The sequence below is a fragment of the Nonomuraea sp. NPDC001636 genome, from assembly GCF_040298265.1.
In the GTDB taxonomy this organism is placed as follows: Bacteria; Actinomycetota; Actinomycetes; order Streptosporangiales; family Streptosporangiaceae; genus Nonomuraea.
Genome location: NZ_JBEOZT010000001.1, coordinates 676675 through 733927, shown reverse-complemented (window position 1 = coordinate 733927; position 57253 = coordinate 676675). Strand labels below are relative to the sequence as shown.

The window sequence follows — 57253 nt, the reverse complement described above, 5'->3', positions numbered from 1 at the left end:
ACCTCGACCGACCGGACGGCCGCCGGGCCGCCCAGCTCCTCCAGCAGCGCGACGGCCCGGCGCACGGCCGGGTCGTACTGCTTCATGTAGCCGACCATCAGCCGCCCCTCGGGCAGCGCCGCCACCTCCGCCCTGGTCAGCGCGAGCGGCTTCTCGCACAGCACGGCGTACCCGGCGGCCAGCGCCCGGCGCACGGTCTCGCCGTGGGAGCCGGAGGCCAGCACCACCACGGCCTCGAAACCGCCGTCGGCCAGCATCTTCGCCAGGGAGGTGTAGCGCCGGGGCGCGCCCAGCCGGTCGCCGACGACGTCGGCCAGCGTGCGCGACAGGTCGCAGACGGCGCTCACCTCGAACAGGTCCCGCCGCCTGGACAGCAGCGGCACGTAGACCGCCTGGGTGACGGCCCCGCACCCGACCAGCGCGATCCTCACAGGCCCAGCTCCCTCAGCCGCTCGCGGTTGGCGGCCTGGTCGGCGATGTTCCGCCCGACCGGGCGGCGGCCCGGCATCGTGTCCTGCTCGACCACGATCCAGCCCTCGTAGCCGATGGCGTCGAGCGCCGCCACGACCGCGGGCAGGTCGAGCTCGCCGTCGCCCAGACGGGTGAAGCCGCCCCGGGCCATCAGCTCGCGCAGGTCGGCGCCGTCGTCGAGGGCGGCGGCCAAGATCTTGCGGTCGCCGTCCTTGATGTGCACGTGCCCGACGCGGCCGGCCCACGCGCGCAGCGCCGCGACCGGGTCTCCGCCGGCCAGCAGCAGGTGGCCGGTGTCCAGGCAGAGCTGGACGTCGGTCAGCTCCAGGAGGCGCTCGACGTCGTCGGGGGTCTCGACGTAGGTGCCGAGGTGGTGGTGGAAGGCGGGTTCCAGGCCGCGTTCGCGGCAGCGGTCGGCGGCCTCCTGGACGCGGGCGGCGTACCCGGGCCAGTCGGCGGCGGGCAGCCCGGGGGCGCTCCCGCCGGGCCTGGCGAACCTCTCGGGCGAGCCCGAGCAGGCCAGCGTGGGCCGGGGCGCGAAGAGGGCGGGCGCCGGCGGCGCGGCGGCGAACACGTCGAGCGCGGCCGCCAGCGCGGGCAGCCCCCGCCGGTACGCCTCGGCGTCGCCGTAACGCAGGTCGACCCAGCCGCCGGCGAGCAGCAGGCCGTGCGCCGACAGCCGGGCGGCCAGGCCGGGACCGGTGCCGAGATAGCCGATGGGCCCGGAGTCGATGCCCGCGTAACCGGCCTCGGCCAGCGCGCGGACCATCTCGTCTGGGCCCAGGGGCGGCGGCGCGTCGCTGAGCTCAAACACGCCGAAGCTCACCGGCGCGTTCGCGACTCTCCTCACTCGCATAGGGCGATCACCTCGTTCTCGTAGGTCTCCAGGCGGTGGCGTCCCTCGGCCGCGGGAAGCAGCGCCCGCTCGCCGCGCACGACCTGGCGGGCGCCGCCGGGGCGGACCAGCACCAGGCCGTCGGCGTCGAGCGCGAGCAGCTCGTCGCCCAGCCGGAGCAGCAGCGGCGCGTCCGGCCCCGCCGAGACCGCGGTGCGCCCGGCGCGCACGCCGTCGAGCACCGCGCCCGGCTCCTCGGCCAGCACCCACGTGGTCGGCGCACCCGGCAGGCCGTCGCTGCCGTGCCGGTGGAAGTCGCTGCCGCCGATCGCCACCACGTCGTCGCGCCAGGCGTCGGCCCAGGCCAGCGGCGCGCCCCAGCGGCGGTCCCACCAGCCCGAGCTCCACACCTCGGCCACCCTCGGGCGTTCGCCGACCGGCAGCAGCCACGCGCAGTCGCCGCCCAGCGGGTGGTTGATCGAGATCAGGCCGCCGGCGCGCCCGGCGTGCTCGGCCCAGGAGCCCGCGGGCCGCCGGAAGTCCACCCAGCCGACCTCGCCGAACACGTTGGCGTGGCCGCGGTCGGTGGTGACCTCCTGGCCGGGGATGAGCGTGACGCCGCGGTCGGTCGCGCGCAGCCAGGGGTGGTGGCTGACGGTGTTGTGGTCGGTGACCGCCAGGAAGTCCAGGCCCCGGCCGCGGGCCAGCTCGGCCAGCTCGGCGACGGTGAGCGCGCCGTCGCTGTGGACGGTGTGCGCGTGGAAGTCGCCGGCGAACCAGCGCAGCCCGCCGACGTCGGGCACGTTCCGGCGCGGCGGCCGTTCGCCGGGCGGCGGCTCGGCGGCGACCGGCTCCGGCGGGGCCGTGCGCGCGGCCGAGATCTCCAGGGTGAAGTCGAGGCCCTGCGGCGGCACGCGGTGCAGCCCGAGCCACACGTGCCAGGTGCCGGGCTCGGGAACGCCGGGCAGGTAGCCGGGGGTGGCCCAGTCGCGGGCGATCGTGAACTCCGAGCGCGCCCCTCCCGACCAGCCGCGGAAGCCGCCGGGCGAGCCGCAGCCGAGGTCGAGCACGCCCTGCGACCGGTCGTGGTCGAGACGGACGGTGACGGACTCCGACCCGGCGGGCACCTCGAAGGGGACCTCGCGCAACGACCGCTCCAGCCGGTCGTCGAGGCTCCAGTGGCCTTTCACGCCGGTCCGCCCTTGCCTGAGGCGGGGCGGAAGGAGAGCTTGGTGGTGTGCTGTTCGTGATGGACGCCGTTGGGGACGAACATGAGCGAACCTCCTCACCGCCCGACACTACAGAAGTGAGGTGACGGGGGCCCGTCCTGAAGGATCATCAACAACATAGCGGACATCCTTATGTCATGACAATATGCCATAGTGTCGAGGTAGGGTGCGTCCTCTGGAGGTGCGTTGTACGACCTGATCACGATCGGCCGCTGCGGCGTCGACGTCTATCCGCTGCAGACCGGCGTCGGGCTGGCCGACGTCGAGACCTTCGGCAAGTTCCTCGGCGGCAGCCCGACCAACGTCGCCGTCGCGGCGGCACGTCACGGGCTGCGCGCGGCGGTGATCACCGCGGTGGGCGCCGACCCCTTCGGCGCGTACGTACGGCGGGCCATCCGCGACTTCGGCGTGGACGACGCCTACGTGAGCGTCATCGAGGGCCCGGCCACCCCGGTCACGTTCTGCGAGATCTTCCCGCCCGACCACTTCCCCATCTGGTTCTACCGCGGCGAGCACCCGCCCGACCTGCGCCTCACCCCCGGCCACCTCGACCTCGACGCCATCCGCTCGACCGGCCTGTTCTGGTTCTCCCTCACCGGCCTGAGCAAGGAGCCGAGCCGCGCGGCGCACGCCGCCGCCCTGTCGGCCCGCACCTCCGGCTGGACCGTGTTCGACCTCGACCACCGTCCAGCGCTGTGGGAGTCACGTGAAGCCGCCCGCGCGGCGGCGCGCGAGGCGCTGCCGCACGCGAACGTGGCCGTCGGCAACCTGGACGAGGTGGAGACCGCCGTGGGCGTGCGCGAGCCGGAGGCCGCGGCGCAGGCGCTGCTCGACGCCGGGGTCGAGGTGGCGATCGTCAAGATGGGCCCGGCCGGGGTGCTCGCCCGCACCGCCACCGAAACCGTCGTGGCCGAGCCGGTCGAGGTGAAGGTGGTCAACGGCATCGGGGCCGGCGACGCGTTCGGCGGCGCGGTCTGCCTCGGGCTGCTGCGCGGCTGGCCGCTGGAGCGCACGATCCGCTTCGCGGGCGCCGCCGGCGCGTTCGTGGCCGCCCGGCTGGCCTGCGCCGACGCCATGCCCACCACCGACGAGGTGCACGAGCTGCTGAACGAGGTGCCCACGTGAGCGACCTCACGCTGCCCAGGACCGCCCGCTACGAGTGGCTCACGCGGATCCGCGCGACCCGCCCCGAGGAGATCGCCGCGGCCGCCGCGCGCCGGCAGCGCCGCCGGATGCCGGGGCCGGACGAGCGGCTGCTGATCATCGCCGCCGACCACCCGGCCAGGGGAGCTTTGTCCGTACGCGACCGCCCGCTGGCCATGGGCAGCCGCCACGACCTGCTCGACCGCCTCCAGACGGCCCTGGCCCGGCCCGGCGTGGACGGCATCCTCGCCTCCCCCGACGTCCTGGAGGACCTGCTGCTGCTGGGCGCGCTGGAGGGCAAGCTGGCCTTCGGCTCGATGAACCGGGGCGGCCTGCAGGGCTCGGTGTTCGAGCTGGACGACCGGTTCACCGGCTTCGACCCCGAGGCCATCGACACGATGCGGCTCGACGGCGGCAAGATGTTGTGCCGCATCGACCCCGGCGACCACGCCACGGCCGCCACCCTGGAGTCGTGCGCGCACGCGGTGACCGGGCTGGCCCGCAGGCGGCTGGTGGCCATGGTGGAGCCGTTCTGGGCGGCGCGCTCGGAGTCCGGCGTGCTGCGCAACGACCTGTCCCCCGACGCCGTGATCCGCTCGATCAGCGTCGCCCAGGCGCTCGGGGCCACCTCGGCCCACACCTGGCTGAAGATCCCCGTGGTGGCCGAGATGGACCGGGTGATGGCCGCGACCACGCTGCCCACCCTGCTCCTCGGCGGCGACCCGCCCGACATCGGCACGGCCTACGCCGACTGGCACCGCGCGCTGGCCCTGCCCGGCGTGCTCGGCCTGGTCGTCGGCCGCGCCCTGCTCTACCCATCCGACGACGACGTGGCGACGGCGGTGGACGGCGCCGCCGCCCTGGTACGAGAGGCACAAGCATGACCTACCTGCCCTACGGCAAGGCCGCCGGCGGCCCCTGGTCGGTGGAGATCACCCCCTCGCTGGCCGGCTGGACCTACTCCGGGCTGCGCGTGGCGGACCTGACCGGCACGCCGCTGTCGTTCGGCACCGGAGAGGAGGAGATGATCGTCCTTCCGCTGTCGGGGTCGTGCACGGTGGAGGTCGGCGGTGAGACGTTCGTGCTGGCCGGGCGCGGATCGGTGTTCGACGGGCCGAGCGACTTCGCGTACCTGCCGATCGGCGTCCAGGTCACGTTGAGCGGCGGCGGACGCGTCGCGCTGCCGTCGGCCCGCGCGACCCGGTCGCTGCCGCCGCGGCACGTGCCCGCCTCCCGGGTGCCGGTGGAGATCAGGGGCGCGGGGCAGGCCAGCCGGCAGGTGCACAACTTCTGCGCCCCCGGCGTGTTCGACTGCGACAAGCTCATGGCCGTCGAGGTGCTGACCCCGGGCGGCAACTGGTCGTCCTACCCGCCGCACAAGCACGACACCCCCAACCCGGGCGAGGCCGTGCTGGAGGAGGTCTACTACTTCGAGGTGGCCGGCGACGGGCCCGGCTACCAGCGCGTCTACTCCTCCGAGCGGGGGCAGGTCGACACGCTGGCCGAGGTCTCCTCCGGCGACGTCGTCCTGGTGCCCTACGGCTACCACGGGCCGTCCATGGCCGCCCCCGGCTACGACCTGTACTACCTCAACGTGCTGGCGGGGCCGGCGGAGGAGCGTTCGATGGCGTTCTGCGACGACCCCCGTCACGCCTGGATCCGCTCGTCCTGGTCGGGCCAGGACGTCGACCCGAGACTGCCGTTCGGAGGGCACGCATGATCCGGTTGACCGTCGCGCAGGCCGTCGTGCGCTTCCTGGCCGCCCAGTGGAGCGAGCGCGACGGCGAGGAGCGCCGCTTCTTCGGCGGCTGCTTCGGCATCTTCGGCCACGGCAACGTCGCCGGGCTCGGCCAGGCCCTGGCCACCGCGGGCGACGACCTGCCCTACTACCTGGCCCGCAACGAGCAGGCCATGGTGCACACGGCCGCCGCCTACGCCCGCGCCGCCGACCGGCTGGCCACGCTGGCCTGCACGACGTCGATCGGCCCCGGCGCGACCAACATGATCACCGGCGCGGCCGGCGCGACGATCAACCGGCTGCCGGTGCTGCTGCTGCCCGGCGACGTCTTCTCCACCCGGGCCGCCAACCCGGTGCTCCAGGAGCTGGAGGACCCGCGTTCGTACGACATCTCGGTCAACGACTGTTTCAAGCCGGTCTCGCGGTACTGGGACCGGATCAACCGGCCGGAACAGCTCCCGTCCGCGCTGACGGCGGCCATGCGGGTGCTCACCGACCCGGTCGAGACCGGCGCGGTGACGCTGGCGCTGCCGCAGGACGTGCAGGCCGAGGCGTACGACTGGCCCGAGGAGCTGTTCGCCCGCCGGGTGTGGCACGTGCCGCGCCCGCGCCCCGAACGCGCCGCGCTGGCCAGGGCGGCCGAGGTGATCGGGTCGGCGGCCCGCCCGCTGATCGTCTCGGGCGGCGGGACGATCTACAGCAGGGCCACCGCCGAACTGGCCGCCTTCGCCGAGGCGCACGGCATCCCGGTCGCCGAGACCCAGGCCGGCAAGGGGTCGCTGCCGCACGGCCATCCGCTGGCGGTGGGCGCGGTGGGCGCGACCGGCACCACCGCCGCCAACACGCTGGCCCGCGAGGCCGACGTGATCATCGGGGTCGGCACCCGCTACAGCGACTTCACCACGGCGTCGAGGTCGCTCTTCGCCGCGGACGCCCGGTTCGTCAACGTCAACGTCGCCGCCTTCGACGCCGCCAAGCTGTCGGGGCTGCACCTGGTCGCCGACGCCCGCGAATGCCTGACCGAGCTGGTCGCCGCCGTCGCCGGCCGGCGCCCCGACGACGCCTGGACGGCCAGGGCCGCCGCCCTCTCCCGGGACTGGGACGCGCAGGTGGACCGGGCGTACGCGCTCGACGGCTCCCCGCTGTCGCAGGCGGCGATCATCGGCGCGGTGAACGCGGCCGCGGGCCCGGACGGCGTCGTGGTGTGCGCGGCCGGTTCCATGCCGGGCGACCTGCACAAGCTGTGGCGGCCGAGCGGCCCCGGCTGCTACCACGTCGAGTACGGCAACTCCTGCATGGGCTACGAGATCGCGGGCGGCGTCGGCGTCAAGCTGGCCGCGCCGGAGCGCGAGGTGTTCGTCCTGGTGGGTGACGGGTCGTACCTGATGATGGCGCAGGAGCTGGTCACCGCGGTCGCCGAGGGCGTCAAGCTGGTCGTCGTGCTGGTGGACAACTCGGGCTTCGCCTCCATCGGGCGGCTGTCGGAGAGCGTGGGCGCGCGCCGCCTGGGCACGTCCTACCGCTCCCGTACGGGCGGCCCGCTGCCGGTGGACCTGGCCGCCAACGCCGCCAGCCTGGGCGCGGCCGTGCTGCGTCCGGAGTCGCTCGCCGACCTGCGCAAGGCCCTGGAGGAGGCGCGCTCGTCCGGCGAGACGACCGTCGTGCACGTGCGCACCGATCCCATGGCCGACGACGTCCCCTCCTCGCAGGCGTGGTGGGACGTGCCCGTGGCCGGGGTGGGCGCGCCGGCCGAGCGGGCGGCGTACGAGGAGGACAAGCGGTCGCAGCGCGCGCACCTGAGCCCGCCGCCCTGACCAGGGTTGCCCTCGATCACCGCCGGGAAGGCCACTGACCAGGCACGATCGGGGGTTGGACATGAGGCCGTGGCGGGTGCTGGGGTGGATCGCGATCATCGCGGTCGCCCTCTTCTGCCTCTACAACCTGCGCACGGTCGTCATGTCCGTGATCATCGGCGTCTTCCTCACGGCGCTGCTGCACCCGCCGGCCCGCTGGCTCACCTCCCGCGGGCTCGGCCCGGCGCTGGCCACCACGATCGTCTTCGTCGGCGGCCTGCTGCTGGCCGGCGCGCTGATCGCGCTGCTGGTGCCGCCCACGGTGGACAGCCTGAGCGAGATGCGCACCAGCCTGGGCAAGGCGTTCGGCGACCTGCACGGCCTGGCCGCCCGGTTCGGGCTCGACGACCAGCGGCTGCTCGCCCAGGCCAGGGACTACGTGGCCAAGCAGGGCAAGCAGATCACCAGCGGCGCCATCGCCGGGGTCAGGACGGCCGGCGAGATCGTCGTCGGCGCGGTGCTGGCGGTCATCCTGTCGGTGTACTTCGTGCACGGCGGCGAGCGGCTGTTCGCCTGGATCGTCGATCTGATGCCCGACGCGGCGAAGACGCGCTGCCACGACACCGGCGTGCTGATCTTCGGCGTGATCGGGCGCTACATCCGCGGCGTGGCGATCGTGGGCGTGGTCGACGGCTTCTTCATCGGGCTCGCGCTGTGGATCCTCGGCGTGCCGATCGCGCTGCCGCTGGCCGTGCTGACGTTCGTGGGGGCGTTCCTGCCGGTGGTGGGGGCGTTCATGGCCGGGCTGCTGGCCGCGGTGGTGGCGCTCGTGGCCAAGGGGTGGCTGGTGGCGCTGATCGTGGTCGCGGTGACGGTGGCGGTGCAGCAGCTCGAAGGGCACGTGCTGGCGCCGCAGGTCTACGGCAAGGCGCTCGACCTGCCGGGGGCGGTCATCCTGATCGCGATCACGGTGGGCAGCGTGATCGCGGGCATCACCGGGGCGTTCCTGGCCGCGCCGGTGACCTCGGTGCTCGTCGCGCTGCTGCGGCGGCCGCGCCCGCATTTGATCACTCCCGGGCCGAGCTGACCTGTTCGAGCTGCTCGCGTGACCACTCCAACCGCCCCTCGCGCAGGTCGGCGATGACGGCGCGGAGCCAGCGGGCCTCGGCCGCCGTCACCTCGCGCAGGTATTCGCACTCCAGCATCGTGATGCGCGGCAGGTCCTCCTCGGCCGTCAGGCCCGCCTCCAGCTCGGCCAGAGTGCGCTCCACGGCCGCCGCCCGCCGCTCCAGCGCCTCGGCCAGCCCGCCGGGGCCGAGCAGCATCGCGTTCGCCAGCGCCGCGGGGAACTGCGGGAACTCCTGTTTGGGACGGCTGAGCATGTCGTCCAGCCAGGTCGTCAGCCGCTCGCGGCCGGCCTCGGTGATCTCGTAGACCGTGCGCTCCGGGTACTGCTGGTCGCGCCCGGTCTCCCTGACCCTGATCAGCCCGGCCTCACTCAGCCGGTCGATCGTGCGGTAGAGCCCGGCCCGCTGGCCCACGTTGACCACCAGATCCTTGCCCCACTGCTTGAGCAGCCGCTGGATGCCGTACGGGTGCAGGGGCTGGTGGTTCAGCAGGGTCAGCACGGTCAGAGCGAGCGGCGAGCCGCGGTCGAGCGCCATGACCTCACCCTATCGTTCAAGGAGACTAGTTGACTTGCTACTAGTTGCAATGCAACTATTCCATCCATGACCACAACGGACCGCCCTGAGGGCGTCATGACCGAGATTCCCGTGCTGATCGTCGGCGGCGGCTACGCCGGGCTCACCTCCGCCCTGTTCCTGTCCCACCACGGGGTGCCCTGCGTGCTCGTCGACCGCCACCCCGGCGTGTCGCTCCTGGGCAGGGCGCGCGGCATCACCCCGCGCACGATGGAGATCTACCGGCCGCTCGGCCTGGAGCAGGCCGTCAAGGAGGCCGGGCGGCCCTTCGACGAGGAAGGGGGCGTGGCCCGCTGCGAGACGCTGGCCGGCGAATGGCAGTGGCTCTTCGAGGGCGGCTCCTCCCGGGCGCTGCCCGACCTGACCGCGGGCGAGTACGGAATGGCCGACCAGAGCACGGTCGAGCCGATCCTCGCCGAGGCCGCCCGCGCCCGGGGCGCCGACCTGCGCTTCGACACCATATGCAGGTCGATCGAGCCCGACGCGGACGGCGTCACGGTGGTGACCGAGGACGTCCGCACCGGCGAACGCCGGACCCTGCGCGCCCGCTACCTGATCGCCGCCGACGGCTACCGCGGCACGATCAGGGAGCGGCTGGGCATCGCCCGCGAAGGGCTCGGCGTCCTGCGCAGCTACCTGTCCTTCGTCTTCAGGGCCGACCTGTCGGAGCTGGTCACCAAGCGGGCGCTGTTCTGGATCCTCGGCGCGCCCGGCGGCACGGCCTCGGGCGCGATGGTCTCCCACGCGCTGCCGGGCCATTGGGGCATGGCCCTGACGTACGACCCCGCCTCCGAGTCGCCGGCCGACTTCACCGACGAGCGGCTGGCCGCCACGGCCAAGGAGCTGATCGGCCGCGACCTGCCCGTGGAGATCGTCAGCAGGGCCGCGTGGGAGGAGGCGGTGGGCGTCGCCACGCGCTACCGCGAGGGACGGGTCTTCCTGGTCGGCGACGCGGCGCACGTCTGGCCGCCGGCCGGCGGGCTGGGCGCCAACTCGGCCGTCCAGGACACGCACAACCTGGCCTGGAAGCTCGCCGAGGTGCTGGCCGGCCGGGCCTCCGACGCGCTGCTCGACACCTACGAGGCCGAGCGCCGCCCGGTGGCCCTGGAGCTGGCCGACCTGACCGTACGCAGCCAGGCGGCCAGGTTCGGCCCCAACCCCGAGGACGACCCGCTGGACCACGTCGCGGCGATCCTGGGGCAGCGCTACCGCTCGTCGGCCATGGTCGGCGCCACCCACGAGACGGTGTTCGGCGACTCGATGGCCCAGGGCGCCCGTCCCGGCACCCGTGCCCCGCACCTCTGGCTCGACCGGGACGGCGAGCGCATCGGCGTCCACGACCTGTTCCACGACGCCTTCGTCCTGCTGTGCGGCCCCGGCGGCGCCGACTGGGCGCGGACGGCCGGGCCCGGCGTGCGGGTGCACCACGTGAGCGGTGACGTGCTCGACGTCGAGGACGCCTGGGCCGAACGCTACGGCGACGCCACCGCCGTCCTGGTCCGCCCCGACGGCTACGTGGCCTGGCGGTCCGCGGGTCCGGCGGTCGAGGGCGAGGTCGGCCGGGCGCTCGACCAGGTGCTCGGAAGGGTCATCATGTGACCTATGCGATGGATCACGTTCGACTGTTTCGGCACCCTCGTCGACTGGCGGCACGGCATCGGCACCAGCCTTGAGCTGATCGCGCCCGGCAGGGGGGACGAGCTGCTGACGGCGTACCTGCGGCACGAGAGCGCGGTCGAGGCCGAGACGCCACGGGCCCGCTACCGGCACGTCATGGCCGAGGCGCTGCGCCGCTCCTGCGCCGAGACCGGAGTCCCGCTGAACGACGACGACGCCTCGGTGCTGGCCGCCACGCTGCCCTACTGGCCGGTGTACGCCGAGGTCGGGGCGGAGCTGTCGGCCCTGCGCGCGGCGGGCCGGCGGCTGGCGCTGCTGACGAACTGCGACCGCGACCTGATCGCCCAGACGCTGCGACGGCTGCCCGTGCCGTTCGACGCGGTGGTGACCGCCGAGGACGCCGGGGCCTACAAGCCGGACGAGGCGCACTTCGAGCACTTCAGCAGGGCGTACGAGCCGGCCGAGTGGGTGCACGTGGCGCAGAGCCACTTCCACGACATGGTCCCGGCCGAGCGGCTGGGCGTGCGCCGGGTGTGGATCAACCGGCACGGCGAGCGGCCCGCCGGGCCCGAGGTCGTCCGGGTGGTCCTGCCCGACCTCCGTGGCCTGCTCGCGGCCGTCGAACGGGCCTGACGGCGGCGCTCTAGCGGGGTTTCTCCAGGATCTCGGCGACGTCTTCGAGGAAGGAGTCGACGTCGGCGATCAGGTAGCCGGCGCGCAGGAGCACGGTCGAGAAGCGGGCCTCGCGCACCTCCTGGGCGGTCACCGCGAACTCGGTCGTGCCGCGCAGGGTGGCCACGATGCGGTCGAGGAAGGCGTCGACCTCGTCCTCGTCGTAGCCGGTGCCCATGCGGCCGGGGCGGAAGGCCACCCGTTCGACGCGGGCCGCCTGGGTCTCGAACCACTCCTCGCGCAGCAGTTCCCCGGTGGGCTCGGCCATGGCGAGCCGCACCGGGCGCTTGGCCTGGGTCTCCAGGGCCACGACGAACGCCTCCAGCGCGAAGTCCACCGCGGTCTCGTGGTAGCCGCCGCGTTTGGCGCGGAAGGTCGCGGTGCGGACCTCGTCGGCGGTGACGGGCTCGACGGTGTGCGGGCCCCTGCCGAGGGTCGACTCGATGCGCGCGATCAGGGCGTCGACTTCCACGGGGTCATAGCCTGAACGCATACCCATGACGCGCGGAAAGCGGTTCAAGCCCACTCCTCCTGAGATGTGCCGGGGGTTTCTCCATTGTGAAGCCCTTGATCACGATCAGACCTTTTATCACGGCCCTGCGCCCTGACATATACCGTTACAGCACCATGCGACTGTTACAGGTCTCTTTTCGCTACCGAAGACGTCAGCCCTTCGTTCTCGAAGAGGCCGACGCGCAGCTCGCGCCGGGCGACGCGATCGAGCTGACCGGGGCCAACGGGGCCGGGAAGTCCACGCTGCTGCGGCTCCTCGCGGGGCTCGCGCGGCCGACGCGGGGCCACATCGCCGACCGTCCCGGCGTCGTGGGCTTCGCCCCCGACCGCTTCCCGACGGCCCAGCCGTTCACGGTGACCTCCTACCTGACGCACATGGCGTCCGTACGGGGCGGCGCTCGGTGGCGGCCCTGGGCCGAACGCCTGAACATGGGCCACCTCCTCGGCCTGCCGCTCGGCGAGCTGTCCAAGGGCAGCGCCCACAAGGTCGGCCTGGTCCAGGCCCTGATGGCCGACCCCGGCCTGCTGATCCTGGACGAACCCTTCGCCGGCCTGGACGCCGACACCCGCGAGACGCTGCCCGCCATCGTCACCGAGGTCGCCGGGCGCGGGGGCATCGTCGTCGCCAGCGACCACCAGGGCGGCCTGCGCGGCCTCCCCGGGCTGCGCTCATGGTCGCTCGTGGACGGCCACCTCAAAGAGTCCACCCCCGCCGCTTCTACGCCCCCCGCGGCCTCTGCGCCTCCCGCGACGCGCGCTCCGGAACGCCCGCTGACCACCGTGGCGGTCACCCTGCCCGCCGACGAGCTCCCGCTCTTCCTGACCAGGATGCGCGACCAGGGCTACCGGACCTCCGAGCCCGACCACCCCCATCCACCCGAGGAGCCCGGATGATCGCCCTGGCCGTCTTCCGGCTGGCCGCATATGTGCGGTCGCACCGCGTGCATCAGGCGCTTCTGCTCACCCTCGCCATGCTCGCCATCGTCTACGGCAGCCGCGCGCCCAAGGGCACGGAGGCCGCCGTGCTGGCCGACGGCGCCGTCCTGATCATCCCCATCCTCGCCTGGGCCACGCGGAGCCTCCTGGACACCGAGCCCGACCGGCAGCGCGAGCTGTCGGCGGTCACCGCGGGCGGGCGCGGCAAGGAGGTGGCCGCGGGACTGGTGGCGAGCCTGGCCGCCTGCGCCGCGCTGGCCGCCGTCGGCCTCGCGTGGGCCGTCCTGCTCGGCCTGAGCGAACGCCCCGGCCGGGACGTGCTCGGCGCCGCCCTCGTCCTGCACGCCCTGGCGGTGCTCGCCGGGACGGCGCTCGGCGCGCTCACCAGCCGGGCCGTGCTGCGCTCCCCAGCGGTCTCGATCATGTCGCTGGTGCTCGGTTACCTGATGATGCTGCTGCTCAGCGCGTCCCCGGCGTACTGGCTGACGGTTCCGCTGGTGGTCTGGATGCGTACGGCCGGCGCCGGCGAGCTGCTCGACCAGCTGCCCCGACTGTCCGCGATCTCCCTGGTGTGGTGCCTGGCGGGACTCGCCCTGTATGCCTGGAGGCGCCGTAGGGTAGGTTAGTAAGCGTTCACTCACTCCTGAGGAGGCAACGGTGAAGGTGATCTGCCTGGGTGACAGCATCACCCGCGGACAGGTGAGCGTCGACTATGTGGCCATGCTGCGCGACCGGCTGCCCGGCGAGACGGTGATCAACGCGGGCATCAACTACGAGCCGTCGTCCGAGCTGCTCAAGCGTCTCGACGACGTCGTTCGGCAGGATCCGGACGTGGTCACCGTGCTCATCGGCACCAACGACGCCAACGCCACGTTGAGCGAGAAGCGGGCCAGGGCCCTGCGCAAGCGCTGGAAGCTCGCCGAGACCCCCACGCCCGCCGCGTACGCCGCCAACCTGACGGCCATCGCCGCCCGCCTGCAGAACGAGACCATGGCCCGCGTGGCGCTGCTGTCCCCGCCGGTCATCGGCGAGGACCTGGACTCGGTCCCGGTGCGCCGCACCCAGGAGTTCGCCGAGATCGTCAGGACGGTCGCCGCCGAGCAGGGCGTGACCTACCTGCCGCTCAACGAGCGCATGACCGCCGACCTGGCGGGCACCTCGCCCCGCACCCACTACCGTCCCGAGAGCAACCAGGCACAGACCGCCGCGATACAGCACTTCCTGCTCGGCCGCAGCCTGGACGCCATCTCCAGCAGCCGCGGCCTGCGGCTCACCACCGACACCGTGCACCTCAACAGCCGGGGCGCGGCCATGATCGCCGACCTGATCGAGACCTTCGCCGCCCGCTCGACCGCCACAAGATAGGCCGGCCGCCCTGCCGAGGCGGCCGGGGCCGGTCACTTGCTCGAAGAGGGCCGGCTACCCGCTCGGGCCAGGGCCGGTTACTCGGCCGCGGCGAGCTGGCCGCAGGCGCCGTCGATCTCGCGGCCCCGGGTGTCGCGCACGGTCACCGGCACCCCGTGGAACTCCAGCCGGCGCACGAACGCCCGCTCGTCCTCCGGCCGGGACGCCGTCCACTTGGAGCCCGGCGTGGGGTTGAGCGGGATCAGGTTGACGTGCACGAGCTTGTTCCTGACCAGCTTGCCGAGCAGGTCGGCCCGCCACTCCTGGTCGTTGACGTCCTTGATCAGCGCGTACTCGATGGAGATGCGGCGCTTGGTCTTGGCCGCGTACGACCAGGCCGCGTCGAGGACCTCGGCCACCTTCCAGCGCGTGTTGATCGGGACGAGCGTGTCGCGCAGCTCGTCGTCGGGCGCGTGCAGGGACAGCGCGAGCGTGACCGGCAGCCCCTCGTCGGCGAGCTTGCCGATGGCGGGCACCAGCCCCACGGTCGAGACCGTGACCCCGCGCGCGGAGATGCCGAGACCGTGCGGCGCGGGCTCGACCATGCGGCGCACGGCGCCGATCACCTGCTTGTAGTTGGCCAGCGGCTCGCCCATGCCCATGAAGACGATGTTGCTCACCCGGCCGGGCCCGCCCGGCACCTCGCCCGCCGCCAGCGCACGGGCGCCGGAGACCACCTGCTCGACGATCTCGGCGGTGGACATGTTCCGGGTCAGGCCCGCCTGGCCGGTGGCGCAGAACGGGCAGTTCATGCCACAACCGGCCTGCGACGACACGCACATCGTGACCCGCTCGGGATAGCGCATGAGCACCGACTCGACCAGCGCGCCGTCGAACAGCCGCCACAGGGTCTTGCGGGTCGTGCCGCCGTCGGTGGTCAGCTCCTTGACCGGCGTGAGCAGCGTCGGCAGCAGCGCCGACAGCTTGTCGCGGGCCGCCGCGGACAGATCGGTCATCTCGGCGACGTCGGCGGTGTGGCGCTCGAAGTAGTGGCGCGAGAGCTGGTCGGCGCGGAACGCCTTCTCCCCCAGCTCGGTGACCGCGGCCCGGCGCTCGGCCATGGACAGGTCCGCCAGGTGCCGCGCGGGCTTGGCCCGTCGCGGTGCGACGAAGGTGAGCTGGCCTGGCTGCTGGGACACGTTCCTGCCTTTGCTTGGGGGACTTCCGGGACTCTGCTCGGTACTTCCGGGACTCTGCTTCGGGCTCCGGGATTTCTCACCGGCCAGGTTAGTGAACGCCGGCCGCGAAGGAGGCATTCCTGATCACGGTACGGCTCGCGTCAGGGTCACCGCCCGATCTACAGTCATCTCGTATGGCGATTTTCCGGTCGGCATCTGGCGAGGGTGGCACCGAGGTCGTCCTCGCCGCCGGTAACCCCTACGGCAGCCGCACGCTCGTGGTCGAGCGGGACGAGGACTCCTCGGTAGCTTACCTGTGCTCGCCGGAGGGCGCCGTCCACGGAGCGGTCTGGCTGGCCAACCACCGGCCGGCCCCGTCCGTGGTGGACCTGGCCCGGATCAACTCCGGCCTGCCACCGCTGATGCCGAGGGGCAACACGACGCATCCCGAGGGGCGCAGGCCGCTCGGCCAGTTGTCCGCCCTGTGGTTCGAGGAGGGCGACGGCGTCGCCCTCTACGAGGACGACGACCTGCTCGCGGTCATCCCCGGCTGGGCCGACATGAGCAGGGGCATGCCCGGCTACGCCCGTGACGCCGTGGGCGAGTCGCCGTTCGCGTGGGCGCTGTCGGAGGCGCTGGAGGGGCTGCGGCCGCGCATCTCCAACGCCACGTCCTACTGGCGCTGGCGGCACGACGAGGGCTCGTGGCCGTCGTTCCAGCAGTTCGTCATGGGCCATCTGGACCGGGTGCTCGGCCCGGCCGGCCGCTACTGGGACGCCAGCGGCGAGCGCCTGCCGACCGTCGGCATCACCGAACGGCCACCGCACGCGGGCCGCGAGCCGACCGTGCTGTCCACGGTGGGGATGAGCTGCCAGCGCATGCCGACGGTCGAGCAGTGGATCGACCGCCCCGACGCCTACGCCCGGATCGAGCTGGCCGTGGCCACCCACGACGACCCCAGGGACGCGGCGCTGCTGCTGGTGTGGCTGGCCCAGTATCCGTGGCACTCGGTGACCTGGCTCGGCCACGGGCACACGGCCAAGTGGTACCACGAGCCCTCGACGTTCCCGCTGGGGCCGCAGTACTCGGGGGTGCTCATGCGGGCCGACCCGCCCGACATGCCGGACATGTCGGGGTTCGCGTTCGGTGGGGAGGCCGTACGGTGGTTGTGGCTCACGCCCGTCACGACGGAGGCGCTAGAGGAACAGCGTCAGTAGCAGCCAGACCGGCACCAGCGTGGTCACCAGCGAGTCGAGGCGGTCCATCAGGCCGCCGTGCCCCGGCAGGATCGAGCCGAGGTCCTTGATGCCGAGGTCCCGCTTGATCATCGACTCGATGAGGTCGCCCACGGTCGCCAGCAGCGCCGCCAGCGCCCCGATCAGCGCGCCCAGCCAGAGCGGGCCGTCCAGCAGCCAGGTCACCAGCCAGCCGCCGACCAGCGTGCAGGCGATCACCGACCCGGCGAAACCCTCCCAGGTCTTCTTCGGGCTGATGACCGTCATCTTGTGCCTGCCGAACAGCACACCCGCGACGTACCCGCCGATGTCGCTGGCCACGGTCACCGCGATGAAGATCAATACCCGGTCGCGGCCGTCGTGCGGCGCCAGCAGCAACGCGGCGAACGCCGCCAGCATCGCCGGGTAGAACAACGTGAACACCGAGGCCGTGCCGTCGCGCACGTAGCCGTCCGTGCCGTCGCTGAACATCCGCCAGACCAGCAGCACGAACGCGAACACCGCGAACGCCCCCAGCAGCCAGAACGGCCCGCCCCAGTACGCCCCGGCCTGCATCGCCACCAGCCCCGCGAGCACGGGGACGGCCGGGACCTTGATCCCGCGCGTGGCGAACGCCTTGGTCAGCTCCAGCACGCCCACGCCGACGCACACCACGATCACCAGGAGGAAGAGCTCCTTGATCGTGTAGAGGGTACCGAGGACCAGCGCACCCAGCCCCACACCCACCGCGATCGCGGCCGGCAGGTTCCTTCCGGTACGGCTGCCGCCGTCCGGGCCGGTGCCGGCCGTACGTTCTTCCACAGACACTCTCCATAGCCACGGCCCCCGCCTTCCGGCGAGGGCCGCGAGGCGTGCCGCTCAGACTTCGAGCAGCTCGGCTTCCTTGTGCTTGAGCAGCTCGTCGATCTTGGCGACGTGCTTCTGGGTGAGGTCGTCGAGTTCCTTCTCCGCGCGACGGACCTCGTCCTCGCCCGCCTCGCCGTCCTTGATCATCTTGTCGAGGGCCTCCTTGGCCGTACGACGGATGTTGCGGATCGACACCTTGGCGTGCTCGCCCTTGTTCTTGGCGACCTTGATGTACTCCTTGCGGCGCTCCTCGGACAGCTCCGGGAACGTCACGCGGATCACGTCGCCGGTGTTGGTCGGGTTGACGCCGAGGTCGGAGTCGCGGATGGCCTTCTCGATCGCGCCCATCGCGCTCTTGTCGAAGGGCTGGATGATGACCATGCGCGCCTCGGGCAGGTGGAACGAGGCCAACTGCTGGACCGGTGTCGGAGTGCCGTAGTACTCCGCATTGATCTTGTTGAACATCGCGGGGGTGACCCGGCCGGTCCGGATGGTCGCGAAGTCTTCCTTCGCGACCGAGACGGCCTTGTCCATCTTTTCCTCGGCTTCGAGGAGGGTTTCGTCGATCACAGCGGCTCCCTGTCTACTAGCTGGCGGTGTCGGGCTAGCTCCCTCATTTGCCTGCGGGACTCACCAGCGTGCCGATTTTCTCACCGCGTACCGCTCGCAGGATGTTGCCCTCGCCCATCAGGTCGAAGACCACGATCGGCAGATCGTTGTCCTTGCACAGGCTGATCGCGGTCGCGTCCATGACCGCGAGGTCGCGCAGCAGCACCTCGCCGTAGTCAAGATGGTCGAACCGGACCGCGTCGGGGTTCTTGCGCGGGTCGGAGTCGTAGATCCCGTCGACCTGCGTGCCCTTGAGCAGCGCCTCGGCGCCGATCTCCAGGGCCCGCTGCGACGCCGCGGTGTCGGTGGAGAAGTACGGCGAGCCGAGACCCGCTCCGAAGATGACCACGCGGCCCTTCTCCAGGTGCCTGATCGCGCGGCGCGGCAGGAAGGGCTCGGCGACCTGCTGCATGGTGATGGCGGTCTGGACGCGGGTCTCGACGCCGCGCCGCTCCAGGAAGTCCTGGAGCGCCAGACAGTTGATCACCGTGCCGAGCATGCCCATGTAGTCGGCCCTGGCGCGGTCGATGCCGCCCTGGGACAGGGTGGCGCCGCGGAACATGTTCCCCCCGCCGACGACGACCGCGACCTGCACGCCCTCGCGCACGGCCTCGGTGATCGAGTCGGCCAGATGGTCGACGACGCCCGGGTCGATGCCCAGCGGGTCGTCTCCGGCGAACGCCTCGCCTGACAGCTTCAACATCACCCGCTTCCACCTCAGTGGACCCTGCGGGCTGGGTGATGAGGAAGCCGCCGTCCGTGTGGATTCGTGGGCTGACTCCCGGTGGTCCTGCACGGCGGCGGCCTCCTTCATTGGGTGGAACTCTGGGCTGGCAGTTCGCTCAAGCCTAAGCCTGGCCGACCTTGAATCGGACGAAGGCGAGCACCTCGACGCCGTTCTCCTCGGCGTACTTGCCCACGCTCTTCTTGTTGTCCTTCACGAAAGCCTGCTGGACCAGGGTGAAGTCCTTGTACCAGCCGTTGACGCGACCCTCGACGATCTTGCCGATGGCGGCCTCGGGCTTGCCCTCCTCGCGGGTCATCTCCTCGAAGAGCTTGCGCTCCTTCTCGACGACCTCGGCGGGGACGGACTCGGCCTTGAGGTACTGCGGGGCCATCGCCGCGGCGTGCTGGGCGATGTCCTTGGCGACCTCGGCGTTCGGCTTGTCGAGCTGCACGAGCACGCCGACCGCCGGCGGCAGCGCCGGGTCCGTCTTGTGCATGTACGAGCCGATGTAGCCGCCCTCAAGCACGGCGAAGCGGCGGATCTCGATCTTCTCACCGAGCGCGGCGTTGGCCTCGTCCAGGTGCTCCTTGACGGTCTTGCCGTCGAAGGAGGAGTCGAGCAGCGTCGCCACGTCGGCGGGCTTGCTCTCCAGGATGTGCGCGACCACACCGGCGGCCAGCTCCTGGAAGCGCTCGCCCTTGGCCACGAAGTCGGTCTCGCAGTTGAGCTCGAGAAGAGCGGCGGAGGAGTCGCTGTCCTGCTGGAGCGCGACGAGGCCGTTGGAGGCCGTACGGGCCTCGCGCTTGCCCACGTCCTTGGCGCCCTTGAGGCGCAGGAGCTCGATGGCGCGGTCGAAGTCGCCTTCGGACTCCTCGAGCGCCTTCTTGCAGTCCATCATGCCGGCAGCGGTGATCTCGCGAAGCCGCTTGACGTCGGCCATGTTCACGGAAGCCATTGCTCTTATTCCTTGTGGGATTTCGTCGTCGTCGTGGATCGGAGTGGACGCCCTGGGCGCCCGCCCCGGGTCGGTGCGGCAGGCGCGCGCCGCACCAGGGCCTTGTCGTGCGCGGGTCGTGCGCGGGTCGTGCGTTCTGCCTCGGTCGTGCGTTCTGCCTCGGTCGTGCGCGGTCTTGCCCGGGGCCAGCGCGGTCTTGCACGGTTTCAAGCGGTGGTGCCGGATCGTGCCGGCTGGGCTTTCGCCCGGCCCTTTCGGCTTCCGCCTGACCGGCCCGGCTTCCGCCTGACCCGTCCGGCTTCCGCCGGGACCTTCGCTCGTACCTGGGCTCGGTCTGGGCGCGGGCTTCGTCCGGCCTGGGCGCGGACTCCGTTCGGGCCCGGGCTTTCGCCCAGGTCTCCGCTCAGCAGGACGGGCTCCGTCGGTGGAGCTCCGCTCCGCCTCGCTCGGCATACTGCCCAGCCAGGCTCGGCTTATCGCTCCGGCCCGATGGTCATCCACCTCGGCTCACCGCCTCGGCTTCCGATGCCCGGCCCCGACTTACCGCCCGAACCCGATCGCCACCCTGCCTTGACTTATCGCCTCAGCGGGGTGCCGTCCTGTCCGGCTTGCCGTCCCGGCTCGGCCGTTTGCCCAGTCGAGACGCGTACCTTGCCCTACCAAGCCTCAGCCCGCACAGGACCTCGGTCTTGCCCTTCACAACCTCGGCCCGCACAGGACCTCGGTTCCGCTCACCCTCGCTCGGCCGGCGGCCCGCCCCGCACCGCGGTCGATGACGACCTGCGGCGCGGAGCCGGCGCCTGTACCGTGCCCGGCCTCACGGCCGGGCGCGGCGGCCGTGTCTCAGGCCTGCGGCTCGGACTCGGGGGTCGCGTCGGCAGCCGGAGCGGCCTCGGCGGCGGGCGCCTCCTCGGCCGGAGCCTCGGCAGCGGGGGCCTCCTCGGCGGCGGCCTCGGGAGCAGCCTCAGGGGCAGCCTCGGGAGCGGCCTCGGCGGCCTGACCCTGGCCCTGCTCGATGAGCTCGCGCTCCCACTCGGCCAGCGGCTCGGCGGCGGCCGGCTTCTCGTCACCGCGGGCGGCGCCGGAGCGAGCCATCAGACCGGCGGCGACACCGTCGGCGACGACCCTGGTGAGCAGGCCGACGGCGCGGATGGCGTCGTCGTTGCCCGGGATCGGGTAGTCGACCTCGTCGGGGTCGCAGTTGGTGTCGAGGATCGCGACGACCGGGATGCCAAGCTTCTTGGCCTCGCTGATCGCGATGTGCTCCTTCTTCGTGTCCACGACCCACACCGCGCTGGGCACGCGGCCCATGTCACGGATGCCGCCGAGCGTGCGCTCGAGCTTGTCCTTCTCGCGACGGCGCATGAGGAGCTCCTTCTTGGTGAGCCCCGAGCCGGCGACGTTGTCGAAGTCGAGCTCCTCGAGCTCCTTCAGACGCTGAAGCCTCTTGTGCACGGTGGAGAAGTTGGTGAGCATGCCGCCCAGCCAGCGCTGGTTCACGTAGGGCATGCCGACCCGCGCGGCCTGCTCGGAGATGGCCTCCTGAGCCTGCTTCTTGGTGCCGATGAACAGGATCGTGCCGCCGTGGGCGACGGTCTCCTTGACGAAGTCGTAGGCACGGTCGATGTACGACAGCGACTTCTGCAGGTCGATGATGTAGATGCCGTTGCGCTCGGTGAAGATGAAGCGCTTCATCTTCGGGTTCCACCGGCGAGTCTGGTGGCCGAAGTGAACGCCGCTCTCGAGCAGCTGTCGCATGGTGACGACGGGGGCCATGTGATGGTCCTCCAGGTCTGGGCGCCCTGCGGATGGGCGCAGTTCTCGGTTGTGCCGCGGCAGCGCGTTGTCTACCGCCCTGATGCCCCAAAACCGCTCCAGCCGGGCCGGGGCCCGGACCGAGGGTGCGGTCCGCAACGGGGCATGCGAAGTCGGCCTGTTGCCACAGGCCATCGAAAAGTCTACCTCCCACACCGCCCCAGGCTGACCGTCGGAGGTCAAACCGACATACCGGGTACGGCTCACCCCACATCGTGGTCCTCCGTGGGCAACCCGGGCGACGTCCTGGGGGCGACCGGGAAGAGGTTGATCTGCGCCTCCGCGATCCTGGCGCCGCTCGGGGCGTCCTCCTGGCTGCGCTGGTGGGCGATGTACGGCTGCAGGAGCTTCTCGATCTCCGCGCTCAGCCGTCCCAGCTCGCTCGCGTCGACCCGGATCCGGGTGCGGCTGAAGCGCGTCGCGTCGCGCCATTCGTCCGTGTCGTGCTCGATGCCGGCCAGGGCCCGGTCGGCCTCGTCGCCGGCCTCCTTGCGGAACGCCTTGATCAACAGGGTCTTGGCGTCACGGACCTCCGGCTGGTCTTCTGGAAGCACTCCCACGCTGAACGGCTTGTGCGTCGATCTCCACAACCGTTCGCGTCCGTCCCCTCTGGGCGGGGCGTCCTCGACGAACCCGTACTTGGCCAGCATGCGCAGGTGATAGCTGGCGGCGCTGGGCGTGATCCCCGCGATCTCGGCCACCTCGGTCGCGGTGGCGCTGCCCTCCACGCCGAGCCGGTTGAGGATCAACAGCCTCGCCGGGTGAGCCAGCGCCCGCATCATCTTGGGATCGCTGAGCCCCTCCATGTCCTGCGTCATGTGCCAAAGGTACCCGGCGAGAGATATGAAGCATTCCCTTTACAACTCTGAAGGGATCCCTTCATACTTATGAAGTCTTCCTTTCACACCTCCCCACTCCCGTCCTCCCAACGACCACCCCGCCTCGGACCGAACTCGCCACCGGAGACCCCAGCATGGACACGACGCCCCCGCTCCCCCTTCGCAAACAGCGTGACTACCGCCTGCTGTGGAGCGCCCGCACGATCTCGATCACCGGCTCGGAGGTCTCCAAGCTGGCCGTCCCGCTGACCGCCATCACGCTGCTGGCCGCCTCACCCACCGAGATGGGGCTGCTGACCGCCGCCGCCCCGCTGCCCGCCCTGCTGTTCGGCCTCCAGTCGGGCGCGATCGCCGACCGCCTCACCCGGCACCGCCCGCTGATGATCGCCTGCGAACTCGTCTCCTGCGCCGCCGCCGCCACCGTCCCGCTGGCCTGGCTGCTCGGCGTCCTCACCGTGCCCTGGCTGATCATCGTGGCCCTGGTCATCGGTACGGCCGGCGTCATCTTCAAATCCGCCAACTTCCCCTACACAGCCGCGGTCGTGGACCCGTCGCAGCGCACCGAGGCCATGGCCGGCTTCCAAGCCTCGTACTCGGTGGCCTCCGTGAGCGGCCCCGGCCTGGCCGGCATCCTGGTCCAGACGCTCACCGCGCCGTTCGCCGTACTGGCCGAGGCGCTGTCGTTCCTCGCCTCCGCCCTCCTGCTGCGCTCGATCCGCACCCCGGAGCACAACGAGCCCGCCAGTTCGTCCAGCATGCGGCGCGACATCGTCGAGGGCCTGCGAACCAGCCTCACCCACCCCACGCTCCGAGCCGTCCTGGGCGCCGGCGTGACGATCAACTTCTTCGCGATGGCGTACATCGCCGTCTACATGCTCTACATGGTCAACACGCTCGACATCCCCAAGGGAATGATCGGCTTCCTCACGGCGCTGAGCGGCGCGGGCGGCCTCCTGGGCGCCTGGCTCACCTCCCGCCTGTCCAAGCGCTACGGCGAGAACCGCATCCTGCTCGTCTCGGTCCTGTTCTTCCCGCTGGACATCCTCACCGTCGGCCTCCTGACCGGCCCCCTCTGGGTGAAGCTCACCGTCCTCGGCCTGACGGGCGTCATGACCGGCGTCATCGTGGTCGCCTTCTCCACCTGCATGGGTGTGATCACCCTCCGCGACACCCCCACCGCCCTCCGCGGCCGCGTGAACGCCACCATGACCTTCGCCGTACAGGGCGTCCTGGCCATCGGCGGCCTGACGGGCGGCGTACTGGCCGAGTTCACGGGCCTGCGCACGGTCATCCTGCTGAGCGCGGCGGGCATCGCCCTGAGCAGCCTCTGGATCTGGCTCTCCCCCCTACGCCCCAACCGCCCTCAGACCTCCCACACCCCGCCCTCGCCCCCTCAGAACCCCGCCCCCCAGACTCTGAAGAACCTGATCGAGTCCAAGCGCCACTCCGTCATCTAGCCACCTCCACTCCCCCAGATCTCGCACTTCGCCCGTACGGAGTCTCGGTCCCGGTCGCACTACACCCCACCGCTCTCCGCCCCTGGCCGTCTCGCCCACCGCACGTACCCCACAGCGTCTGCACCGGTCCTTACGGCATGCAGCCAGAGCCCTTCACGGCCTACGACGCCCCTCCCTGAGCCCTCCATTGGTGCCTTCACCTCCCGGCGGTTACCGTCACTGGGGCAACCCGTCCTTCGCCACAGCCTTTCTAGATCGATCGCCATGCCGGACGCGCGGTGGTGACTCAGCAGCGCGGCCCACGCTCACCAGGCAGAGATCGACCTGCCTTGCACCGGCGCGGCTCCGGCGATCACCGCCATCAACGTCCTGCAGCCGCCCTGAGCCGCCCCGCCGGGAGCGGGCCATCTATGGCCGCCCAGGACCGCAGCACTCGGCCCCATCAAGCTCCGCCGAACACCGACCTGTAGCTGGAACGGGCCTAATACGGCAGGTAGTAGCTGAGCAGATCCGCGGTGAGCGGCGGGAAGAGCGCCTGGAACAGCTCTTCCTCCCCGGTGTAGACGTCGGGCCGGATGCGGGTCAGCCCCTCGATCCCGAGCGGGCCGAACAACAGGGCGGCCAGGTGGTCGGGTGCCACTCCGATGCCCTTCACGGATCCAGGTCTCTGCATCGGGCCGCCTGTGACGACCTCGCCGAGGCCATCGGCGCCGACCGGGATCCGGTAATGGGCGCCGAACGTGGAGAGGACGATGTCGTCGCCGGCGAGGTCCGTCCCCGCTGCGGTGAGGCGCTGCCAGAGCAGCGGCCGGAGGCGGTCGAGCAGCACCGCGACGTCCGGAATGCGCACGTAGTACTGCTGCGCCCGCTTGCGCGGTTCGTGGTCGAGGAACTCCTGCCAGGCGGCGGCAGTCACGGTTCCCGTCCGATGGACGACCTTCAGCTCACTCCCGGGGAACTGCGCGACGACAGCGCTGAGCAGGTCGTGGGCCGCGGCCTCGTTGGCGGCGGCAGCCTCGGCCAGCAGCACCTCGTCGTCGTCGGGAGGCGTGGTGCGTCCGGTGGCGATGACGGTGCCGGCGCGCTCCAGGACCCAGGAGGTGCTTGCCTGGTGGTCCAGCAGCCATCGCCGGCATGCCGCCGAATGCGGCATGGCCACGTCGAACCGGTCCTGAGCCATGTCCTGCAGAGCCGCCATGGCGGGAATGTCGGCGGGCCGGGCGACGCGGAGTGCGGGCGTGCCCTCACCGGCCGGCGGCCTGCGCAAGGTCAGCGCCGACGGTATGTCGATGGCGTATTCGTAGCCGAACAGCCGGTAGAAGTACGGGATCCCGATCATCACCTGAACGACGTGACCACGGGCGGCGGAGCGGTCGTGAGCCCATCGCATGAGCGCCCGTACGAGTCCGCGTCCTTCGTATGCGCGGTCGGTGGCGACCAGTTCGACCTGGCCGGCGGGTAGGCGGATGCCGCCGATGCGCACTTCCTCGTCAAGGAGCGTCGCGGTGGACACCACCCGCTCTCCATCCACTACCACGGCGCAGGCGGACCAGCCGACCTCCGGGTCCGAGACGACCAGCCGGTGGTCGAGGGCGTCGGCCGAGTCGCCCCGTTCGGTGAGAAGCGCGCTGATCTGGTCGAGGTCCGCCGGCCGCGCCTGCCGCAGAACGAGGCCGCCGGCCAGCGGGACGGGCTCGGGGAAGGCTGCGGTCGGGCTCACGGTGGGACTCTTGCACCGCCCGAATGACCTCGTCCATTGGATTTCCACCCAGGCGGCCGGCTCGGCACAGGTTGTCCACAGGAGGCCCCTCGCCGCTTCCTGTATCCCCAGAACCCCGCTCGGCTCGACCTCCGCGGACCGCTCCCGGCAAGACTCCCCGCCATGCCCCCTCGCCCACGCCTCCCCGCCCTGTCCCCCCGCTCAGCACCATCACCGCCGAGACCATGCGCGCAGAACGTGGCTCGCCGTGCCGTGATCTCCCTGGTCGTGCTCGCGACAGCCATCATGCTGACGACCATCGCCGCCCCGGCTCCGCTGGCGAAGGCCGCCCCTCCTGCCTGGCGATGGCCACTCGACGGCAGCCCCCGCATCCTGCGCCGCTTCGCCCCACCCTTGGCTCCATGGCTGGCCGGGCACCGCGGCATTGACCTGGCCGCCTCCGCCGACACACCCGTCCTGGCCGCAGGCTCAGGCACCGTCCGCTACGCAGGCCCAGTAGGTGGAAGGGGAGTCGTCACCATCGACCACCCAGGCGGCCTCCGAACGACGTACCTGCCGATCAGCGCATCGGTGAAGCGGGGTGAGCCGATCACGACGGGCAGCCGTCTGGGGGTCGTACAAGCCGAACACGGCCATTGCCAGGAGTCATGCCTGCACTGGGGCCTGATCCAAAGCGCCCGCTACCTGGACCCTCTTCTCCTCCTGGGCCACGCCCCCATCCGCCTCCTCCCCATCTGGCCCAAGACCGCCCCGCCGCAGATCACCCCACCCCTGCTCCCTCCGTCCCCCAAAACACCCTCCGGAGCACCCCTTACTCATCCCTCCGAGCCTTTCGAAGCAGCCCTTGCCGTCCCCATCGAGCCCTCCGAAGCACCCCTGCCCGTCCCCTTTGAGCCCCCCGCAGCTCCGCTGGACGTCTCGTCCGACCCCTCGGAGGCCTTCGCTGGCAGCATCTCAACCCCACCCACCCTCCCCCAGTTCCCCAAGCTGTCCGCCGCTCTCTACCGCCCGAACCCGCCCCTACTTCCGCTCCTGAACCCGCCTGCCCCGCTCGCACGGCACCTGCTCCCCAACGCCCCCGTGCCTCCTCCACCCCCGCTCCTCGTCCCTCTCCCTCCGTCCCTGCTCACAGTTCTCGCGCACCACGCCCCATCCGCGAACCAACACAACGCGCTCCCATCCCCCTACTCCACCGCCTTGCAGGCACTTGCCCTCACCTCAGAGCCGAACCCCGAGACCCCGCCCATCACCCCTGCACTCACCCCCTCACGCCCAGAGACGCGTTCCAGCGACCTACCCCTCCGCAACGAATCAGCCAGAACTCCCGAGCAGCGGCACGCCCCAACCCGCGGCCCCGCCAGGTCCCTTGCAACCGTCCTCCGCCTCCTGACACATGCGGCTTCACTGCCAGCAGCCCCAGCAATCGGACTGGGCACCCTCCTCGGCGCCGCCCTCCTGATCACGGCCCTACGCCGCCGCCGACGCCCCCACAAGAAGCACCACGGCTCAAGAAGCGGCCAACACCGCAAACCTCCATCGGAAGGAGTCCACAGACGCCCCACCCCACCCTCCCGACGCTCCTCCTGACCCCTCGAAACCGCCCTCGGAGACGCACTCTTCAAACCCGCAAACCCGACACCTAACCGAGAACTCCAAGCCCACGACGAGAGCCCCCGCTGGCCACCCGCATCAACCCAGAGTTCCTTCAAGGCAACCAAGATGCCCGTCCACCGCCGCTGGATGTACGCGACCGGCAAGCCTCATCGGAAACGCGTGCGCCCTTGAACCGGACCAAGCCCCGACCCATCCCACCCATTTGTTCGCCTTGCGGCCCCACGACCCCACGACCCCCACGCCCCCACGGCCCAGCAGCCCAGCGACCCCGCGGCCCAGCCGCCGTCCGCCGCCTCCGTAGCCATCCGCCCACCGCCGTCCGCCCACTGCTGTCCGCCCACTGCTGTCCGCCCACTGCTGTCCGCCCACTGCTGTCCGCCCAGTGCTGTCCGCCCAGTGCTGTCCGCCCAGTGCTGTCCGCCCAGTGCTGTCGGCCCGCCACCACTCACTGCCAACGCCCGACACCGACACCGACACCGACACCGACCAACCGTCTCTGAACCCTCCGCCCTTCGCGCTTCTTGCCCTTCGCGCCCTCTGCGCCGTGGCATCCTCATCGCCGAGCCAGGCACCGAATGCGGTACTGCAGAACCGCGCTGCCAAGTTGCGGGCCTACAGGGGTCACCCCCTCCGGGCAGGACTACGTGCAGCCCTCCGACGATGGCTTCGCAGTGCACGTGGACAGCGCGCCAAGTGAATGGCGACCACCCATCTATTGGCCGCCGTAGGTCAAGCCCAGTCGCCGAATGGCCACCGCTCCCCCGTAAGCGAGACGCTTCTGTCCACCGCGAGGGGAAGCTCGTCCAGTTGGGGACCGAACCAAGCAGGCACTCACTCGGGCGAGGGCTGGACAAGCGCTGAAGCGCGCAACCCCAGGGTGGCGGGAGCTCCTCGGGCGAGGGCTGGACCCGCGCCGGCGCCTGCACCCCAGTGGGGCGGGGGCTCAGCCGGGCGGTGGCCGCATACGCGCCGAAGCCCGCACCCCCTGGTGAGGTGGGAGGCTCCCGGGCGACGGTTGGCCCCTGGTGGAAGACCAGCCCGCGAATACGCCTCCAACGCCGGAGTGGCTTCTTCCTCTACCGTCCGCGCCGCTCTCGTGTGTGGTCCTTCGTTCCCCGCTCCTCCTAGGAGGAGGCCAGGTACTGACGCGTCCTGCTGTGGGATGACGGCAGGTGATCTTGAAGGTCCAGCAGGCCGGTGCCAGCCAGGGGTAATCAGGTCCTCGATCAAGGCGCTGCACGTCACCTACACCCCTGGGGGCTCGCCTCCTGCGGGCGCCTATCTGGTGAAGCAGCCGTCGGTTAGGTGGTCGCCGCCGGTCTCTCGCTCCACACCGTGGATCCATCACGGCCGGCGTGGCAGAAACCGCTCTTCGTGTCATTGCCTCTCGCTTATGCACATGCCTCGTGCATCGACGCCCCTGCCGTGTCGTCGCGCCGTCGAGGTCTCAGGCCAACAACGTGGCTTCAGGTCTTGGGCCGTTGGCGTTGGTGTGGGACTTCGCAGCCCACCCCCATGCGTCGTGCTGCTTCGCCTGGGAGCGGGCTCGGCCGGGCTCTATGCCTGTGTGGGCTCGCGCTTCGACGTCGTATGGCCCTTGCGCTCAGCCGGCGAGCGAGGGGTTGGTGAGGGGAGGCAATGGCGTGCTGGTGTCTGTGGTCAGGCTCGGGGGTGGGCTTGGCGGTATGCGGTGCGGAGGCGGTCGATCGAGACGTGGGTGTAGATCTGGGTTGTGTTGAGGGAGGCGTGACCGAGTAGTTCCTGGACGCTACGCAGGTCTGCGCCCCCTTCGAGCAGGTGAGTGGCCGCGGTGTGCCGCAGTCCGTGTGGACCCATGTCCGGGGCGCCCTCGGTCTGAGCCAGCCGCGCGTGCACCACCCGTCGTACGGTGCCGGCGTCGATCCGGCCGCCACGGACTCCGAGGAAGAGGGCCGGCCCGGAGCGTTCCCGAACCCAGATGGGACGCCCGTTGATGCACCATCGGTCCAAAGCTCGAAGCGCTGGCAGCCCGAACGGCACGGAACGCTCCTTTCGTCCCTTGCCCAGGACCCTGATGACATGCCGGTCCCGGTCCACGTCGTCGACGTCGAGCGCGCAGAGCTCGCCCACGCGCACACCTGTGGCGTACAGGAGCTCCAGGAGGGCTTGGTCTCGAAGGTCCTTGGGATCGCCGGTGGACGGGAGCGCGCTCAGGACGGTCTGCGCCTGCTCCTGGTCGAGCACGGCAGGCAAGGAACGGGGCGCCTTTGCACTGCCCAACAACAGGCCGGGGTCGGCGGCCAGCCAGCCCCGGCGGTGGCAGTACGCCGTGAAGGTACGGACGCAGGCCGTTCTGCGGGCCAGCGTGGCTCTTGCCTTGCCCGCACTGTGCTGGTCGGCCAGCCAGCCTCGCAGCTCGCTGATGTCCAGGCCGTCAAGCCGTCCACGGAGGTGGTCGAGGAGGGCGGTGATGTCGGATAGGTAGGCGCGCACTGTATGGGGGGAAAGGTCTCGCTCGAACCGCAAATACCTCTCGAACTCGGCAAGCACTTCGTCGGCATTGAGGTCACGGTTCAGATCGGGGTTCAGGTCACGATTCAGGTCCGCGTTCACATCGGGATCCAGGTCCGAGTTCTTGTCGGGATTCACGACGGCGTTCACATCAGGCTTCAGGTCGGGATTCGGGTCGCGGTTCAGGCTGTTGTTCAGGTCGTTGTTCAAGGCTTCACCTACTGTCCGCGCGAACATTCGCCACTTTTGTCACTGCTGTGCCGCCCGATGCCTCGGGCTCGCCATGGGGGGCGGTGTGCAGCTCAACCACCCGAACGTCTGCCCAAGCGGCCGGGCAAGGCAGGGCGCGACATGGTGCGGACGCCGCCTGCGCCTGGGGTGCGCGTCGTATTGCCCACATGTCAGTCATTTCGATCGCTCCCATGCCCCTTCCCCTCACCATCTCACCCCATGAACTCGTCACCTGGGTCATGGCGGCTGTCATATCGGTGGTGCCGCCTGCCCAAACGTCACAAGGGTTGGTCAGGTAGGGGGTGCGAGTTCTTCGGGGTGGGGTGGGGGTGGGATGTCGTCTTCTGCAGGTGGCGGAGGGTCTGTGGCTGGGGCTTCGTTGGCCGGGGGTGGGGTCAGGGCCATGGTTTCGGGGGCTTTGGGGTAGCTGGATGTGGTTTTGCGGAGGCGCCAGCCGCCGCCCGCTCGCTCTATGTATCCGGCTGCGGCCAAACCGCCCAGGGCGCTCAGTGTGATGTCCATGCTGACGCCTGCTGAGACCGCTATCGACGCCGGACCGGCGCCGCCGCGGGTGGGGATGGCGTCCAGGACTCTCTTGGTGGATTCGCTGAGACCATCGCGGGGGACGATGGGCGTTCGGGTCTGTGGGGCCAGGTCGTCGCCCATGACGCCGACGAGTTCGATCATTTCCTCCGGAGTGGTGACACAGACCGCCTTGCGTTCGCGCAGGAGTTTGTGGCAGCCGGCCGAAAGCGCGGACGTGGTGGGCCCGGGCACGGCGCCCAGGTGCCGGTTGAGAGCGAGCGCGTGACCGGCGGTGTTCAGGGCACCGCTGCGGAGGGCTGCCTCCACGACGGCCGTGCCTCTGGTCAGGGCGGCGATGAGGCGGTTCCTGATCAGGAAGCGGGCACGGGTGGGGTGGACGCCGGGCGGGCATTCGCTCATCACGACGCCCTGCTCACGGGCCTGGGCGAAGAGCTCCTGGTGGCCGCTCGGGTAGCAGATGTCCACTCCGCAGGCGAGAACGACCACCGTGGGCGAGTCGGCCAGCAGGGCACCCTTGTGGGCCGCGCCGTCCACCCCGTAGGCGCCGCCGGAGACGACGGACCAGCCCGCTTCGCTGAGGCCGATGCCGAAGTTGGCCGCGATGTGCAGACCGTACTGGGTGGCGGCTCGGGCTCCCACGACGGCCACGGACTGCAGGCAGGCGAAACGGAGATCGGCCGTGCCGTGCAACCAGAGGCCGAGGGGGCGGCTCGGGCCGAGATGGTCCAGTTGCGTGGGCCATTCGGGGTCGCCCGGGACGATCAGCCTGGCTCCGTGCTTCTCGCCGGCCTCCAGATCGGCGGCGGGTTTCGACGCGGCCAGCCGGAGGAACCAGGCGTTCAGCCGCCCCGACAGGTCACACGGACGTTCCTGCCGGGACTCCTGGGCGGTGAAGGCCGGCGGAAGTGCGCGCTCGCGGATCGCCTCCACCGCACCGGAGGCACCAAGGTGCGCCACCAGGCGGCCCATGGCCGTGTCGCCCACGTCGGCGGCTCGCATGAGGGCCGCACGTGCCTCATGCTCTGGACTAATCACAGGGACCTCCTGGTGATCTTCATGGGCGGGTTCGTGTGCAGGCGGACGGCCGGGGTCACGGTCGTACTCCGAGCCAGAAGCCGAGGGCAGCGGTGGTCTCGTCCTCGTCCGGGCGGTCTTTGCCGGCGAGGTCGGCGAGGGTCCAGGCGACGCGCAGCGTGCGGTCGAGGCCGCGAGCGGTGAGGGAGCCCGAGTCGAGGCAGGAGGTCATGGGCTTCATCGCCGCATCGGACGGACGGAAGTCGGAGTGGAGGATGGATGAGGGGATCTCGGCGTTCGTCCGCCAAGGGGTATGGGCCAGGCGTTTGACGGCGCGCTCGCGGGCCAGCAGGACGCGTTCGGCCACTGTTTCGCTGGATTCGACGAAGTGGCGGTCGGCCAGGAGCTCGCGTCTGGACGAACGGGCGACCGTGACCTTCATGTCGATGCGGTCGAGGAGCGGGCCGGACAGCCGGCCCAGGTATCGGCGTCTTGTCGTGGGCGAGCAGCGGCAGGTCGCGCCGGCCTGGTCGTCGGCCTGGGCGCAGGGGCACGGGTTGGCGGCCAGCACCAGCATGAACCGGGCAGGGAACGTGACCGACGCCGCGGATCTGGACACCGTGACGCGCCCCGACTCCAGCGGTTGCCGCAACGAGTCTAGGACGTGACGCGGGAACTCGGGGGCCTCGTCCATGAACAGCAGGCCCCTGTGCGCGAGGGAGACCGCTCCCGGACGGACGACCGTGCTGCCACCACCGATAATGGCGGCCGCCGTGGCTGTGTGGTGGGGGCTGACGAACGGCGGACGGTTGATCATGGGACTGTCGGGCGGCAGCAACCCCGCGACGGAGTGGATGGCCGTGACCTCCAGGGCGTGGTCGAGCTCCAGGTCCGGCAGGAGGGTGGGAAGGCGTTCGGCCAGCAGGGTCTTGCCGGTGCCGGGCGGGCCCACCATCCACAGGTTGTGACCGCCTGCGGCGCACACTTCCAGCGCTCGGCGGGCCACCGGCTGGCCGACGACGTCCGCCAGGTCGACGGCAGGCTGGGGCACAGGTTTGGGCGGCTCTACTCGGCCATCGACCTCGGGTTCGGGTGGCTTGTCGCCTTTGCGTAGCCATTCGACCAGCTGGCGCAGGTGGGCCACCGGGATCACGTTCACGTCGGGGACCAGGCCGGCTTCCCCCGAATTCTCCGACGGGACGATGATCGTGGCGTCTTCGTGCGCGGCCGCGGCGCCGAGGATGGACGGGAGCACTCCGCGCACGGGCCTGATGCGACCGTCGAGGCCGAGCTCGCCCAGGAAGAAGGGCTCGGCGATGCGTTCCGCCGGGACGACTCCTGCGGCTCCCAGGATGGCCATGGCGATGGCGAGGTCGAACTGGGATCCGCGCTTGGGGAGGCTGGCCGGGAAGAGGCTGACGGTGATGCGGGCGTCCGGCCAGGGGTAGCTGCTGTTGACCACGGCGGATCGCACCCGGTCGCGGGCCTCGCTGAGCGCCGTGTCGGGCAGGCCGATGAGGTGGATGCCGGCCAGGCCGTTGCCCACGTCGGCCTCGACCTCGACGCTGCGGCCGCTCACGCCGACCAGCGCGACGCTGCGGGTCCGGGCCACGGCCATCTAGATCGCCCCCCGTATGTGGCGCAGGGCGAAGTTGCCCGCGAAGCGCTCAAGGGCGATCACGTCTATGCGTACGGCTTCGAAGGACCGGGACTGCGCCGACAGCCACTTGGCGGCCAGCATGCGGAGCCGCGCCAGTTTGGTGTGGTTCACGGATTCCAACGCTGTGCCGTGGGATCTGCTCGATCTGGTCTTTACCTCGACGACCACCAGGACCTGACCGTCCAGGGCGATGATGTCGATCTCGCCGCGACGACAACGCCAGTTGCGTTCGAGGATCGTCATTCCCTTGGCTTCGAGGTAGATCGCGGCCAGGTGCTCGCCTTCTTTGCCGAGCTCGTCTTTCGGGGCCATGGGCGGCGTCCCTTCGTCCGTCGTCGGTGCGGTGTTCGGTCACCGACCCTGGCGGATGGCGGGGAGATCAGACGGAGGCGAACGGGATTCTGGGGATAGCGGGGAGAGCTGGGTGGGGGCTTGTGGACAACTCCACGCCACCGAGGCTCGTTGCCGGGCCATCGAGGGGCCTCATCCGTGCATCCGTGCCGGTATGACGAGGCGGAACAGAATGTTGTGTGATCAGGCGCGATGTGCGGTGCGACTGTCCCGGCGGTGACGGCTCGCCGTGGTACGACAGTTGGCCCCTGCACGGCGCAGGGGGCGGCGTAGGCGCACCCCGTGCCCTACGGCCCTGCGCCCCCTCTAACGTGCCCCCTGCGGCCCTCCGCGGCCCCTGAGGCGATGCGGACGGCTGGCGGTGACGGGTGTTGGTAGGACGCGGAACTCATCCCCCGAGGCGGCACATGACAGGCAGCACGTGGGAGAAGGCGGGTGAGCACATGGCACAGGGCGCGTGGCGCGTGGCAGAAGGCGGGTAGACGCCTGCGCCGTGGGCCAGATGGCGCTCATCTTGAGCTGACTGCCTACGCTCATCGCGGCCAGCATCGCACCCCTGAGCCGGCTAATGCCTCCGCATGCCCCCGGCGACCCTCACCTTGCGCTCGACAAGGGCGATCGCAAGCCGGATGACGCCCCAGCACGCGCTGATGGCGTCCAGCGTGTGCCGGCAGTGCCCAATGAGCCCCGGCAATACCCAACGTGTGCCGACACTGCCCGTCAAGCAGCAGGCGGGTGCCCATCGGGAGCAGTTGCCCAGCGTGCAGGAAGCGGTACTCAGCATGCTTCCAGGTACGCATCGTGCAAGGCATCAGCCGATGAGGTCAGCGTTGGTCAATCAGCCACAAGGACTTCCTGGGATCTGTAGCTGATCAGAGCGATGGTGTCGCAGCCCGCGGCGTCACGCGCAACACCAGAACCCTGGAACTCCAGATGCGAGTACAGGCTCGACCGAGCCCAAAACGCCGCCACCGCGGACGTTCGCCGCCCCCACCTCGACGGCGCCTCTTCGGCCTACCCCGAGAACCCTTCCTTGGGCATCTCCAGGTCGGCCTTGGCCAGCTCTTCCACGTTCACATCCTTGAACGTGACCACCCGCACGTTCTTCACGAACCGCGCCGGCCGGTACATGTCCCAGACCCAGGCGTCCTGCATCTTCACATCGAAGAAGACGTCGCCGTTCTCCGCCGTACGGACGTCGAGGTCGACCGAGTTGGTCAGATAGAACCGACGCTCAGTCTCCACGACGTATGTGAACAAACCGACGACATCACGGTATTCGCGGTAAAGCTGCAGCTCCATCTCGGTCTCGTATTTTTCGAGATCCTCTGCGCTCATCGCGGTCCTCCTGTCGTACCGGTCCCCCGGTTCGCCTGCTCAGGCAACCCCGGCCCCCATCTCATTTTCACCCATCCCCCTGGCCACCGTGACGAAGGAGTAACGGTGTTCGGGGCACGGGCCATGTCTCTCGAGTGCCAAACGGTGTCCTGGCGTGACATACCCCTTGTGCTCGGCAAAACCGTACTGAGGGAACCTTCGATCCAGCTCGACCATGAGGCGGTCCCTCGTCACCTTGGCCACGATCGACGCGGCCGCCACGCAGGCGGCCACCTGATCCCCCTTCCACACCGCCAGGGACGGCGCAGGCATGCCGGGCACCGGGAAGCCGTCCGTGAGGATGTACTCCGGATCACATGGCAACTGCGCCACAGCCCGCCGCATTCCGGAGATGTTGCTCCTGTGCAGCCCCCGGGCGTCGATCTCGGCGGCCGGGATCACCACGACGCCCACGTGGGCGGTGGCGACGACGCGGTCGTACAGGCGCTCGCGCACCAGCGGGGACAGCATCTTGGAGTCACCGAGACCGTCGATCTCCCTGCGCAGGACGACGGCCGCGACGACCAGCGGCCCGGCACAGGCGCCACGGCCTGCCTCGTCGACGCCCGCGATCGGGGTCAGCCCACGGCGGGCCAGCGCCCGCTCGTAGGCGTAGAGTCCGGAATCGCGCCGGACGACGCTCGGTCGAGGGCGGAACGCAACTGTCATGACACTCGAAGCGTACGCCCCATTCGCCGCAAACCGCGACCGAAAGCCCCTTACTTGACCTTGTCGAAAGTCTCGGGCGTGGAGAACAGGTAACCGCGCGACAGCGGCCAGTAGCGGACGACCGCCTTGCCGATCACGTCGTCGACGGAGATGAAGCCGCCGCCGGGCTCGTCCATGTGGGCCCGCGAGTCCGCCGAGGCGGTGCGGTGGTCGCCCATCAGCCACAGTTTGCCGGCCGGGACGGTGACGCTGAACTTGTCGCCGCCGCCGAAGTCGCCGGGGTAGAGGTAGGACTCCTCGTCGAGCGGCGTGCCGTTGACGCTGATGCGGTGCTTGGAGTCGCAGCACACTACCTTGTCGCCGCCGACGCCGATGACCCGCTTGATGGTGTCCTCGCCGGTGCGCCAGCCCTTGAAGACCACGATGTCGCCGCGCTCGGGATCGCCCGCCAGCTTGTTGACGAAGACCCGGTCGTTGATGAGCAGGGTGTTCTCCATCGACTCCGACGGGATGTAGAACGACCCGATCACGAACGCCTGGAGCAACAACGCGATGCCCACGCCGAGCACCAGCAGCAGGACGGTCTCCCGGAAGCCGCCCTTTTTCTTCTCTTTGGCCACGCCCTCCGCCTTCTTGGTGACGGCCATCAGCGCTTCCTCCCCAACCGGCGCCGACGAACCAGGACCAAGGGTACGGCCAGCCCGAACCCGGCCACCAGCGGTACGGCCCCTCCGAGTGCCTGGAGCGCGGGCTGCGCGAAGGTGTCGGGTATGGACAACACGCCCGCCCGGTTGAACGGCCAGACGATCACGAAGGCCCGGCCGATGACCTGACCTTCGGGGATCGAGCCGCCGCCCTGGTCGCCGGTGTGCGAGCGGGAGTCGAGCGAGACGGAACGGTGGTCGCCCATCACCCACAGCCGCCCGGGCGGCACGGTGATGTCGAAGAACCGGTCGGACGGCACGTTGCCCGGATAGAGGTAGCTCTCCTCGTCGATGGCCGTGCCGTTGACCGTGATGCGCCCCTTGGAGTCGCAGCACTTGACGTGGTCGCCGCCCACGCCGATGACCCGCTTGATGTAGTCCTTCTCGCCGGGGACGACGCCGAAGGCCGTGCCGACCCAGCGGAAGAAGCCCGCGATCGGGTTGGACGGCTCCTCGACCTCGAACTCGCCGTCCCAGGAGTCGACGCCGGAGAAGACGACCACGTCGCCGCGCTCGATGTCACGGGTGTGGTAGACGAGCTTGTTGACCAGGACCCTGTCGTTCTTGAGCAGGGTGTTCTCCATGGACTCCGACGGAATGTAGAAGGCCTGGATCACGAACGTCTTGATGATCAGGGCCAGCACGAGGGCCACAACGACAAGTACGGGGAGTTCTTTCCAGAACGCCCCCTTCTTCTCCTTGTCGCCCTTTGCCGGCTTCTGAGTCTCTTCGGCGACCACGTCCACCTCGTCCTCGACAGGGCGGCGCGAAGCGCCGTACTCCTGGTCTTCGCTTGTCATCGCTGACGAGCCTAGATGATGGAACGGCTCGACAAGCCTCGACCGACGTTACACCCACGCACGAGTCGCTCCACATAAAGGAAATGGCCCCGCAAAGCCGAAAGGCCCGTGCGGTGCACGGGCCTTTCGGAAAAGATTGGGGTTACTTCGCGGGCGTGGACTCACGCTTCTCGCGGATGCGGGCGGCCTTGCCGCGCAGGTCGCGCATGTAGTAGAGCTTGGCGCGACGCACGTCACCGCGGGTCACGAGCACGATCTTCTCGATGACCGGGCTGTGCACCGGGAAGGTGCGCTCGACGCCGACGCCGTAGCTGACCTTGCGGACCGTGAAGGTCTCGCGGGCGCCGCTGCCCTGCCGGCGCAGCACGAAGCCCTTGAAGACCTGGATACGGGAGCGGTTGCCTTCGACGACTCGTACGTGGACCTCGAGCGTGTCACCGGGGCGGAACGCCGGGACGTCGCTCCGAAGGGTCGCCTTCTCGAGCTCCTGGATCTTCGTGTGCATGAGAGCTGTCCTCAAGTCCTCGCGAGCACGCGGAGGTCCACCCGGCCGGAGCTCGCGGCGGACACGCTTGCTGATTTGATGAACCCGGGACCGTTACCCGGGCATGACGGACCAACCGTGTGATGGTCGGCAGCGATTCAGTTTGCCACATCTTCCGGCCGGACGCGAAACGAGAGCTCGTCGAGCAGCTTCCTGTCGCGCTTGTCGAGCGTCTCGGGATCGAGCGCCGCGGCCAGTTCCGGCCGGTTCCGCACCGTACGCCGGAGCGCCTCGTCCCGTCGCCATCGGGCGACTTTTCCGTGATGTCCGGACAGCAGCACTGCGGGCACCTCGTGCCCGCGCCAGACCGGCGGCTTGGTGTAGACCGGGCCTTCCACCAGGTTCTGCATCGAACCCGGCGCGAAGGAGTCGTCCACGGCCGACTGGGCGTTGCCCAGCACGCCGGGCAGCAGCCTGCCGACGGCCTCGACCATCACCAGCACCGCGACCTCGCCGCCGGCCAGCACGTAGTCGCCGATGCTGACCTCGTCGACCCGCAGCCGGGCGCCGTACTCGGCCATGACCCGCGAGTCGATGCCCTCGTAGCGCCCGCAGGCGAACAGCAGCCACGGCTCGGCGGCCAGCTCCTGCGCCATCTCCTGGGTGAACGGCCGCCCGCTCGGCGTCGGCACGATGACCCGCGGCGCGCCGTCGCCGATCACCGAGTCGATGGCCTCGCCCCAGACCTCGGGCTTCATCACCATGCCGGGACCGCCGCCGTACGGCGTGTCGTCGACCGTCCTGTGCACGTCGTGCGCCCAGTCGCGGAGCTGGTGGACGCGTACGTCGAGGGTGCCGCGCTCGCGCGCCTTGCCGATCAGCGAGACGTCGAGCGGGGCGAAGTACTCGGGGAAGATGGAGATGATGTCGAGGCGCATCACAGCAGGCCCTCTGGCGGGTCGACGACCAGGCGCCCGCCCGTCAGATCGACCTCGGGCACCAGGGCCTTCACGAACGGGATGAGCGCGTCGTCCTGCCCGCGCCGACGTACGACCAGCAGGTCCTGGCCGTGGTGCAGCACGTCGGTGACCTCGCCGACGGGCTCGCCCGACACGGTCTCCACCGCCAGCCCGACGAGCTGGTGGTCGTGGAACTCGTCCGGGTCGTCCGACGACTCCACGTCGGCGGAGTCGATGACCAGCATGGTGCCCCGGAGCTCCTCGGCGGCGTCGCGGCCGTGCACCCCCTCGAACGCGATCAGCAGCACGCCCTTGTGCCAGCGGCGGCTCTCGATCACGAGCGGCCCCGCGCTCGCCGGGTCGGTCGCGACGGCCACGCCCTCGGCGAAGCGCAGCTCGGGATCGTCGGTGCGCACCTCCACGGTGACCTCGCCGCGTACACCGTGCGGACGGCCTATCCGGCCGACGACCAGCTGCACGTAAATCCACCTTCTCCTAACGCAAGCGCCCCCACCAGCCCTTTCGGGACCGATGAGGGCGCGAATTCCTGACGCTAACGGACTGCTTCGTCCAGGTCGAGCAGATCGACCCGTACGTACTTCCCGTCGGCCAGGGCGTTCACAACGGTGCGCAGCGCCTTGGCGGTGCGCCCGCCGCGTCCGATGACCTTGCCCAGGTCCTCGGGGTGCACCCGGACCTCCAGGACGCGCCCGCTGCGAATGCGGCGAGCGCGGACCCGGACATCGTCGGGATGTTCGACGATGCCCTTAACGAGGTGCTCGAGAGCCTCCTCGAGCACGTCAGCCCTCGCCCTCGGTCGGGGTCTCGGCGGCGGGGGCGGCCTCAGCCTCTTCCTTCTTCTTGGCACGCTTGGGCGCCGTGGTGGCGGCCGTGCCGGTGTCGCCACCGGACAGCGCCTCCTTGGCCGCGGCCTCGTAGAGGGCGTGACGGTCGGGCGCGGGCTCGGCGACCAGCAGCGGCGCCGGGGCGGCCTCGCCCTTGAACTTCTGCCAGTCACCGGTGAGCTTGAGCAGCTTGAGCACCGGCTCGGTCGGCTGCGCGCCGACACCCAGCCAGTAGGCCGCACGCTCGGCGTTGACCTCGATGCGCGAAGGGTTTTCCTTCGGGTGGTACAGGCCGATCTCCTCGATCGCCCGGCCGTCACGCTTGGTGCGGCTGTCGGCGACGACGATTCGGTACTGAGCGTTGCGGATCATGCCGAGCCGCTTGAGCTTGATCTTGACTGCCACTGGTGTGGTCTCTCCTGCATTCGAGCGTGGGTGAACGGCACCTCATCGAGTGGGGCACGATGAGAGGACGTTCCAGGGACAGGCGTGGCCGGCAGGAGATGAGAGGGCACCCACCTGGTCACGATGTTCCAACATGTCATTCTGCCAGACCGCGGACAGTGCCTTCGACCTGTCCCGGCAGGCCGCGGCAAAGGCTCGGCAAGGGCCGCGTGTCACCTCGCCCGACTTGATCAACTTCCCTGCGGAATGGGTGGGTGACCACCACGACCAATCCGCTGTTCACGCGCGCGCGGCTGCTCACCGCCGGCGCGTCCGTCCTGCTCACCGGCGCCTTGTTCGGGCTTACGGCCACCGCCGCGGCGGGCGAGTTCGCCAACGCCAACGGTATCGGCCTGACCATCACCGAGATCCCGGAACTGGGCCAGCCGGCCTTCTCCGGCACCTGGGGCACGGCGTCCGTCGGGCCCGACCCCGGCACCGACACCGGCGACTGGAGCGACCCCGACGGGGTCACCGACTTCGTCAGCCTGGCCAACGAACAGATCCAGGCCGACGGCCTCGACGCGCCGGACGTCTGGGAGGCCAGCGCCCAACTGGTCGTCAACACCCTTCAGCTCAACCCGGACGCGTCCGAGCCGCTGCTGGTCACGGGCAACGTGGAGACGCACGCGCGGTGCACGCCGCCGGCTCCGGCGATGGCGTCCGTGCAGGCGGCGCCGGGGACCATCACGGTGCTCGGCGTGCCCGTGGAGCAGGGGACCACGGAGGTGCCCGCGACGGGCGCGCAGCTCGGGTACCCCGGCGTGTACGACGGGGTCCTGACGGTGGTCAGGACCGACAACGCCACGACGAACGACGCGACCTCCGCCGAGGCGGACATGACGATCACGATCTCGGCCAGCCTGCGGGACGCCGACGGGAACGTCGTCTACGAAGGGCCGCTCACGGAGGTCACCATCGGCCGGGTGGAGGTCAACTGCGTCCCCAACCAGCCCACCCCGACGCCCACGATCACCCCCACGGTGACCCCGACCCCCACGCCCACCGTCACTCCTACGCCCACCGTGACCCCCACCCCCACGGTGACCCCCACAGTGACGCCCACGGTCACACCCACGGTCACGCCCACGCCCACCGTGACGCCGACGCCCACGGTCACGCCGACGCCGAACCCGACGCCCACTGTGACACCGACACCGACCGTGACACCGACGCCCACGGTCACGCCGACCGTGACACCCACGCCCACGGTCACACCGACCGTGACACCCACGCCCACGGTCACACCGACACCGACCGTGACGCCCACACCCACCGTGACGCCGACGCCGTACCCGACGCCCACCCCGACTCCGACGCCGACTCCGACGCCCACGCCGAGCCCAACGCCCACGCATGACTGCACTCACAAGCCGCACAAGACTCACAAGCCGCACGAGAAGAGCTACTGGCCCCCTTGCGAGTGGCCGCACAACCCGCATGAGCCGCACCACCACGACGGCCCCAACGGTCATCAGTGGTCCGGCGACCACAGCGGCGAGTTCGGCCCGGCACACGAAGACGCCTGGGTGACCCAGAGGTCGCCGCTCACCGGCCTGCCGATGTGGATGCCCGTAACGGCCGCCTCAGAGTGGCTCCTCATGGATCCCGCTCTGCAGTGGATGCTCCTCTGCCGTTAGAGCAGGCCGAACGGCCTCACATCCGCGCGCCCGGTGACCGACCATGGTCCCGGGCGCGCACCCGTTCGGGCGATCGCGAGCACACCGGAGGCCAGCGACACAGCCCCGACGCGCAAATCACCGTCATGCAGGCTGCGCGAGTGAGGGTAGTTCGAGAGGGGCCAGCGCAAGAGAGGCCGGCGCGAGAAAGACCGGCACCGAAACCGCCAGCACAGGACCATCGGCGCAAGGGCCGCCAGCACGGGAGCCGCCAGCACTGGGGCCGCCAACGCAAGGGCCGCCGACCCAAGAGCGCGCCTGAATGCCCAGACCTTCCGGTTCGGAGCGAGGCCCGTCCGTGAGGGGCGAAACCCGTCGGTGCGGGGCGAAACCCGTCGGTGCGGGGCGAAACCCGTCGGTGCGGGGCGAAACCCGTCGGTGCGGGGCGAAACCCGTCGGTGCGGGGCGAGACCCGTCATGGCACGCGTAAGAGACACGGCTCGGAGTCGGGTGCCAGACAGGCGAGCGGCGAACAGACAGCCGCCCGACAAGCCCGCTCCCGACAAGGACGCTCGCAACAGACAGCTACGCGCCAGACGGTCACGTGACAAGCACGCGCCCGACAACCAGGCGCAGCAGGCGGACGCGGCAGGCCGGCAGGCAGGACAGAAGGTGCAGGCCGGGCCGACGTACGGGCAGGCCCGGCGAACGTACGCGCAGGCCCGGCAGACGTGCGGGCACAGCGGGCAGGGGCGGGCGGAGCGGGTGCCCGCCCCGGTGCGGCTACTGCCCGGGCAGCTTCAGCTTCGACGGGTCGAAGCCCGGCGGCAGTTCGAGCCCCGGCGGCAGCTTGCCGCCCAGGTTCCCCAGCACTCCCCCGGCCTTGGGCGCGCCGCCCTCGCCGTCGGGCGACGGGGACGCCGACTTCTCCAGGCCGGCCTTGCGCGGGTCGCCGCTGACGCGCCGCCCCTTCTTGGCCTTCTTCTGGGCCTTGGACGCCTTCCCGCGCCCCCCGGGCATGCCCGGCAGCCCCATGCCCCCGGCCACCCGCTTCATCATCTTCTGCGCCTCGAAGAAGCGCGTGACGAGGTTGCTCACGGCGCTGACCGTGACGCCGGAGCCGGCGGCGATGCGGGCGCGGCGGGAGCCGTTGATGATCTTCGGGTCCTGCCGCTCGCCGGGCGTCATCGAGCGGATGATGGCGGCGATGCGGTCGAGGTCGCGGTCGTCGATGGAGTTGAGCTGGTCGCGCATCTGCCCCATGCCGGGCATCATGCCGAGCAGGTTCTTGATGGGGCCCATCTTCTGGACCATCATCATCTGCTCGAGGAAGTCGTCGAGCGTGAAGTTCTCGCCCGAGGTGAGCTTGCCCGCCATCTTGGCGGCCTGCTCCTCGTCGAACGTCTTCTGCGCCTGCTCGATCAGGGTGAGGATGTCACCCATGTCGAGGATGCGGGAGGCCATCCGGTCGGGGTGGAAGGCGTCGAAGTCTTCCAGCTTCTCGCCGGTGGAGGCGAACATGATCGGGCGGCCGGTGATGTGCCGCACCGACAGCGCGGCGCCGCCGCGGGCGTCGCCGTCGAGCTTGGTCAGCACGACGCCGTCGAAGCCGACGCCGTCCATGAACGCCTGGGCCGTGGTGACGGCGTCCTGGCCGATCATGGCGTCGACCACGAACAGGACCTCGTCGGGGCGGACCGCGTCGCGGATGTCGGCGGCCTGCTTCATCATCTCCTGGTCGATGCCCAGGCGACCGGCGGTGTCGATGATGACGATGTCGTGGTTGAGCCGCCGGGCCTCGTCGATCGAGCGGCGGGCGACGTCGACCGGGTCTCCGACGCCGCTGCCCGGCTCGGGCGCGAAGACGGCGACCTTGGCGCGCTCGCCCACGACCTGGAGCTGCTGCACGGCGTTGGGCCGCTGGAGGTCGGCGGCGACCAGCAGGGGCGCGTGGCCCTGCTCGCGCAGCCACCGGGCCAGCTTGCCGGCCAGGGTGGTCTTGCCGGCGCCCTGGAGACCCGCGAGCATGACGACGGTCGGCGCGGTCTTGGCGAAGCGGAGCCTGCGGGTCTCGCCGCCGAGGATCTCGATCAGCTCGTCATTGACGATCTTGACGACCTGCTGCGCCGGGTTGAGCGCCTGGGAGACCTCGGCGCCGCGGGCGCGCTCCTTGACCTGGGCGACGAACGCCTTGACCACCGGGAGCGCGACATCGGCCTCGAGCAGGGCGATGCGGATCTCGCGGGCGGTGGCGTCGATGTCGGCGTCGGACAGCCGACCCTTGGATCGGAGGGAGGAGAAGACCGATGTCAGCCGGTCGGAAAGCGTCTCGAACACGTGGTTGGCCAGTCCTCGAAGCGAATGTACGTCTAAGACTTCAGCCTATCCGCTCTCCTAGCCGCTCCAGCCTGGCACGGCCATCCGGACGGTCAACGCGTGCTCGACGAGGTTGATCAGAGCGCTTTTGACCGAGTCCTTCTGGCGGGCGTCGAGACGCACCAGCGGGATGTGGGGCGCCAGCGTGAGGGCGTCGCGGACCTCGGCGTCGCTGTGGGCGTACGTGCCGTCCCAGCCGTTGATCCCCACGATGAAGGGGAGTTGCGCCTCCTCGAAATAGTCGATCGCGGGGAAGCTGTCGGCCAGTCGGCGGGTGTCGACCAGGACGACGGCGCCGATGGCGCCGCGCACGAGGTCGTCCCACATGAACCAGAACCGGTGCTGTCCGGGCGTGCCGAACAGGTACAGGATCAGGTCGCGGTCGAGCGAGACGCGGCCGAAGTCCATCGCGACGGTCGTGGTCGACTTCAGCGGCGTCATGCCCAGGTCGTCGATGCCCGCGGAGGCGTCCGTCATGACGGCCTCCGTCGTGAGCGGCATGATCTCCGAGACCGCGCCGACGAACGTCGTCTTGCCCACGCCGAAGCCGCCGGCCACCACGATCTTCGTCGAGGTCAGACCGGGGCTAGAGCCTGCGAAGTCCACTGAGCACCCTTTCCAGCAGGTTGACGTCCGGCCTACCCGCATCCAGCTGCGGCTGATGCACCCGTACCAGGCCCTCGGCCGCCATGTCAGCGATCAGAACACGCACCACACCGAGCGGGATCCGCAGCAGCGCCGACACCTCGGCGACCGACCGCACCTGACGGCAGAGCTGGCTGATCGCCTTGTACTCGGGGGTGATGTGGGAGAACTCCCGGTGTTCGGCCGTAGCCGACGAGACCAGGGCCTCCATGGCCAGCTTGACCTTGGGCGCGGTGCGCCCGCCCGTCACCGCGTACGGGCGCACCGGCGAGGCCGGGTCCGAGCTGACCGGCGGCTGGGGCTCCCAGCCGCCGCTGTTCCAGGAATCCGTCACCTACATCACCTGGTCTGGCTGGCGCGCAGCTCCGCGCGCACCGCCGGGGTCAGCACCTGACCGGCGCGATCAACCATCAAGGTCATCTGGTACGCCACCAGCCCCATGTCGCAGTCGGGAGCCGCCAGGACCGCCAGGCACGAGCCGTCGCTGATCGACATGATCAGCATCAGCCCGCGCTGCATCTCCACGATCGTCTGGTTGACCGCACCACCCTCGAACACCCTGGCGGCGCCCTGCGTGAGACTCACCAGTCCCGACGCGATGGCGGCCAGCTGGTCGGCCCGGTCAGCCGGAAAACCCGACGAAGCCGCGAGCGGCAATCCGTCGGATGACACGACCACCGCGTGCGCGACCCCCGGGACGGTACTGACGAAGTCGGTGATCAACCAGTCGACTCCGCGCGCCGAGTGGCTCAGGTCATTCACGCGCCCTCCTCCCTACTGTCGTTCCTCGGGCCGGATTGGTATGTCCTGCCCTCGCTGATGTCGTCACGCGCTGCCCGGAAGCCCTGCTGGAAGCTCGACAACCTGCTGCGCACCCGGTCGGGCGAGACCGACGGCATGGGAGCCACGCCCTTGGGCGCGGACGCCGTGTCCGCCGATCCGGGCACCAGGTTGGCCTTGGGCACCCGCTTGGGCAGCCCGGCGGCCGTCGAGCCGTCGCGTACGGGCTCCACCACGGACGCCGCCGCGTTCCAGCCGGCGTCGGCCTTGGCCGAGCCCCAGGTGGCGCTCGGCTCGCCCTGGTCGAACCAGGCCGACTCCACCGCGGCGAATATCGGCAGGTATTCGTCCCCGCCGGAGGCGGGCTTGACGACGGGGATCGGGCCGGTCGCCGCCGACTCGGTCTCGGGGTAGTCGTACTTGGACGCGGGCGACGTCTCCTGCGGCGGGGCCGACCAGGCGCGGGGCTCCTCGGGGGGCAGGCCGCGCTGCGGCGGCGCGTGCTCCCCGGTGACCGGCCCGCGCGAGGACACCCAGACGTCGGACGAGGAGTCCGGCAGCCAGTCGGAGCCGGTGTTCGTCGACTCCGTCGAGGGCCACTGCGGCATCGCGGACGGCATGGATGACTGGATCGAGGACGGCAGCGAGTTCGGCATCGACGGCCACGACCCGCCGGCCGGCTCGGAGGGGTACGAGGGGTAGGACGGGTGCCCGGGGGCGAGCCCGAAGCCCGAGGCGCCGGGCCACTGCTGGGCCCCGGCGGCGGGCTGGGAGGCGGCGAAGGCGTCCTCGCGGGCGGTCGTGGCGGCGGTGTTGCCGCCCGTGCCGGCGACCGCGGCGGGCTGCGCGCCGAGCAGCGTCTCGGGGATGAGGACCATGGCGGTCAGGCCGCCGGAGCCGTGCGGGCGCAGCTGCACCCTGATGCCGTGCCGGTGGGCCAGCCTGGCGACCACGAACAGGCCCATGCGGCGGGAGACCGACACGTCCACGGTGGGGGCGTCGGTCAGGCGCTCGTTGGCCTGGACCAGTTCCTCGCCGGTCATGCCGATGCCGGAGTCGCTGATGGAGAGCATGATCCCGCCGCCGTCGATCCTGCTGCCGGAGACGGGGACGCGGGTCTCGCGCGGGGAGAACGACAGCGCGTTCTCGATGAGCTCGGCCAGCAGGTGGATGACGTCGTTGACGGCCTGGCCGGCGATGGAGACGCCCTCGGGCACCTCCAGGACGACGCGCTCGTAGTTCTCGACCTCCGACAGGGAGGCGCGGGCGACGTCGACCAGCTTGACCGGCTGGCTCCAGCGCCGCGGCGGATCCTGACCCGCGAGGACCAGCAGGTTCTCGCTGTTGCGCCGCATACGGGTGGCCAGGTGGTCCAGCTTGAACAGGTTGCCGAGCCGCTGCTCGTCCTGCTCGCCCTGCTCCAGACCGTCGATCAGGGTGATCTGCCGCTCCACCAGCGTCTGACTGCGCCGCGACAGGTTCACGAACATCGCGTTGACGTTCGAACGGAGCCTGGACTCCTCGCCGGCCAGCCGGACGGCTTCGCGGTGGACCTCGTCGAAGGCGCGGGCGACTTCACCGATCTCGTCCTTGGAGTTGATCTCGATCGGCGGGACCTGGAGCTGTTCCGGGCTGACGTCGGTGTTGCGCAGCTGCCGGACCAGGTCGGGCAGCGTCTGGCCGGCGATCTTCAGGGCGTCCGAGCGCAGGCGGCGCAGCGGACGCACCAGCGAGCCGGCCATCAGGGCGGTGATCGCGAGGACCAGGACGAGCAGGCCCACCACGATGCCGATGTTGATCGCGGCGACCTGCCGGTCGCTGCTGGCGATGTCGGCGCTTCGGGTGGCGATCTGCTCCGACAGCGACTTCTGCACGGTGTGCAGGCGCTCGACGGTCTCGGTGATGGACTGGAACCACTGGTCGGTGTCGTCCCTGGTCGAGGTGTCGAGCCGGCGCAGGGACTGGTTGGCGTTGTGCAGCAGCACCGCGCGGCTGGCGTAGAACTCGGCGCGGCCGATCTTCAGGCTGGCGACGGTGTTGTCGTAGAACTGGCGCTGCGCGGGCGTGGCGACGGCGCGGAAGGAGTCCCGCTCGCTGTTGCGGCGGGAGCGGGCGTCGAGGAAGGCGTTGTACTCCGGCTCCTCGAACGAGCCCCTGATCAGGGCGCTGGTCAGCAGGCCGCGCTGCTTGGAGGCCTCCTCCTCGGCGCGGGCGACGGCGCGCAGGGCCGCGCTGGTGGCGATGATCTCCTCGTCCGTGGAGCCCTGGCCGAGCTCGTCGTAGAGCTGCAGCAGCTCGGCGATGACCTCGGAGTACTTCTCGCTGGTGGGCAGCGGGCCGAGCTTGGTCTCGGCGACGGCCTTGCGCATCGTGGGGATCTGGCCGAGCCGGATCCGGATGTGGTCGAGGGACTTCCTGCCGATGTCGGACAGCGCCGTCTCGGACTTCTTCCCCGCCTCAAGGGTGCTGGCGATGCGCTTGTCGACGATCTCGTGCTGGCTCTTCAACCGCTGCTCGTCGGAGGCTCCGCGGTTGGTGGCGACGTGGCGGGTGGCCAGGTCGCGTTCGAGCCCGATGTCGCGGGAGAGCTCGCCGAGCTGTGCGACCAGGGTCCCCACGCTGCTGATGTCCTGGTACTGCTGGGCGCTGCTGATCGACGTCGTGACCCGCAGGGCGCCGAGGACGACGGCCACGAGGGTGGGAATGGCGATGAGGGCGATGAGGCGGGTACGCACGCGCCAGTTGCGCAGGGCGAACGGGCTGCCCGCCTTGGGCGCGTGGGCCTGCCGCACCTCGCCGTCCGCGGCCTTTTCCGGGGCGTCCGGAGCCCGGCCACGACCGGGTTCGGTCGTTGTTGTCCTCACTGGTGGCAACCTCTCGCCATGGCCTGCTTCAGGGGGAATCAGCGGCTTCGTCACGCGGACGAGTGATCGCAGGCAAGTTCGAGGCCCAATTTGAGCACAAACCTCATACTTAGGCCAACGTTTCGGTGGTTTTCAACCGTTCCACATCGCACTCCCTTCACGTCGCATACCAGCGCACACGGAGCGCAACCACTGTCCCAATACGGACATATCACCACTAAACATACTTAATCTTCAGATTTACATCTATAACGCTGATTTGTCATATTTTCGCGATAAACCTACATATACGCGGCATAGCGCTGTAGATCCGAAGTCGGCTCCGGTACGCTTCACGCCCGGCATCCCGTGCCGATCTCCGGAACTTCCCCCTGGTAGGAGAACCCCCCCATGACACGCACTATGCGCGGTCACGCCATTGTCGTCGGCGTGGCTCTGGCGCTCACCCTTGCCGGCTGCGGCGGAGGCAGCGGCGAGACCGCGAAGAGCTCGGCCAACAGCAAGGGCCTGGAGAAGACCACCATCAAGGTCGGCGCCCTCCCCGTGCCCGACGTTGTGTCGGTCTATCTTGCCAACGAAAAGGGCTTCTTCAAGGAAGAGGGACTGACCGTCGAGCCGGTCACCATCACCGGTGGCGCGGCGGCGCTGCCGCAGATCGAGAGCGGCGCGCTCGACATCTCGCAGACCAACTACGTCTCGACCTTCCTCGCGGTGAGCAAGGGCAAGAAGATCAAGCTGGTCGCGGACATGTACCAGGCCGCGCCGAACACGTTCAACATCATGGTGCCGAAGGACTCCCCCATCAAGACGGTGGCGGACCTGAAGGGCAAGACGGTCTACGTCAACAACCTCAAGAACATCGCCACCCTCGCCGTGGAGACGCAGCTCAAGGTGGCCGGTCTGGCCGACACCGACGTCAAGTTCGTGGAGAAGCCGTTCCCGGAGCAGGGCAACGCGATCAACACCGGGCAGGCGGACGCGGGCTGGATGACCGAGCCCTTCATCACCGCCAACCAGAGCGCCTTCGGCTTCCGCAAGCTCGCCGACACCATGACCGGCCAGACGGAGGACTTCCCCATCGCCGGCTGGATGGCCACCGAGGACTGGGTGCAGAAGTACCCGAAGACGCTGGCCGCCTTCCAGCGGGCCATCGCCAAGGCGCAGCAGCTCGCCTCAAGTGACCGCAAGGTCATCGAGGAGACGCTGCCGAAGTACACCAAGATCGACGCCAAGACGGCCTCGGTGATCACGCTCGGCACGTACCCGAGCGAGCTGAACGAGAACCGGCTGCAGAAGGTCGCCGACCTGATGCTGGAGTACAAGTACCTCACCAGCCCGGTCGACGTGAAGTCGGTCATCGCCGCCCCTGCAAGCTGATGAACACCGCGCGTCTGCTCCGCGGCGCCGCCGGCGCCGCGGGGTTCCTCATCGCCGGTGAGCTGGTCATCCGCTTCGCGCTGAGCGACGGCGTGATCTTCCCGGCGCCCTCCGTCATCCTGTACGAAGCTGTGCGCCTGCTGGCCGACCCGGTGTTCACGCAGGGCCTGGCCACCACCCTCACCAACTGGGCGCTCGGCCTGCTCGCCGCCATCGTCGTGGCCGTGCCGCTGGGCGTGCTGCTGGGGGCGGTGCCGCCGGTGGAGCGGGCGATCCGGCCGCTGCTGGAGTTCATGCGCCCGATCCCCTCGGTGGCGATCATCCCGCTGGCGATCCTGCTGATCCCGGTGGACGGCCTGATGAAGGTCTCGGTCATCGTGTACGCGTCCATGTGGCCGATCCTGATCAACACCCTGTACGGCATGCAGGACGTGGACCCGCTGGCCAAGGAGTCGCTGCGCAGCTTCGGCTTCGGCCGCCTGGCCGTGCTGGCCCGGGTCAGCCTGCCTAGCGCCGCCCCCTTCGTCGCGACCGGCATCAGGATCGCGGCCGGCATCGCGCTCGTGCTCGCGGTCAGCGCCGAGCTGCTGGCCGGCGGCTCGGCCGGGATCGGCGTCTACACGATCCAGGCGGGCAGCGGCAACCGGATGGACCTGATCATGGCGGCGACGTTCTGGGCCGGGGCGTTCGGGGTGTTCGCGAACCTCGTCCTGCTGGCCGGCGAGCGGCGGCTGTTCCGCTGGCACCGCGTCCGGATGGGAGCGTCGGAGTCGTGAGGCGGCTGTCCAGGCTGTGGGTGGTGCCGCTCGTGCTGGTCGTCTGGGAGCTGCTCGGACGGCTCGTCGGCGACAGCGACTTCCCGCCGCCGCTCACCATCGTCACCAGCATGTACCAGATGTGGTTCTCCGGGCCCGTCTCCCACCTGTTCCTCACCGAAGACGCGATCGGCAACATCCTGCCCAGCCTCGGCCGCATGTTCAGCGGCTGGATCCTGGCCTCGCTGCTCGGGGTGCTGCTCGGCGTGGCGCTCGGCCGTTCCAGGGCGGCCACCGACTACGTGGACGCGCTGTTCGAGTTCGGCCGGGCGATCCCGCCGCCGCTGCTGCTGCCGCTGTTCGTCGCGCTGTTCGCGCGCACCGAGCACGCGCAGCTCAGCATGCAGCTCGCCACGATCGTGTTCGGCGTGATCTGGCCGGTGCTGCTCAACACGATCGAGGGCGTCCGGGCCGTGGACCGCACCTACACCGAGACCGCCACCGTGTTCGGCCTGTCCAAGGCACAGCGCCTGCGCGTGGTCGTGCTCCCCGCCGCCTCGCCGAAGATCTTCGCCGGGCTGCGGCTGAGCCTGTCCCTGGCGCTGATCCTCATGGTGATCTCCGAGCTGTTCGGCAGCACGGACGGCATCGGCTACCAGCTCCTGCAGGCCCAGCGCAGCTTCGACGGGCCCGGCGTGTGGGCCGCGATCGCCTTGCTCGGCATCCTCGGCTACCTGGTGAACTCGCTGTTCGTGCTGGCCGAGCGCCGCCTGCTGGTGTGGCACCGGCAGGCCAACCGCAACGTCTGACTTTCTGGAAGGACCCCATGCCCCACTCGGATGACCTCCTCTGGGGGGCCGTGGCCGACATCTCGCGCTTCGCCGCTCTGCTCACCATGGCGGAGCTCGGCCTGGCCGACCATCTCGCCCACGGTCCGCTCACCACCGCCGACCTGGCCGCCCGCTGCGAGGCCGACGCCCCCCGGCTGCGCCGCGTGCTGCGCGAGCTGGCCGGGATGGGCGTGGTCCGCGGCGCCGGACCGGACACGTTCGACCTGACCGAGCGCGGCACGGCGCTGCGGTCGGACGTGCCCGACTCGGTGCGCTCGTCGATCAGGATGCTCGGCGAGGAGGGCTTCTGGCACGCCATGGGCAACCTGCCCGCGACCGTCCGCGACGGCGGCTCGGCCTTCGCCGCCCGCTACGGCCACCTGTACGACTACCTGGCGGCCAACCCGGGAGCGGGCAAGCTGTTCGACGACTACATGACCGCCCGCGCGATCCCCTTCACCGAGGGCCTGGCCAAGCGGTACGACTTCCCGGCCACCGCGACCATGGTGGACGTGGCCGGCGGCAAGGGCCACATCCTGGCCACGGTCCTGCACGCCAACCCGGACATGCGCGGCATCCTGTTCGACCTGGAGCACGTGGCCGACCGGGCCAGGGAGCTGCTGGCCGCCGAGGGGCTGGGCGAGCGGAGCGAGGTCGTCACCGGCGACTTCTTCACCGAGGTCCCGGCGGGCGGCGACGTCTACCTGCTGGCCAGCGTCCTGCACAACTGGGACGACGAGGACGCGGTCACGATCCTGCGCAACGTCCGCCGGGCGATGAACCCCGGCGGCCGCGTCCTGGTGCTGGAGGTGGTGCTGCCCGACGACGAGGCGCCGCACCTGGGCAAGGACATCGACATGCGGATGCTGGCGATCTTCGACGGCGGCGCCGAGCGCAGCCGGGAGGAGTACACGGCGCTGCTCGACCGGGCGGACCTGCGCCTGGCCGAGGTCGTCGAGCTGGGCTCGGGAGCCAGCCTCATCGAGGCCCGGCCCCGCTGAGCACGAGGGGCGGCGGCGGGCCGGATCAGCTGCCGCCGCTCCAGCCCGGCACCGCCATCCTGATCGACAGGGCGTGCTCGACCAGCTGGATCAGCGCGCTCTTGACGGCGTCCTTGGACCGCGCGTCCAGCCGGACGAGCGGGATGTGGGGGGCCAGCGTGAGGGCGTCGCGGACCTCGGCGTCGCTGTGCGGGTACTGGCCGTCCCAGCCGTTGACGCCCACCACGAACGGCAGCTGCGCCTCCTCGAAGTAGTCGATCGCGGGAAAGCTGTCGGCCAGGCGGCGGGTGTCCACCAGCACGACCGCGCCGATCGCGCCGCGCACCAGGTCGTCCCACATGAACCAGAACCGGTGCTGGCCCGGCGTGCCGAACAGATAGAGGATCAGGTCACGGTCGAGCGAGACGCGGCCGAAGTCCATCGCGACGGTCGTGGTCGACTTCAGGGGCGTCATGCCCAGGTCGTCGATCCCCGCGGAGGCGTCGGTCATCACCGCCTCGGTGGTCAACGGCATGATCTCGGAGACCGCGCCGACGAACGTCGTCTTGCCCACCCCGAAACCGCCGGCCACCACGATCTTCGTTGAAGTCAAGCCGGGGCTAGAGCCTGCGAAGTCCACTGAGCACCCTTTCGAGCAGATTAACGTCCGGCCTGCCGGCGTCCAGCTGTGGCTGATGCACGCGGACCAGGCCCTCGGCCGCCATGTCGGCGATCAGAACACGCACCACGCCCAGCGGGATCCGCAGCAGCGCCGACACCTCGGCCACGGACCGGACCTGCCTGCACAGCTGGCTGATCGCCTGGTACTCCGGCGTGATGTGCGAGAACTCCCGGTGCTCGGCCGTGGCCGACGACACCAGGGCCTCCATCGCCAGTTTGACCCTGGGCGCCGTCCGCCCGCCCGTCACCGCGTACGGGCGGACGGGTGAGGCGGGGTCGGGGTGCAGCTGCGACTGGGGCTGTGGCTTGGGCGGAGGCGCCCAGCCGCCGCTGTTCCATCTCTGGTCCGTCACCTACATCACCTGGTCTGGCTGGCGCGCAACTCGGCCCGCACCGCCGGGGTCAGCACCTGACCGGCGCGATCAACCATCAGAGTCATCTGGTACGCCACCAGCCCCATGTCACAGTCCGGAGCCGCCAGCACCGCCAGACACGAACCGTCGCTGATCGACATGATCAGCATCAGCCCGCGCTGCATCTCCACGATCGTCTGGTTGACCGCACCACCCTCGAACACCCTGGCCGCACCCTGCGTCAGGCTCACCAGCCCCGACGCGATGGCGGCCAGCTGGTCAGCCCGGTCAGCCGGAAAGCCCGACGAGGCCGCAAGCGGCAACCCGTCGGACGAGACGACCACCGCATGTGCCACACCGGGGACCGTGCTGACGAAGTCGGTGATCAACCAGTCGACTCCGCGCGCCGCGTGGCTCAGGTCGTTCATGCGCCCTCCTCTCTGTCACTGTTGTGGGCTTCACCGTTGAAGGAGCCGCGAGGGCCCGGCTGGAACGCCTTGCCGCCGGTGATGTCGTCGCGGGCCGCCCGGAAGCCCTGCTGGAAGCTGGACAACCTGTTCCGCACCCGGTCCGGCGAGACCGAGGGCATCGGGGAGACGCCCTTGGGCGAGGCGGAGGTGTCGGCCGAGCCCGGCACCAGGTTCGCCTTGGGCACCCGTTTGGGCAGGCCGGCCGCGGTCGTGCCGTCGCGGGCCGGCTCGGCCACCGCCTCGGCGGCGCTCCAGCCGGCGTCGGCCTTCGTCGAGCCCCAGCCGCCCTCGCCGCGCCCGAACCAGGCCGACTCGACGGCGGCGAAGATCGGCAGGTAGTCGTCCCCGGCGGAGGCGGGCGGCACGGGCGGGATCGGGCCGGTGGCCGCCGACTCGGTCTCGGGGAAGTCGGGCCGCGGGCGCTGGAAGCCGTCCTGCTTCCAGGGTGGCGGCGGCTCGGCCGGGGGACGCTTGGGCAGGCCGCGGTCGACGTTGTTGCGCGGCGGCGACCAGATGTCGTGGCTGTCGAAGCCGCCGCCGTGCGGGTCGGAGGGCCAGCCGTCGGACGACGGCCACTGCGGCCAGTTGCCCCCCGCGTCCGGGTTCGACGGGTACGACGGGTGCGCGGGGCCCATCTGGTAGGTGGGCCGCGGCCAGTCCTGTCCGGCGGCCGGGGGCGCCTGCGGCCAGTCGGCCGCCGGTGTGAGCGGCGCCTGCGGCCAGTCGGCTCCCGGCGCGGGCGGCGCGGGCGGCCAGTCGGCCCCGGCGGCGGAGGCGGCCGCGGGCCAGTCGGCCTCGGGCGGAGCCGAGACCGGCGGCCAGTCGGTGGCCGGGGGCGCCGCGTGCGGCCCCACGTACGGCTCGCTCCCGGACGTGCTCTCGGCCGCCGCCGGCTGCATGCCCGCGAACCCGGGCGGCTGCGTGCCGAGCATGTTCTCCGGGACGAGCACCATGGCGGTCAGCCCGCCCGAGCTGTGCGGACGGAGCTGCACCCTGATGCCGTGCCGGTGGGCCAGCCTGGCGACCACGAACAGGCCCATCCGCCGCGAGACCGACACGTCGACGCTGGGCGAGTCGGTGAGGCGGTCGTTGGCCTGGGCCAGCTCCTCGGGGGTCATGCCGATGCCGGAGTCGGTGATCGACAACATCACGCCGCCGCCGTCGATCCTGCTGCCCGACACCGCCACCCTGGTCTCGCGCGGCGAGAACGACAGCGCGTTCTCCACCAGCTCGGCCAGCAGGTGGATGACGTCGTTGACGGCCTGGCCGGCCACCGAGACGCCGTCGGGCACCTGGAGCACGACGCGCTCGTAGCTCTCGACCTCCGACAGGGAGGCGCGGGCCACGTCGACCAGCTTGACCGGCTGGCTCCACCGCCGCGGCGGATCCTGACCGGCCAGCACCAGCAGGTTCTCACTGTTGCGCCGCATGCGCGTGGCCAGGTGGTCCAGCTTGAACAGGTTGCCGAGCCGCTGCTCGTCCTGCTCACCCTGCTCCAGACCGTCGATCAGGGTGATCTGCCGCTCCACCAGCGTCTGACTGCGCCGCGACAGGTTCACGAACATCGCGTTGACGTTCGAGCGCAGCCGCGCCTCCTCGCCGGCCAGCCGCACCGCCTCGCGGTGGACCTCGTCGAAGGCGCGCGCCACCTCGCCGATCTCGTCGTGGGTGTCCACCCCGATCGGCGGGACGGGCCCGACCTTGCCGTCACCCGCCTCGCGCAGCGCCCGCACGGTCTCCGGCAGGCGTTTGCCGGCGATGTCCAGGGCCTCGCCGCGCAGCCTGCGCAGCGGCCTGATGAGCGAGCGGGCGATGAAGGTGATGATGATCAGCACCACGATCAGCAGGATCATGATGAGCACGCCGGAGATCAGCGCCGACCGGTTGGCCGCCTCCTCCAGGGCGCGGGCCCGCAGGATGACCGAGGAGGCCAGCGACTTCTCCACGCTGCGCAGGGCGTCGATCTTGCCGGTGCTGACGTCGAACCAGGTGCCGACGTCCTTGTCCGGCCGTACGCCGATGCTCAGGGGCTTGGCCTCGACGGACTGGGCCATGGCCCGCAGCCGGAACAGGTCGGTCTGGTCGACGTCCCTGCCCACCACGGTGTCGCGGTAGAGCTCCAGCTGGTCGATGCTGGCGAGGGTGGCGAAGAGGGTCTCCTCGCTCTCCTCCCGCGCCTTGGCGTCGGAGAGCGCGTCGAGCTCGCCGCTGTCGAAGCCCTTCTTGTCCAGGGCGCTGGCCAGGATGCCGCGCTGCTTGGACGCCTGCTCCTTCGCGCGCGCGATGGCCGCCATGGAGCTGGCGCTGTGGGAGATGTCGTCGTCCACCGCGACCTGTCCCACCTGGTCGTGGAACTGCAGGAGGGTGGCGATGATCTGGGAGTACTTCTGGATCATCGGCAGCGGCTGGATCTTGCCCTTGACGGCGGTGTCGCGCAGGGTCTGGATCTCCTCCAGGCGGCGCAGCACCGGGCGTACGGAGTCGGCGTGGGTGTCGGTGAGGGCGCCGGCCCGCACCTTGGCCTCGTCGATGAGGTTGTCGACCCCGCTGTAGGTGGTGCGGAGCTGGGCCGCGCGGCTCTCCGGACGGCCTTGGGCGATGTAGAGAGCGGTCTCGTCGCGTTCGAAGGCCAGTTCGTGCGTGACGGCGCCGAGCTGCTCGCTGAGCTCGGCCACCTCTCTGAGTGTCTGGTAGGTGTCGGCGTCCCTGAGGGAGGTGATCACGTTCAGCCCGCCCAGGCCCACCGCGACAGCCGTGGGCACGACGATCAACGCCACGAGGCGCGACCGTACGTGCCAATTGCCCAATCCGAACCTGTTAGAAGCAGGTTTGGGCAGCCGTCGCTTCTGGTGCCCGTGCGGCTCGCGGTCAGCGGAAGCTTCAGCGCTCTGCGTTCTCACTTGCCTCGCAACCTCTCGCCCCGGAGGGGAATTCTCGAAGACCATGCAGGTAAATGCACGTGGGGCAATATGTACAATCGAGATGAGGGCCATTTGAGCACAGGTGCCGGTCAGGACCAACCACCTATAGTGCCCCTCTGAGGCTTATATCCCGGATTGTCCAAAAATTGTGACAAAATTGGTAGACCGCCGTTTACCTGCAAAAACGGGCAGCCGAAACGTGTTCCGCAAGCCCCCTTCCGCCCGCGGAACGATCCAGGTCAGCTAGTCCCACCAGTAACAGAAGCCCCGGTTGCCACCCTCTTTCCCAAAACGGACAAAGACATCTCACGCCTCTATTTACGATAGAGCGGCAAACGGACATTGCAACCACAAGAGTCATTTTCTTGATAATGACTGCCAATGTGGTGCTACGGTCGATTCCTGCTTGTTCGTCAGGCACTCAGCCCCGGGGGCAGTTCAGCCACCCGGTCCCCCCGGCTCCACGTCTTGAAGGGAGTCCCTGACATGAGGCTTGGCCGCTCCGCCAAGGCCGCCATCATCGGGTTCGCTGTGACTTTAGGCGCCGTAGCGTGCAGCACCGGCGGCTCAACCACCGCCAGCGCACCACCCTCCGCCTCCGCGAACGGCGGCGGCGGCGCCTTGGAGAAGACGAAGCTCAAGATCGCCACCCTGCCCGCCATCGACAGTGCCGCCATCTACGTCGCCATCGACCAGAAGCTCTTCGAGCAGGAGGGTCTCGACGTCACCCCGCAGGTCGTCCAGGCCGCCCCCGAGGCGATCCCCATGCTGGTCAACGGCGAGATCGACGCCATGTTCGGCAACTACGTGTCGATGTTCCAGGCGCACGACAAGGGGGCGATCAAGATCCACGTGCTCGCCGAGGGCTCGCGGGCCGCCCCCGACTCGCTCAGCATCATGGCGCTGCCCAACTCCCCCATCAAGACGCCGAAGGACCTCGCAGGCAAGACGATCAACGTCAACGTCCTGCACAACTTCCAGGAGCTCGCGCTCACCCAGGTGCTCAAGGCCAACAACATCGACCCCGCCACGATCAAGT

54 protein-coding genes (2 of these 54 running past the window's edge) are annotated in these 57253 nt (G+C 70.3%); 19 read left to right on the top strand and 35 right to left on the bottom strand.

Going from position 1 to position 57253, the window contains the following annotated elements; translation table 11 throughout:
* The 3 genes in view from ABT158_RS03415 to ABT158_RS03405 are tightly spaced (each overlapping or abutting the next) and all read right to left on the bottom strand, a layout consistent with a single transcriptional unit that may run on beyond the window.
* Positions 1-431, bottom strand: the beginning of a protein-coding gene (locus ABT158_RS03415; protein ID WP_352350371.1) for a Gfo/Idh/MocA family protein. It extends 658 nt beyond the left edge of the window; the window shows 431 of its 1089 coding nt (coding positions 1-431); its start codon is at positions 429-431; the stop codon falls past the left edge of the window.
* The gene (locus tag ABT158_RS03410; protein WP_352350369.1) at positions 428-1327 is read right to left on the bottom strand and encodes a TIM barrel protein; all 900 of its coding nucleotides are present in this window, start codon (positions 1325-1327) and stop codon (positions 428-430) included. The genes ABT158_RS03415 and ABT158_RS03410 overlap by 4 nt, the downstream gene beginning before the upstream one ends.
* Positions 1318-2496 (bottom strand): CehA/McbA family metallohydrolase, encoded by a 1179-nt coding sequence (locus ABT158_RS03405; protein WP_352350367.1) that lies wholly within the window; start codon positions 2494-2496, stop codon positions 1318-1320. The genes ABT158_RS03410 and ABT158_RS03405 overlap by 10 nt, the downstream gene beginning before the upstream one ends.
* A 225-nt stretch (positions 2497-2721) precedes the next feature.
* Between ABT158_RS03405 and iolC the strand changes: the two genes are divergently transcribed.
* From iolC to ABT158_RS03380, 5 genes are all read left to right on the top strand, one after another.
* Positions 2722-3660: a 5-dehydro-2-deoxygluconokinase gene (gene iolC, locus ABT158_RS03400; RefSeq protein ID WP_352350365.1), complete on the top strand. Its 939-nt coding sequence runs from the start codon at positions 2722-2724 to the stop codon at positions 3658-3660.
* Positions 3657-4562, top strand: a complete 906-nt coding sequence (locus ABT158_RS03395) for a Cgl0159 family (beta/alpha)8-fold protein (RefSeq protein WP_352350363.1) — start codon at positions 3657-3659, stop codon at positions 4560-4562. The genes iolC and ABT158_RS03395 overlap by 4 nt, the downstream gene beginning before the upstream one ends.
* A complete protein-coding gene (gene iolB, locus ABT158_RS03390; protein ID WP_352350361.1) occupies positions 4559-5398 on the top strand; it encodes a 5-deoxy-glucuronate isomerase in 840 nt (279 codons plus the stop codon). Before ABT158_RS03395 ends, iolB begins: the two co-directional genes overlap by 4 nt.
* A complete protein-coding gene (iolD, locus tag ABT158_RS03385) occupies positions 5395-7230 on the top strand; it encodes a 3D-(3,5/4)-trihydroxycyclohexane-1,2-dione acylhydrolase (decyclizing) (protein ID WP_352350359.1) in 1836 nt (611 codons plus the stop codon). The genes iolB and iolD overlap by 4 nt, the downstream gene beginning before the upstream one ends.
* Positions 7231-7291: 61 nt before the next feature.
* Positions 7292-8296, top strand: a complete 1005-nt coding sequence (locus ABT158_RS03380) for an AI-2E family transporter (RefSeq protein WP_352350496.1) — start codon at positions 7292-7294, stop codon at positions 8294-8296.
* Here ABT158_RS03380 and ABT158_RS03375 read toward each other — a convergent pair.
* Complete coding sequence (locus tag ABT158_RS03375) at positions 8277-8873, bottom strand: PadR family transcriptional regulator (RefSeq protein WP_352350357.1); 597 nt, start codon at positions 8871-8873, stop codon at positions 8277-8279. The genes ABT158_RS03380 and ABT158_RS03375 overlap by 20 nt on opposite strands.
* Before the next feature lie 66 nt (positions 8874-8939).
* On the opposite strand from ABT158_RS03375, the gene ABT158_RS03370 reads away from it, so the two are divergent.
* Together ABT158_RS03370 and ABT158_RS03365 are read left to right on the top strand one after the other, a co-directional pair.
* On the top strand, positions 8940-10511 hold the full coding sequence (locus tag ABT158_RS03370; protein WP_352350355.1) for an FAD-dependent monooxygenase: 1572 nt from the start codon (positions 8940-8942) through the stop codon (positions 10509-10511).
* A gap of 3 nt (positions 10512-10514) precedes the next feature.
* Positions 10515-11162, top strand: coding sequence for an HAD-IA family hydrolase (locus tag ABT158_RS03365; RefSeq protein WP_352350353.1), 648 nt, complete (start codon positions 10515-10517; stop codon positions 11160-11162).
* A gap of 10 nt (positions 11163-11172) precedes the next feature.
* Here the strand turns inward: ABT158_RS03365 and ABT158_RS03360 are convergent, their stop codons facing one another.
* Positions 11173-11673 (bottom strand): DivIVA domain-containing protein, encoded by a 501-nt coding sequence (locus tag ABT158_RS03360; protein ID WP_352350351.1) that lies wholly within the window; start codon positions 11671-11673, stop codon positions 11173-11175.
* 155 nt (positions 11674-11828) lie between these two features.
* On the opposite strand from ABT158_RS03360, the gene ABT158_RS03355 reads away from it, so the two are divergent.
* The 3 genes from ABT158_RS03355 to ABT158_RS03345 are packed head-to-tail and all read left to right on the top strand — an operon-like array spanning position 11829 to position 14015.
* Positions 11829-12608 carry an ABC transporter ATP-binding protein gene (locus ABT158_RS03355; RefSeq protein ID WP_352350349.1) on the top strand — a complete coding sequence of 260 codons (780 nt, stop codon included), beginning with the start codon at positions 11829-11831 and terminating at the stop codon, positions 12606-12608.
* Positions 12605-13276 (top strand): hypothetical protein, encoded by a 672-nt coding sequence (locus ABT158_RS03350; RefSeq protein WP_352350347.1) that lies wholly within the window; start codon positions 12605-12607, stop codon positions 13274-13276. The genes ABT158_RS03355 and ABT158_RS03350 overlap by 4 nt, the downstream gene beginning before the upstream one ends.
* 31 nt (positions 13277-13307) lie before the next feature.
* Complete coding sequence (locus ABT158_RS03345; RefSeq protein ID WP_352350345.1) at positions 13308-14015, top strand: SGNH/GDSL hydrolase family protein; 708 nt, start codon at positions 13308-13310, stop codon at positions 14013-14015.
* 77 nt (positions 14016-14092) lie between these two features.
* Here ABT158_RS03345 and rlmN read toward each other — a convergent pair whose 3' ends face one another.
* Entirely contained in the window at positions 14093-15193 is a 1101-nt protein-coding gene (gene rlmN, locus ABT158_RS03340) for a dual-specificity RNA methyltransferase RlmN (RefSeq protein ID WP_352350343.1), read from the bottom strand.
* A gap of 173 nt (positions 15194-15366) precedes the next feature.
* On the opposite strand from rlmN, the gene ABT158_RS03335 reads away from it, so the two are divergent.
* The gene (locus tag ABT158_RS03335; RefSeq protein WP_352350341.1) at positions 15367-16389 is read left to right on the top strand and encodes a suppressor of fused domain protein; all 1023 of its coding nucleotides are present in this window, start codon (positions 15367-15369) and stop codon (positions 16387-16389) included.
* Here ABT158_RS03335 and ABT158_RS03330 read toward each other — a convergent pair.
* From ABT158_RS03330 to ABT158_RS03305, 6 genes are all read right to left on the bottom strand, one after another.
* On the bottom strand, positions 16369-17208 hold the full coding sequence (locus tag ABT158_RS03330; protein WP_352350339.1) for a phosphatidate cytidylyltransferase: 840 nt from the start codon (positions 17206-17208) through the stop codon (positions 16369-16371). The genes ABT158_RS03335 and ABT158_RS03330 overlap by 21 nt on opposite strands.
* A gap of 57 nt (positions 17209-17265) precedes the next feature.
* Positions 17266-17823: a ribosome recycling factor gene (gene frr, locus ABT158_RS03325; protein ID WP_352350337.1), complete on the bottom strand. Its 558-nt coding sequence runs from the start codon at positions 17821-17823 to the stop codon at positions 17266-17268.
* A gap of 43 nt (positions 17824-17866) precedes the next feature.
* Positions 17867-18565: a UMP kinase gene (pyrH, locus tag ABT158_RS03320; RefSeq protein WP_221762026.1), complete on the bottom strand. Its 699-nt coding sequence runs from the start codon at positions 18563-18565 to the stop codon at positions 17867-17869.
* Between the two features lie 145 nt (positions 18566-18710).
* Positions 18711-19544 carry a translation elongation factor Ts gene (gene tsf, locus ABT158_RS03315; protein ID WP_352350335.1) on the bottom strand — a complete coding sequence of 278 codons (834 nt, stop codon included), beginning with the start codon at positions 19542-19544 and terminating at the stop codon, positions 18711-18713.
* Between the two features lie 843 nt (positions 19545-20387).
* Positions 20388-21320 carry a 30S ribosomal protein S2 gene (gene rpsB, locus ABT158_RS03310; protein WP_352350333.1) on the bottom strand — a complete coding sequence of 311 codons (933 nt, stop codon included), beginning with the start codon at positions 21318-21320 and terminating at the stop codon, positions 20388-20390.
* Positions 21321-21562: 242 nt separating this feature from the next.
* Entirely contained in the window at positions 21563-22177 is a 615-nt protein-coding gene (locus tag ABT158_RS03305; protein ID WP_352350331.1) for an ArsR/SmtB family transcription factor, read from the bottom strand.
* A 155-nt stretch (positions 22178-22332) separates the two neighbouring features.
* Here ABT158_RS03305 and ABT158_RS03300 point away from each other — a divergent pair, with 155 nt between their 5' ends.
* On the top strand, positions 22333-23655 hold the full coding sequence (locus tag ABT158_RS03300) for an MFS transporter (RefSeq protein ID WP_352350329.1): 1323 nt from the start codon (positions 22333-22335) through the stop codon (positions 23653-23655).
* A 481-nt stretch (positions 23656-24136) separates the two neighbouring features.
* Here the strand turns inward: ABT158_RS03300 and ABT158_RS03295 are convergent, their stop codons facing one another.
* Positions 24137-25375, bottom strand: coding sequence for a GNAT family N-acetyltransferase (locus ABT158_RS03295; RefSeq protein WP_352350327.1), 1239 nt, complete (start codon positions 25373-25375; stop codon positions 24137-24139).
* Positions 25376-25537: 162 nt separating this feature from the next.
* Here ABT158_RS03295 and ABT158_RS03290 point away from each other — a divergent pair, with 162 nt between their 5' ends.
* Positions 25538-26962 (top strand): M23 family metallopeptidase, encoded by a 1425-nt coding sequence (locus tag ABT158_RS03290; protein WP_352350325.1) that lies wholly within the window; start codon positions 25538-25540, stop codon positions 26960-26962.
* A gap of 1686 nt (positions 26963-28648) precedes the next feature.
* Here ABT158_RS03290 and ABT158_RS03285 read toward each other — a convergent pair.
* From ABT158_RS03285 to rpsP, 13 genes are all read right to left on the bottom strand, one after another.
* Complete coding sequence (locus tag ABT158_RS03285) at positions 28649-29518, bottom strand: tyrosine recombinase XerC (RefSeq protein WP_352350495.1); 870 nt, start codon at positions 29516-29518, stop codon at positions 28649-28651.
* Positions 29519-30001: 483 nt separating this feature from the next.
* Positions 30002-31240 (bottom strand): DNA-processing protein DprA, encoded by a 1239-nt coding sequence (gene dprA, locus ABT158_RS03280; protein WP_352350323.1) that lies wholly within the window; start codon positions 31238-31240, stop codon positions 30002-30004.
* 106 nt (positions 31241-31346) lie between these two features.
* Positions 31347-32888 (bottom strand): YifB family Mg chelatase-like AAA ATPase, encoded by a 1542-nt coding sequence (locus ABT158_RS03275; RefSeq protein ID WP_352350321.1) that lies wholly within the window; start codon positions 32886-32888, stop codon positions 31347-31349.
* Positions 32889-33242, bottom strand: coding sequence for a YraN family protein (locus ABT158_RS03270; protein ID WP_352350319.1), 354 nt, complete (start codon positions 33240-33242; stop codon positions 32889-32891).
* A gap of 1053 nt (positions 33243-34295) precedes the next feature.
* Complete coding sequence (locus ABT158_RS03265) at positions 34296-34619, bottom strand: DUF2469 domain-containing protein (RefSeq protein ID WP_026215037.1); 324 nt, start codon at positions 34617-34619, stop codon at positions 34296-34298.
* Positions 34620-34658: 39 nt separating this feature from the next.
* Entirely contained in the window at positions 34659-35327 is a 669-nt protein-coding gene (locus tag ABT158_RS03260) for a ribonuclease HII (protein ID WP_352350317.1), read from the bottom strand.
* Between the two features lie 50 nt (positions 35328-35377).
* Positions 35378-35974, bottom strand: a complete 597-nt coding sequence (gene lepB, locus ABT158_RS03255; RefSeq protein ID WP_352330985.1) for a signal peptidase I — start codon at positions 35972-35974, stop codon at positions 35378-35380.
* Positions 35974-36831: a signal peptidase I gene (gene lepB, locus ABT158_RS03250; RefSeq protein ID WP_352350315.1), complete on the bottom strand. Its 858-nt coding sequence runs from the start codon at positions 36829-36831 to the stop codon at positions 35974-35976. Before lepB (ABT158_RS03250) ends, lepB (ABT158_RS03255) begins: the two co-directional genes overlap by 1 nt.
* Positions 36832-36973: 142 nt before the next feature.
* A complete protein-coding gene (gene rplS, locus ABT158_RS03245; RefSeq protein WP_352350313.1) occupies positions 36974-37336 on the bottom strand; it encodes a 50S ribosomal protein L19 in 363 nt (120 codons plus the stop codon).
* A 137-nt stretch (positions 37337-37473) separates the two neighbouring features.
* Positions 37474-38253 carry a tRNA (guanosine(37)-N1)-methyltransferase TrmD gene (gene trmD / locus ABT158_RS03240; RefSeq protein ID WP_352350311.1) on the bottom strand — a complete coding sequence of 260 codons (780 nt, stop codon included), beginning with the start codon at positions 38251-38253 and terminating at the stop codon, positions 37474-37476.
* Positions 38253-38753, bottom strand: coding sequence for a ribosome maturation factor RimM (gene rimM / locus ABT158_RS03235; protein ID WP_352350309.1), 501 nt, complete (start codon positions 38751-38753; stop codon positions 38253-38255). Before rimM ends, trmD begins: the two co-directional genes overlap by 1 nt.
* 74 nt (positions 38754-38827) lie before the next feature.
* Entirely contained in the window at positions 38828-39073 is a 246-nt protein-coding gene (locus tag ABT158_RS03230; protein ID WP_020546537.1) for an RNA-binding protein, read from the bottom strand.
* A gap of 1 nt (position 39074) precedes the next feature.
* Complete coding sequence (gene rpsP / locus ABT158_RS03225) at positions 39075-39524, bottom strand: 30S ribosomal protein S16 (protein ID WP_352329496.1); 450 nt, start codon at positions 39522-39524, stop codon at positions 39075-39077.
* Between the two features lie 254 nt (positions 39525-39778).
* On the opposite strand from rpsP, the gene ABT158_RS03220 reads away from it, so the two are divergent.
* Entirely contained in the window at positions 39779-41203 is a 1425-nt protein-coding gene (locus tag ABT158_RS03220) for a hypothetical protein (protein WP_352350306.1), read from the top strand.
* A gap of 762 nt (positions 41204-41965) precedes the next feature.
* Here ABT158_RS03220 and ffh read toward each other — a convergent pair.
* Genes ffh through ABT158_RS03195 form a run of 5 tightly spaced genes read right to left on the bottom strand, consistent with a single transcriptional unit; the run spans position 41966 to position 47847 of the window.
* The gene (gene ffh / locus ABT158_RS03215) at positions 41966-43519 is read right to left on the bottom strand and encodes a signal recognition particle protein (protein ID WP_352350305.1); all 1554 of its coding nucleotides are present in this window, start codon (positions 43517-43519) and stop codon (positions 41966-41968) included.
* A gap of 57 nt (positions 43520-43576) precedes the next feature.
* Positions 43577-44137, bottom strand: a complete 561-nt coding sequence (locus tag ABT158_RS03210) for a GTP-binding protein (RefSeq protein WP_352350493.1) — start codon at positions 44135-44137, stop codon at positions 43577-43579.
* Positions 44138-44144: 7 nt separating this feature from the next.
* Complete coding sequence (locus ABT158_RS03205; RefSeq protein WP_352350303.1) at positions 44145-44537, bottom strand: DUF742 domain-containing protein; 393 nt, start codon at positions 44535-44537, stop codon at positions 44145-44147.
* Positions 44538-44542: 5 nt separating this feature from the next.
* Positions 44543-44965, bottom strand: coding sequence for a roadblock/LC7 domain-containing protein (locus ABT158_RS03200; RefSeq protein ID WP_352350301.1), 423 nt, complete (start codon positions 44963-44965; stop codon positions 44543-44545).
* Positions 44962-47847, bottom strand: coding sequence for a nitrate- and nitrite sensing domain-containing protein (locus tag ABT158_RS03195; RefSeq protein ID WP_352350299.1), 2886 nt, complete (start codon positions 47845-47847; stop codon positions 44962-44964). Before ABT158_RS03195 ends, ABT158_RS03200 begins: the two co-directional genes overlap by 4 nt.
* Before the next feature lie 390 nt (positions 47848-48237).
* Between ABT158_RS03195 and ABT158_RS03190 the strand changes: the two genes are divergently transcribed.
* From ABT158_RS03190 to ABT158_RS03175, 4 genes are read left to right on the top strand one after another with little or no spacing between them, the layout of a single operon-like run.
* Positions 48238-49224 (top strand): ABC transporter substrate-binding protein, encoded by a 987-nt coding sequence (locus ABT158_RS03190; RefSeq protein ID WP_352350297.1) that lies wholly within the window; start codon positions 48238-48240, stop codon positions 49222-49224.
* A complete protein-coding gene (locus ABT158_RS03185) occupies positions 49224-50000 on the top strand; it encodes an ABC transporter permease (protein WP_352350295.1) in 777 nt (258 codons plus the stop codon). The genes ABT158_RS03190 and ABT158_RS03185 overlap by 1 nt, the downstream gene beginning before the upstream one ends.
* Complete coding sequence (locus ABT158_RS03180) at positions 49997-50788, top strand: ABC transporter permease (protein ID WP_352350293.1); 792 nt, start codon at positions 49997-49999, stop codon at positions 50786-50788. The genes ABT158_RS03185 and ABT158_RS03180 overlap by 4 nt, the downstream gene beginning before the upstream one ends.
* A gap of 17 nt (positions 50789-50805) precedes the next feature.
* Positions 50806-51810 (top strand): methyltransferase, encoded by a 1005-nt coding sequence (locus ABT158_RS03175; RefSeq protein ID WP_352329410.1) that lies wholly within the window; start codon positions 50806-50808, stop codon positions 51808-51810.
* Between the two features lie 25 nt (positions 51811-51835).
* On the opposite strand, the gene ABT158_RS03170 is transcribed toward ABT158_RS03175, so the two are convergent.
* The 4 genes from ABT158_RS03170 to ABT158_RS03155 form a co-directional block, all read right to left on the bottom strand.
* Positions 51836-52402 (bottom strand): GTP-binding protein, encoded by a 567-nt coding sequence (locus ABT158_RS03170; protein ID WP_352350291.1) that lies wholly within the window; start codon positions 52400-52402, stop codon positions 51836-51838.
* Positions 52403-52409: 7 nt separating this feature from the next.
* Positions 52410-52757 carry a DUF742 domain-containing protein gene (locus ABT158_RS03165; RefSeq protein ID WP_352350491.1) on the bottom strand — a complete coding sequence of 116 codons (348 nt, stop codon included), beginning with the start codon at positions 52755-52757 and terminating at the stop codon, positions 52410-52412.
* Positions 52758-52828: 71 nt separating this feature from the next.
* Positions 52829-53251 (bottom strand): roadblock/LC7 domain-containing protein, encoded by a 423-nt coding sequence (locus ABT158_RS03160; protein ID WP_020546542.1) that lies wholly within the window; start codon positions 53249-53251, stop codon positions 52829-52831.
* Complete coding sequence (locus ABT158_RS03155) at positions 53248-56070, bottom strand: sensor histidine kinase (RefSeq protein ID WP_352350288.1); 2823 nt, start codon at positions 56068-56070, stop codon at positions 53248-53250. The genes ABT158_RS03160 and ABT158_RS03155 overlap by 4 nt, the downstream gene beginning before the upstream one ends.
* 765 nt (positions 56071-56835) lie before the next feature.
* On the opposite strand from ABT158_RS03155, the gene ABT158_RS03150 reads away from it, so the two are divergent.
* A protein-coding gene (locus ABT158_RS03150; protein WP_352350286.1) for an ABC transporter substrate-binding protein crosses the window boundary here: on the top strand, positions 56836-57253 show its beginning. Its footprint extends 458 nt past the window's final position; only the first 418 of its 876 coding nucleotides appear in the window; the start codon lies at positions 56836-56838; the stop codon falls past the right edge of the window.

Bases quoted from the DNA above. Each gene is read 5' to 3' on its own strand.
- ABT158_RS03410 (WP_352350369.1), bottom strand. From the start codon at position 1,327: ATGCGAGTGAGGAGAGTCGCGAACGCGCCGGTGAGCTTCGGCGTGTTT.
- iolB (WP_352350361.1), top strand. From the start codon at position 4,559: ATGACCTACCTGCCCTACGGCAAGGCCGCCGGCGGCCCCTGGTCGGTG.
- iolD (WP_352350359.1), top strand. From the start codon at position 5,395: ATGATCCGGTTGACCGTCGCGCAGGCCGTCGTGCGCTTCCTGGCCGCC.
- ABT158_RS03380 (WP_352350496.1), top strand. From the start codon at position 7,292: ATGAGGCCGTGGCGGGTGCTGGGGTGGATCGCGATCATCGCGGTCGCC.
- ABT158_RS03375 (WP_352350357.1), bottom strand. From the start codon at position 8,873: ATGGCGCTCGACCGCGGCTCGCCGCTCGCTCTGACCGTGCTGACCCTG.
- ABT158_RS03370 (WP_352350355.1), top strand. From the start codon at position 8,940: ATGACCACAACGGACCGCCCTGAGGGCGTCATGACCGAGATTCCCGTG.
- ABT158_RS03365 (WP_352350353.1), top strand. From the start codon at position 10,515: ATGCGATGGATCACGTTCGACTGTTTCGGCACCCTCGTCGACTGGCGG.
- ABT158_RS03355 (WP_352350349.1), top strand. From the start codon at position 11,829: ATGCGACTGTTACAGGTCTCTTTTCGCTACCGAAGACGTCAGCCCTTC.
- ABT158_RS03350 (WP_352350347.1), top strand. From the start codon at position 12,605: ATGATCGCCCTGGCCGTCTTCCGGCTGGCCGCATATGTGCGGTCGCAC.
- ABT158_RS03335 (WP_352350341.1), top strand. From the start codon at position 15,367: ATGGCGATTTTCCGGTCGGCATCTGGCGAGGGTGGCACCGAGGTCGTC.
- pyrH (WP_221762026.1), bottom strand. From the start codon at position 18,565: ATGTTGAAGCTGTCAGGCGAGGCGTTCGCCGGAGACGACCCGCTGGGC.
- tsf (WP_352350335.1), bottom strand. From the start codon at position 19,544: ATGGCTTCCGTGAACATGGCCGACGTCAAGCGGCTTCGCGAGATCACC.
- rpsB (WP_352350333.1), bottom strand. From the start codon at position 21,320: ATGGCCCCCGTCGTCACCATGCGACAGCTGCTCGAGAGCGGCGTTCAC.
- ABT158_RS03305 (WP_352350331.1), bottom strand. From the start codon at position 22,177: ATGACGCAGGACATGGAGGGGCTCAGCGATCCCAAGATGATGCGGGCG.
- ABT158_RS03300 (WP_352350329.1), top strand. From the start codon at position 22,333: ATGGACACGACGCCCCCGCTCCCCCTTCGCAAACAGCGTGACTACCGC.
- ABT158_RS03290 (WP_352350325.1), top strand. From the start codon at position 25,538: ATGCCCCCTCGCCCACGCCTCCCCGCCCTGTCCCCCCGCTCAGCACCA.
- ABT158_RS03275 (WP_352350321.1), bottom strand. From the start codon at position 32,888: ATGGCCGTGGCCCGGACCCGCAGCGTCGCGCTGGTCGGCGTGAGCGGC.
- ABT158_RS03270 (WP_352350319.1), bottom strand. From the start codon at position 33,242: ATGGCCCCGAAAGACGAGCTCGGCAAAGAAGGCGAGCACCTGGCCGCG.
- ABT158_RS03265 (WP_026215037.1), bottom strand. From the start codon at position 34,619: ATGAGCGCAGAGGATCTCGAAAAATACGAGACCGAGATGGAGCTGCAG.
- ABT158_RS03260 (WP_352350317.1), bottom strand. From the start codon at position 35,327: ATGACAGTTGCGTTCCGCCCTCGACCGAGCGTCGTCCGGCGCGATTCC.
- lepB (WP_352330985.1), bottom strand. From the start codon at position 35,974: ATGGCCGTCACCAAGAAGGCGGAGGGCGTGGCCAAAGAGAAGAAAAAG.
- lepB (WP_352350315.1), bottom strand. From the start codon at position 36,831: ATGACAAGCGAAGACCAGGAGTACGGCGCTTCGCGCCGCCCTGTCGAG.
- rplS (WP_352350313.1), bottom strand. From the start codon at position 37,336: ATGCACACGAAGATCCAGGAGCTCGAGAAGGCGACCCTTCGGAGCGAC.
- trmD (WP_352350311.1), bottom strand. From the start codon at position 38,253: ATGCGCCTCGACATCATCTCCATCTTCCCCGAGTACTTCGCCCCGCTC.
- ABT158_RS03190 (WP_352350297.1), top strand. From the start codon at position 48,238: ATGACACGCACTATGCGCGGTCACGCCATTGTCGTCGGCGTGGCTCTG.
- ABT158_RS03185 (WP_352350295.1), top strand. From the start codon at position 49,224: ATGAACACCGCGCGTCTGCTCCGCGGCGCCGCCGGCGCCGCGGGGTTC.
- ABT158_RS03175 (WP_352329410.1), top strand. From the start codon at position 50,806: ATGCCCCACTCGGATGACCTCCTCTGGGGGGCCGTGGCCGACATCTCG.
- ABT158_RS03160 (WP_020546542.1), bottom strand. From the start codon at position 53,251: ATGAACGACCTGAGCCACGCGGCGCGCGGAGTCGACTGGTTGATCACC.